This is a genomic window from Streptomyces sp. NPDC041796 (genome assembly GCF_055590785.1).
In genome coordinates, this window is record NZ_JBVJAH010000001.1 from 340,128 (window position 1) to 396,148 (window position 56,021).

The window sequence follows — 56,021 nt, forward strand, 5'->3', positions numbered from 1 at the left end:
TCGGCCTCCAGGCGCAGCTGCTCCGCCCGGTGCTCGATCTCGGCGAGACGCTTCTCCGCCTTCGCCTGGCGCGACGCCAGGTCCCGCTCGGACTGCTCACGCCGCTTGGCGAGGTTCGTCTCGAAGTCGGCGGCGGCCTGAGCGGCCTTCGCCCGGGTCTCCTCGAAGAGCGCGTCCGCCTCCTCCCGCTTGGACTGCGCGTCCTTCTGCGCCTCGGCACGCAGCGAGTTGGCCTCGCCCTGGGCCTTCTCGACGATCCGTACGCCCTCGTCCTCGGCCTTCGCCTTGCGCTCCGCCGCGAACGACTCCGCGTCGTTGCGCACCTGCTGCGCCGCCGACTCGGCCAGCTCACGGTGCTGTTCGGCCGCGCGACGGGCCTCCTCACGCAGGTCCTTCGCCTCCTCCTCGGCGAGACGGAGGATCTTCTCGACGCGCGCACCGAGACCGGCGTACGACGGCTCGGCGTCGCTGACCTGGGCCTGGGCGTTCTGCGTCTCGAGGTGGAGCTCCTCGATGCGCTTTTCCAGAGAGGTGATTCGGGCCAGAGCACTGTCTCGGTCGGCGACGAGTTTGGTAATGCGGTCATCCACCTGACCGCGGTCGTAACCACGCCGCACGAGCTCGAAGCCGAAGGGGGAGGAAGTGTCGCTCATGGGGTTCCTGTCGAATGAGACCGGTGAGGTGTTAGGGGGAATCCTAGGGGTCCACACGGCGTGTCTTCGAGCGGATGCCCGTTCAAACTGAAGAATGTCCAGCCTTTTGAGTGGCTTACTCGTCGGTTGACTTGCCACTGGAACGGGTAACCCCTGCCGCCGCGGTGGCCTTGACCCCGCCGTCCTTCGTACCCCCCGAGGGCGCCTCGAAAGATTCCAACGCCTCCAGCACATCCTGGACACGAGAGATTTCGGCCTGAATGTCCTCCCGGCGGCGCACCAGCACCTCCAGCTCCCGCTTCCCCTCGGAGATCATCTTCTCGGCCTCGCGCTCCGCGTCCGCCTTGATCTTCTCCGCCTCGCGCGACAGCGTGGCCTTCTTCTGCTCCGCCTCCTTGAGCAGCCCTTCCGCCTTCTTCACCGCCGAGATCCGGACCTTGCTCGCCTCCGAATTCGCCTCGGCCAGCAGCTCCTTCGCCTTGGCCTCGGCCTCGGCCCGCTGCTCGGTCGCGGCCTTCACCAGCTTGTCGACCCGCTCGCCCGCCGACTTCATCTGCTCGGCGCTCTCCCGGCGGGCCCTCTCGTGCAGCTCCTCGACCTCCGCCTCCGCACGCCGGCGGAGCTCCTCCGTACGGTCCCTTATGGCCGTCGCGTCACCACGCGCACCGACCAGCAGCTCATCGGCGTCCGTACGGGCCTTCTCCACCAGCGCGTTGCCCTCGACCGTGGCCTCGGAGACGATCCGCTCGGCCTCCTTGCGAGCCGCGCCCACCATCGTGTCGGCCTGCGACTCCGCCTCCGCGGTGGCCCGCAGCGCCTCCTGCCGCGCCTTCGCGATGAGCTTGTCGGCCTGCTCGGCCGCGTCCGCCCGCCGCTTGGCCGCGGCCTCGCGCGCCTCGTCGACCACCCGGTCCGCCTCGGCCCGCGCCTCGGCACGCAACTCCTCGGCCGCCGCCTCCGTCTCGCTGCGCAGCCGCTCCGCCTCGGTACGGATCCGCTCCGCGGCCTGCTGCGCGGAGCCGACCTTCTCGGTCGCCTCGGCCCGCAGCCGCTCCGCCTCGCCGGTCGCCTCGGCCACCAGCCGCTCGGCCTCCGCCGCGGCCTCGGTACGCAGCCGCTCGGCCTCCGCCGCCGCCTCCGCGACCATGCCCTCGACGCGCTCCGCGGTCTCCGCGCCGATCCGCTCGGCCTCGCCGGTCGCCTCGCCGATCAGCTGGTCCGCCTGCGCCGCCGCGTCCGCCCGCCGCTTGTCGGCGGCCTTCCGCGCCTCGTCGAGGACCTGCTCGCCGTCCGCACGGGCGGCCGCCCGCAGCTCCTCGGCCTGCGCCTCGCCGTCCGCCTTGACCTGCTCGGCCTCGCCCAGCAGCCGCGCCGCGTCCCGCTCCGCCGTGGCCAGCAGCTCGGCCGCCTCGGCCGTCATCCGCTCGGCCTCGCTCGTCGCCTCGCCGACCAGCCGGTCAGCCTGCGCCGCCGCCTCCGACCGGATGCGGTTGGCGTCCTCGCGGGCCTCCGCACGGGTGCGCGCCGCGTCCTGCTCCGCGGCGGCGAGCGAGTCCGACGCCTCCGTCCGCATCCGCTGCGCGTACTCGGCCGTGTCGCTCTTCAGCCGCTCCGACTCGGCGATGGCGTCCGCCATCGTGCGCTCGGCCAGCGCCTTGGCGGCCTCGGTCTCCTCCTGCGCCCGCTGCCGCAGCCGGCCCGCGTCCTCCGCGGCGCGCTCCCGCTCCGCGTACGCGTCGGAACGGACCCGGTCCGCCTCGTCCTGCGCCTCGCTGCGCGTGCGCTCCGCCGCGTGCTCGGCCGCCGACCGCAGCCCGGCGATCTCCTCCTCGGCCTGCTCGTGCAGCCCCGCGACCGCGTCCCGCACCTGCTGTGCCGTCTGCTCGGCGGCCGACACCATCTCGGTCGCCCGCCGGTCCGCCTCCTCGACCAGCCGCTGCGCCTCGGTCTGGGCCTCCTCGACCCGGTTGCGCGCCGACGCCAGCAGCTCCTCGCTCTGCTCGCGCGCCCGCTCCCGCTCCTGGTCCGCCTCCGACCGGGCGGCGCCCAGCGTCTCCTCCGCCTCGCGGCGGCGCCGGTTCGCCTCCTCCCGCGCGGCGGCCAGCTCCTCGGCGGCCTCCGCGGTGATCCGCTCGGCGGCCGCGGCCGCCTCCGCGCGCATCCGGTCGGCCGACTCCTGCGCCTCCGACTTGAGACGCTCCGCCTCCGCGGCAGCCTCCGAACGCAGCCGTACCGCCGCGTTCTCCGCCTCCGCACGGGACGTCGACGCGTCCTGCGCCGCCTCCGTGCGCAGCCGCTCGGCCTCCTGCTCCGCCTGCGCCTGGAGCGTACGGATCCGCTCGGCGGCCTCGGTGCGCTGCCGCTCGGTCTCCTCGGCGGCCTCGCGGCGGATCCGCTCGCTCTCGGCCCGGGCGTCGGTGAGCGCCTGCTCGGCGGCCGTGAGGCGGGTCTCCGCCTCGGTGTGCAGCCGCGTCAGCTCCTCGGCGGCCTCCGCCTGGCGGGCCGCGATGGCCCGCTCGGTCTCCTCGCGCAGAGCCGCGGCGGCCTGTTCGGCCGCGGCCCTCACCGACTCGGCCTGCTCCTCGGCGTCGGCGCGGAGCTGATCGGCCTCGGCACGGGTGCGCTCCAGCGCCTCCTCGGCCTGCCTGCGCAGGGCCGTCGCCCGCTCGATCGCCTCGGTGCGGACCCGCTCGCTCTCGGCCGTCGCGGCCGTCCGCAGCTCGTCGGCGTCCGCCTTCGCCTTGGTCAGCAGCTCCTCGGCGGTCTTCGCCGCCTCCTCGATCTGCTGGACCGCCTCGCGCCGCGCCTCGCCCCGGATCCGCTCGCCCTCGGCGATCGCGTCGGCCCGCAGCTGCTCGGCCTCGCCGCGCAGCCGGCGCGCCTCCTCCTGGAGCTCGACCGTCTTGGCGCGGTACTCCTTGGTGTCGTCCTTCGCCGCACCCTTGAGCTGCTCGGCCGTGTCGTGCGCCTCGGCCCGCAGCCGGTCCGCCTCGGCCTCCGCCTCGCGGCGGATCCGCTCGGCCTCCTCCGACGCCTTGCGGGTGGTCTCCTGCGCGTCCTCCGACGCCTTGGACAGGACCTCCTCGGCGGTACGGGCCGCCTTGGCGAGCTGCGCCGCGCTGTCCTCGGCCGCCGCCGTACGGGCCTTCTCGGAAGCCTCGGCGACCAGCTTCTCCGCCACCGCCCGGGCGTCGGCCAGCGCCTGCTCCGCCTCCGCCTTGAGGGCTTCGGACTCCTTCGTCGCCTCCGCGACCAGCCGGGCGATCTCCGCCTTGGCCGTACGGGTGCGCTGCTCCGTCGCCGACTCCGCGGTCGACAGCCGCTTGGCCGCCGCCTCCCGGGCCTCCGCGACGACCTTGTCGGCCTCCGTACGGGCCTCGCGCAGCCGCTCCTCCGCCTCGGCCATCCGCTGCTCGGCGGCCCGGCTCAGCTCGGCCGCCTGCTGGCGCGCCTGGTCCGACTCGGCGGTCGTGGCGCTGCGGAGCTGCTCGGCGTGGCTGGTGGCCTCCTGGGCCTGGGTGGAGGCGGCGTTCAGCAGCCGCTCGGCGTCCTTGCGGGCGCGCAGCAGGATGGCCTCGGCCTCGGCGCGGGCCGTCTCGGTCTCCGTGCTCAGCCGCCGGCGGGCCTCCTCGGCGAGCCGGGTGGCCTCCGCGCGGGCCGCGGCGAGGGCCTGCTCGGCCTCCGCGCGGGACTCCTCCATCAGGCGGCGGGCCTGCGCCTCGGTGCGGGCGCGGAGCTGCTCCGCCCAGGCCACGTTCTCGTTGACGTGTGCCTCGACGGTCTGGCGGCGCTCGGACAGCTCCTGGTCCAGCCGCTGGCGGCGCTGCACCGCCTCGGCGTGCAACTCCGCCTGCAGGCGCGCCTGGTGCTCGGCGTGCTCCTGCAGTATCCGCTGCGTCTGGGCACGGGCCTCGCGCAGCTCTCGCTCGGCGTCCGAGCGAAGCTGGTCGGCCTGGATCTGCGCGTTCCGCAGCAACTGTTCGGCCTGATAGCCGATGTCGGCGTTGTCGTACGCCGGTCGGGACGCGATGGTGCGGCGCGCCTCGTGGAGCTTGGCGCGCAACACCTCGACCTGGTAACCGAGGTCCTCGGCGTGCTGGACGGCCTTCTCCCGCTCGGTCTTCAGCCGGTCCATCTCGGCTTCGAACCGCGAAAGGTGGTCGTCAGCCCGGTGGCTCTCCTGGCGTTCGTAGCCCCGCACTGCGCGGTCCCATCCGTCCCCTGGTCGCAACTCTCTTGGTACGAGCACCGTTCGCCGGCGAACGGCCCCCCGGGGAATGGTGTCAGATCGAATGGCTCGACCACGACGCCGCGGCACGGCCCCGATCCGGCCCCGGCCCGGAGCCGCCCACTCTACCGGGCCAGGAATCCGGAGGTCAGTGCTCCACTGAGGAGGCCCCGGCCGAGGTCACGAGTTCCGTCAGGACCCCGTGGCAGTCCTTGGGGTGCAGGAAGGTGATGCGGGACCCCATGGACCCGATACGGGGCTCGTCGTACAGGACCCGCACACCCTTTTCACGGATCGAGGCGGCGTCCCCGTCGACGTCGGCCGTGCCGAAGGCGATGTGGTGGACACCCTCGCCGTTCTTGGCGAGCCATTTGCCCACGGCGGAGTCCTCCCGGGTCGGCTCCAGGAGCTGGAGGTAGGAGGCGCCGCCGTCGGAGGTCTCGTTGATCTTGAGCATGGCCTCACGGACGCCCTGCTCCTCGTTGACCTCGGAGTGGAACACCTCGAAGCCGTACGTGGCACGGTAGAACTCAACGGTCTTGTCGAGGTCGAAACAGGCGATCCCGATGTGGTCGATTCGCGTCAGCATGGGACCAGTGCAGCGCGGCGGAGGTGGTTACGCAACGTGCGCGCCATCACACTGGCTGCCCGGTGACCAGGACACGTACCGCTCAGTACATTGGCGGTAAACCCTCGTTCACTCTCCACATCCAAGGGGCCGTGCCTCATGTCTGGAACGACCGGTACCACCTCAGTCATCGTCGCGGGCGCACGCACGCCCATGGGCCGTCTGCTCGGCTCTCTGAAGTCCTTCTCCGGCGCCGATCTCGGCGGCTTCGCCATCAAGGCCGCCCTCGACCGGGCCGGCATCGGCGGCGATCAGGTGCAGTACGTGATCATGGGCCAGGTGCTGCAGGCCGGGGCGGGGCAGATCCCGGCGCGGCAGGCGGCCGTCAAGGCCGGCATCCCCATGAACGTGCCCGCGCTCACCATCAACAAGGTGTGTCTCTCGGGCCTCGACGCCATCGCCCTCGCGGACCAGCTGATCCGCGCCGGCGAGTTCGACGTCGTCGTCGCCGGCGGCCAGGAGTCCATGACCAACGCGCCGCACCTGCTGCCCAAGTCCCGCGAGGGCTACAAGTACGGCGCGATCGAGATGATCGACGCCATGGCGTACGACGGCCTCACCGACTCCTTCGAGAACATCGCCATGGGCGAGTCCACGGAGAAGCACAACACGCGCCTCGGCATCGCCCGCGACGCGCAGGACGAGATCGCCGCCCTGTCCCACCAGCGCGCCGCCGCCGCGCAGAAGAACGGGCTCTTCGAGGCCGAGATCACGCCTGTCGAGATCCCGCAGCGCAAGGGCGAGCCCGTCGTCTTCAGCAAGGACGAGGGCATCCGCCCGGAGACGACCGTGGAGTCGCTGGGCAAGCTCCGTCCCGCCTTCTCCAAGGACGGCACGATCACGGCCGGCACCTCGTCGCAGATCTCCGACGGCGCCGCGGCGGTCGTGGTGATGAGCAAGGCCAAGGCCGAGGAGCTCGGCCTGGACTGGATCGCCGAGATCGGTGCCCACGGCAACGTGGCCGGACCGGACAACTCGCTCCAGTCGCAGCCCTCGAACGCCATTCGGCACGCGCTGAAGAAGGACGGGCTGGAGGTCTCGGATCTTGACTTGATCGAGATCAACGAGGCGTTCGCCGCTGTCGCCGTGCAGTCAATGAAGGACCTGGGCGTAACCCCCGAAAAGGTGAACGTCAACGGTGGCGCCATCGCGCTCGGGCACCCGATCGGCATGTCCGGCGCCCGGGTCGTCCTCCACCTGGCGCTGGAGCTCAAGCGGCGCGGCGGCGGGGTCGGCGCGGCGGCGCTGTGCGGTGGCGGCGGTCAGGGCGACGCGCTGATCCTCCGCGTTCCGGGCAACGGCAAGTAATCCTCGCTGCGAGTCGAGTAAGGAGCGGTGCAAGTGATGGTGGACGTCCCCGCACTGGTCGCCCAGGCACGGGAGGGCCGGCCGCGGGCCGTGGCCCGGCTGATCTCGCTCGTTGAGGGGGCGTCCCCGCAGCTGCGTGAGGTGATGGCGGCGCTGGCACCGCTCACCGGCGGTGCGTACGTGGTGGGCCTCACCGGCTCGCCCGGCGTCGGCAAGTCGACCTCGACGTCGGCGCTGGTCACCGCGTACCGGAAGGCGGGGAAGCGGGTCGGCGTGCTCGCCGTCGACCCCTCCTCGCCGTTCAGCGGCGGCGCGCTGCTCGGTGACCGGGTCCGGATGTCCGAGCACGCCTCGGACCCGGGCGTCTACATCCGGTCGATGGCGACCCGGGGGCACCTGGGCGGGCTCGCCTGGGCTGCGCCGCAGGCCATCCGCGTGCTGGACGCCGCCGGGTGCGACGTGGTGCTCGTCGAGACCGTGGGCGTGGGGCAGTCCGAGGTCGAGATCGCCTCCCAGGCCGATACGTCGGTGGTGCTCCTCGCGCCCGGCATGGGCGACGGGATCCAGGCCGCGAAGGCGGGCATCCTGGAGATCGGTGACGTGTACGTCGTCAACAAGGCCGACCGGGACGGCGCCGACGCGACCGCGCGCGAGCTGAACCACATGCTGGGGCTCGGCGAGTCCCGCGGGCCCGGCGACTGGCGGCCGCCCATCGTCAAGACGGTGGCCGCGCGGGGCGAGGGCGTCGACGAGGTCGTCGAGGCACTGGAGAAGCACCGCGCGTGGATGGAGGAACGGGGCGTCCTCGCGGAACGCCGCCGCGCCCGGGCGGCCCACGAGGTCGAGACCATCGCGGTGACCGCGCTGCGGGAGCGGATCGGTGACCTGCACGGCGACCGGCGCCTGGACACGCTCGCGGAGCGCATCGTCGCGGGCGAGACGGACCCGTACGCGGCGGCGGACGAGCTGGTGGCGGGGCTGACCGGCCAGTAACCCCTGGTGGGACGCGTCGCAGTGCGGTGCGACGCGCCCTGGTGGGAGTCGGCCCCCCGGCGGGGTGCGTCTTGGATTCGTTCCGCCCCACCCGTTCGGCCTGGGGCGGAACGGGTGGGCACGACTGACCTGGGCGGTGCCTGTTGCCGGTGCCCACGTGGGCGGTGCCTACGGGCGCGGTGCCCTTCCGGGCGGTCACTCCCGGTGGTGGGGGGCGTGGCCCCTCCGGGCTCGCCTCCTCGACGCCGGCGGCCTTGGGTCTCTTGGCGGGGAGCCCTTCCGCAGCCGCCGACCTCTGCGGGGGCGACCCTGCACGGCCCCACCCGGCCGTCGTCCGGGTGCGGGCCGGTGGGGGCACGGCCGGATGGACGTCAGTCGTCGGAGTCGTCCTTGTCCTCGTCCTGGGTCGCCTTGGCCGTCTGCGCGTCGACGGTCCAGTCCTGGGTCTTGCCGTCCTTGGTGACGATTTCGACGTCCCAGGACTTCTTGTTGTCATCGTCGTCCAGCTCCAGGGACACCACCGTGCCGTGGTTCGCGACCGCCTTGAGGGCCTGCTCCGCCGTCACCTTGACGCCCTGGACGGAGTTGGAGGCGTCGTCGCGGTCGTCGTCGACCTGGGTCGCGGTGCGGGTGGCCTTCGAGGGCGCCTCGTCGTCCGCCGACGAGGCGAACGCGGCTGCCGTGCCGCCCGTCAGCAGGGCCGCCGCGGTGACCGTGGCGATGATCAGGTTGCGCTTCATGGAAGGGCCTCCGGAATGTCGGTGCGTTCTCGGTACGGCGACCACACTGCCGGTGGGGTGCTGAACGCAGCCTGAAGGTGGCTGAAGGGTTCTTCAGGTTCCTTTTGGGACCCTGAACCCATGCGCCTGTTGATCGTGGAGGACGAGAAGCGGCTCGCCCTGTCCCTGGCCGCCGGCCTGCGGGCCGAGGGGTTCGCCGTGGATGTGGTGCATGACGGGGCGGAGGGACTGCACCGGGCCGGGACCGGTACGTACGACCTGGTCGTGCTGGACATCATGCTGCCCGGCATGAACGGCTACCGCGTGTGCGGGGCGCTGAGGGCCGCCGGGCACGACGTACCGATCCTGATGCTCACGGCGAAGGACGGCGAGTACGACGAGGCGGAGGGGCTCGACACGGGCGCCGACGACTACTTGACCAAACCGTTCTCGTACGTGGTTCTGGTGGCGAGGGTGAAGGCACTGCTGCGGCGCAGCGGGGGCAGCCCGTCGCCGGTGCTGAGCGTGGGGGCGCTCCGGGTGGACACGGCGGGACGGCGGGTCTCGGTGGGGGACGCGGAAGTCGCGCTGACCACGAAGGAGTTCGCCGTGCTGGAGCAGCTGGCCACCCGGGCGGGGGAGGTCGTGTCGAAGGCGGAGATCCTGGAGCACGTCTGGGACTTCGCGTACGAGGGCGACCCGAACATCGTCGAGGTGTACGTGAGCGTGTTGCGGCGGAAGCTGGGGGCCGGGGTCATCACGACCGTGCGGGGTGCCGGGTACCGGCTGGAGGAGCGGTGAGGTCGGTACGCGCCCGGACCGCGGCGGGGGCGACCCTGGTGGTCGCGCTGGCCCTCGTGGTGGCGGGGGTCGCTCTGCTGGGAGTGCTGCGGGCCAATCTCGTGGACCAGGCGGAGCTCCAGGCGGAGGTGTCGGCGCGGTCGGTGGCCTCGCAGATCGCGGGCGGCACGCCGTTCACCCGGCTGGACCTGCCCGACGACACCGAGGAGCACCCGGTGCAGGTGGTCGACGACGAGGGGCGCGTGGTGGCCGTAGGGGAGGACATCGAGGCCATCGGGGGGACGGGGAGCCCGGGTACGAAGGCCGTGGCGGCGGGTCCCGGGGAGGCGGAGGCGGAGGCGGAGGCCGGTGAGGTCGCGGAGGACGCCGCGCACTCGACGGGTGAGGTCACCGTGGACGGTGAGACCGCCACGTACCGCTTCGCCGCCGTGAAGGCGTCCGGGCCCCAGGGCGAGGCCACGGTGTACGCGGGCGCGCCGCTGGCCACCGAGACGGCGACGGTCGCGGGCGTACGGGAGGCGATGCTCGCCGCGCTGCCGCTGTTGCTGCTGGTCGTCGGAGGCGTGACGTGGCTGGTGACCCGGCGGGCGCTGAAGCCCGTCGAGGGCATCAGGCGGGAGATGGCGGCGATCACGGCGTCGGAGGACCTGTCGCGGCGCGTTCCGGAGCCGGGGACGAGGGACGAGGTGGCCCGGTTGGCGCGGACGACGAACGAGACGCTGGCGGCGCTGGAGGCGAGCGTGGAGCGGCAGCGGCGGTTCGTCGCGGACGCGTCGCACGAGCTGCGCAGCCCCATCGCGAGTCTGCGCACCCAGCTGGAGGTGGGGGCGGCGCACCCGGAGCTGCTGGACGTGCCGGGGGCGGTGGCCGACACCGTACGGCTGCAGCAGCTCGCCGCCGACCTGCTGCTGCTGGCCCGGCTGGACGCGGGGGAGCGGCCCGGTTCCGGGCGGGTCGACCTGGCCGCCCTGGTGCGGGAGGAGACCGCCCAGCGGGTGGGGGACCGGGTCCCGGTGCGCGTGGAGGTGTCGGACGCCGAGGTCGGCGGCTCGCGCGGGCAGCTGGCCCGTGTGCTGGGCAACCTCCTCGACAACGCGCAGCGCCACGCGGAGACGGTCGTGACCGTGACGCTGCGCCGCGAGGGCCGGCACGTCGAGCTCACCGTCGCGGACGACGGGGCCGGCGTGCCGGAGCCCCAGCGGGAGCGGATCTTCGAACGGTTCGTCCGCCTGGACGACGCTCGCAGTCGCGATGAGGGCGGGGCGGGGCTGGGGTTGGCCATCGCCCGTGATGTCGCGGTGCGTCATGGCGGCACGCTCACGGTGGGGCGTGCCCCGCAGGGCGGTGCCCGGTTCGTGCTGCGGCTGCCGGTGGGGTGACGCCCTACGGTTTGCCGCGGAGGCCGCGGAGCTGTTCGGCGATGGGTTTGAGGGACTGGCGCAGGTCGCTCAGGGCTTCGGGGCTCAGCAGGTCGATGAAGTGCTTGCGCACCGAGTCGACGTGGTGCGGTGCGACCTTCTGCATGGTTTCCATGCCGTGCTCGGTCAGGACCGCGTACAGCCCGCGCCGGTCGGACTCGCAGTTCTCCCTGCGTACCAGGCCCGCGTTCTCCATACGGGTGACCTGGTGGGAGAGCCGGCTCTTGGACTGGAGCGTCGCGGCGGCCAGGTCGCTCATCCGGAGGCGGCGGTCGGGCGCCTCCGAGAGGTTGACCAGGATCTCGTAGTCGTTGTTGGTCAGGCCGAATGGCTGGAGGTCCTTCTCCAGCTGGTACGTCAGCAGCCTGTTGACGTCCAGATAGGTGCGCCAGGCGCACTGCTCGGCATCGGTCAGCCAGTTGGTGGCCGTCTCGGTCTCCATATATGGATTCTACCTAAGAAGTTGAATTCTGGACGAATGAGGGTCGGTGACGCCGGGCACGCCGGCCCCCCGGTCCTCGCGTCCGCACCGGGTCGAGGGTGCAGACGTTCGAGGGCGTCACACTCCGCAGACTACCGCTCACAGCCCGAAGCGACGCTGGAGGTCCCCCAGCTGTCCGGGAAGGCGCGGTGAGGATCCGTGGTGACCTTGGCCGGATCCCGCCCCCGGAACACCCGCCTCGTGCGGCACGGCACCCGTCGCCTGCTCCGGCATCAGCGCCTCCGACGACTGGAGCAGCACCGTCCCGGCCCCGACGAACTCGAACTGGTGCTCCTCGCCCGACGCCCCGCCGAGGCCCGTCAGTGCCCGCAGGCCGCCCATCACGCCCGTCATGTAGCCGTGGTCGTAGTGGTGGCAGGGCGAGGGGCAGTCCGCCCAGCCCACCAGGGCCTGCGGGTCGACCCGGAGCGGCGGCTCCATGAAGACGACCGGGCCGTTCGACGCGGCCACGAACTTCCCGGTGCCGATGAGGGTGAGGAAGCCCGGCACGATCGACTGCTTCAGGGCGAGGCTCGGCTGGTAGGCGAGGAGGTTGCCGGCCCGGATGGTGAGGTTGCCGTCGTCGAGGTCGAAGGAGTTCACGTCGAACGCACGGTCCGCCAGCAGCATCTTGCCGCTGCCCTCCGCCACCACCCAGTCGCTCGCGTGGAGCGGGGAGTGGAAGCTGGAGCGGACCAGCCGGTCCAGTCGGCCGTGCCCGATGCCGTTGAAGTCGATCCGCCCGTAGTAGGCGATCATCTTGCCCTTCTGCAGGAACCACTGGGAGCCCTTCAGCTCCACGCAGAAGGTGTACGGATTGACGTTGTCGTCGCTCGGCAGGGTCGACGGGTCGTGAATGACGGGCGTGCTCACAGCTTCTCCTCCGACGCCTGGACGTACACCGCACCACTGCCGCTGAGCTCCAGCTGGAACGCCTCGCCGGAACCGCGCCCCACCATGTCGCGCCAGCCGAGCGCGGTGGAGAGCTTGTTGCGTACGTCGCCGTGGTGGGCGACGTAGGCCTGCGGGTCGACGTGCACGGGACGGCCCGGGGTGATGGGCAGTTCGATCACCCCGCCGTGGGCCATCACGGCGACCGCGCCGTGGCCCTTGAGGGTCGTGGTGAACAGGCCCTGGCCGGTGACCTGGCCGCGCACCATGCCCATGACGCCGCCCTGGGAGCCCATGAACATCGTGCCCTGCTGGAGCGTGCCGTCGAAGGCGAGCAGGCGGTCGGCCTCGACGTACAGGGTCTCGCCGGTGAGGTTGATGAGCTGGATGTGGTGGCCGCCGTGGCCGAACATCACCGTGCCGCTGCCCTCCACGGTCATCAGCGGCGCCGCCTCGTCGGCGACCCGTCGGCCGATCATCGACATCACGCCGCCCTGGCCACCCGCCATGTTCGGCGTGAAAGTGACGTCCCCGCGGTAGGCCAGCATCGCGCCACGCTGGCTGAACATCTTCTGTCCGGGGGAGACGGTCGCCTCGACCATCTTGGAATTGACCTCACGGAACGGCATCAGACGTCCCCTCCGACCGTGTTGCGCTCGCTGGGCTGCACGTACACGAGACCGTCGCCCTCGAAGCGGATCTGGAACGCCTCGCCGCCCCCCTCGCCCATGAGTGTGCGGAAGGTCACGCCGGACTGGAAGTTCTGCTGGAGGTTGCCCTGGTGGGCGATGTACGCGCCGGGGTCGACCGAGAGCGGGTACTGCGGGGTCACGCGCAGCACCACGGCCGGCCCGTCCGACATGATCGCGGCCCGGCCGCTGCCCTCGACCGTGGTGGTGAACAGCCCGGTCCCCGTGGCGCCGCCGCGCAGGCCGGTGAAGGTGGTGCCGGTACGAAGGGAGGCCTCGGCGCACAGCAGGTTGCTGGACTCGACGTACAGCTTGTCGCCGTGGAGGGAGACGAGGTTGATCTCGGAGGCCCGGTCGGCGAAGTAGCAGGTGCCCTGCCCCTTCACCTCCATCAGCTCCATCTGCTCGCCGGTGAGGCGGCGGGTGACCATCCCGCGCAGGCCCTCACCCCCGCCGGACATCTTCTTGAAGGCCATCTGGCCGTCGTAGGCGACCATCGAGCCGTTCTTCGCTTTGACGGTGTCGCCGGTCATGTCGACGGCGAGCACTTTGCTGCCTTGGAGTCGGAACGTTGCCACGCGACGACGGTAGCCGGTGCGCGGGAGTGCGGACAGCGCCCTGGGGACGATCCCGACCCTGATAAAGGGTGGGCAAAAGGGCCTGTCACAATGGACCGGTCGCTTGTGCATCGATTCACAAGATCGGTGCGCGGCGACAGTCGACCCCCGACCGACGCCGAAGGTGCTGCCTCGTGGACATCAAGACCGCCGCCTCCCTCCACCGCCTCCGACTGGTCTCCGCCCCGGAGGCCGTGTCGTTCATCCTGCTGCTCGTCTGCTCGGTGCTGAAGCGCACGACGGAGTTCAACGCGGTCCCGGTGATGGGCGCGGTCCACGGCGTGCTCTTCGTCCTGTACGTGCTGTTCTGGGCGGACGCCTGGAACCGGACGAAGTGGGAGCTGAAGACCGCCGCTCTCTACTTCGTGCTGTCCGTCCTGCCGTTCGGTGGCTTCTTCGCCGACCGCAGGCTCAAGCGAGCCGCCGACGACGCGGTGATCGCCTCCCGCGCCCGCCGCGAGGGCACGGTGAACGCATGATCGTCGCCTTCTCCGTCACCCCGCTCGGCGTCGGCGAAGAGGTCGGCGAGTACGTCGCGGACGCGGTGCGCGTGGTCCGCGAGTCGGGTCTGCCGAACCGCACCGACGCGATGTTCACCTCCGTCGAGGGTGACTGGGATGAAGTCATGGACGTCGTCAAGCGCGCCGTCGCCGCCGTGGAGGCGCGCGCGCCGCGCGTCTCCCTCGTGCTGAAGGCCGACATCCGGCCGGGCGTCGAAGACGGCCTGACCGCCAAGGTCGAGACGGTGGAGCGCCACCTTTCCGCCTGACGGCGCCCGGCGGGGCCCGGCGGCGCCTGTCCGCCTCACGGCGAGCAGCCACAACCCCTGGTCCTCATGGGCCGGGGGTCTTTTCATGGGCATGACTTGAGCGACTGCTCAAACAGCGGTAGCTTTCCGTTGAGCAGTCGCTCAAGACCGGGCGTGAACGGGGGATTCGTCATGGGGCTCTACATAGAGACGCGTATACGCGCCGACCTGGAGATCCTCTGGGAGCGCACCCAGGACCCGGCGCAGCACCAGCGGTGGGACCTCCGCTTCACGGAGATCACCCCCCTCCCGGGCCCGCCCGGCCGGCCCCAGCGGTTCCGCTACGCGACCCGGGTGCTGCCCTTCCTGACCGTCGCCGGCACCGGTGTCTCCGCGGGGGAGCGCCACCGGGCCGGCGGCGAGCGGGTCTCGGCCCTGAGGTTCGCCTCGCCGCACCCGCTCTCGCTGCTCGCCGAGGGCAGCGGCTACTGGCGGTACGTCCCCACGTCCGACGGCGTCCGCTTCCTCACCGGCTACGACTACCGGCCGCGCTGGGGACGCTTCGGCGCGGTGGCCGACCGGCTGGTCTTCCGGCCCGTGATGGGCTGGGCGACCGCCTGGTCCTTCGACCGGCTGCGGCTCTGGTGCGAACACGGCGTCAGCCCCGCCCGGTCGCTGGCCCACGCCCTCGGGGAACTGGCCCTACGGTCCCTCGCCGTCGCCGTGGCGGTCCTCGGCTGCCTGTGGGCGGTGTGTCCGGACATCGGCGGGGAAGCGGTCGCGCTCGGCGCCACCGTGTGGAGCCCGCCGGTCGCCGGCCCGCTCGGCGGCCCGGCCGCGGTGCTCGTCGGGCTGGGCTCCGTCGCGCTCGCCGCCGTCGCGCTGCTCGCCCCGCCCTCACGCCGTACCCCCGCCGCCAGGCGCTGCCGGCGCACCCCGCCCGCACGTACCGCCCCGCCCGCCCTCCTCGCGACCCTGGAGCACGCATGACCTCGATCTTCGCCCGTGCCATGGGGGACGACTTCCGGCGTCTGCACCCGCAGCTGCGGCGGCGCTTCTCGGTCGGGCTCGACAGCGGCGAGATGTGCGTGGGCCGGGGCGTGATGGACCGCATCTGGCACGGGCCGGCCTTCGTCAAGCCGTTCCTCGCCCTCGGCGGCACCCGCAACATCCTCGTCCCACGCACCGGCCGGCACGTCCCCTTCACCATCGAGAACGTCCCCTACCCCGACGCGTACGGTCGCGAGACCGTCACCTTCGTCCGCACGTTCGCGCTGCCCGGCGGGCCGCGCCGCTTCGACGCCACCATGATCCACAGCCCGGAGCGCGACTGCGTGCTCGACTACCTCGGCACCCACCAGCACCTCGCCAGCGACCTGCACCTGAGCGCCGAGCCCGACGGCTCCCTGCTCATCCGCTCCGGGGAGCACCGCTTCCGCGAGGGGCGGATCGACGTTCGCGTGCCCGAGCTCGTCGGGGGCGACGCCGAGGTGCGCGAGTCCTACGACGACACCACCGGCCGCTTCCGGATCCGCGTCCGCGTCACCAACCGGTACGCCGGCCCGCTCTTCGGGTACGAGGGGTCGTTCACCGCCCACTACGCCGACGTACGCTCGCACGGGGTGCGGGCCGGGCTGCGCCCGGTACGCGAGGAGATACGGGCGTGAACGCGGAAGCCAAGAGCCAGGAGACGAAGGTCAAGCTGCTGGAGGGGGCGCTGCGCACGCTCGCCGAACAGGGCATCGCCAAGACCTCCGCCCGGGCGGTCGCCGCCGCCGCGGGGGTCAACCAGGCACTCGTCTTCTACCACTTCGGCTCCGTCGACGAGCTGCTGGCCGCCGCCTGCCGCCACGGAGCCGAACAGACCGTCGCCCGCTACCGCGACCGGCTCGCCAGGGTGACCGGCCTCGCGGAGCTGCTCGCCCTGGGCCGGGAGCTGCACGCCGAGGAGCGGGAGGCGGGCAACGTCGCCTTCCTGGGCCAGTTGCTCGCCGGCGCCCAGACCCAGCCGCGTCTCGCGCCCGCCACCGCCGCCGGGCTCGACCTGTGGATCGTCGAGATCGAGAAGGTCCTCACCCGGGTGCTGGCAGGGACCCCGCTCGCCGAGTTCACCGACAGCGACGGGCTCGCGCGGGCCGTCGCCGCCTCCTTCGTCGGCCTGGAGCTGTACGAGGGCGTCGACGGCGACGGTGCCCAGAGGGCCCTCGACGCACTGGAGCAGCTCGCCGCCCTGGTCACCGTCCTCGACGAACTCGGCCCCCTCGGCCAGCGGGCGGTGCGGCACCGGCTGCGGCGTACCGGCGGACGCGGCTGAGGGCGCCCGAGGAACCCCGTCGCCACGCGCCAAACCGCTCCCGCGGCAGAAACGCCCGCTCGGACGCCTCCAGTCGACACGTCGCCGAATCTCCCCTTCCGTGGGATATGGCGACCCGCTCGACAGCTGGAGGAACCGTGCGGCCGGAAGGCTACGACTACGACACCTACAGCCGTCTCGCCGGTCCCCTGACGGAACCGGACCGGGCGGCCTATCAGGTGCGTTACCGCAGCCTGCTCTCCCAGGAACCGCACCGAATACGTGCCGTCCTGCTGATGACCCTCGCCCCCGCGCTCTCCGCGGTGCTGCTGGTCTACCTCGTCTGGCCCACCCACTGGACCACCCGCGAGGGCGGCGACCGGTGGCTCATCGGGTTCGACACCGTCATGCTCGTGTCGATCGGGCTCATCTGTCTGTTCATGCTGATCAACGTCGTCTCCGTCGCCCACGCCACGATGGTCGCCCGCGACCCCGTACCCGTCGTCCCCCGGAAGGGGACCCGCGTCGCGTTCCTCACCACCTACGTGCCGGGCAAAGAACCCCTCTCCATGCTGCGCGCCACCCTCGAGGGCGCCGTCCGCGTCACCCACGACGGACGGCTCGACGTGTGGCTGCTCGACGAGGGCGACGACGAACAGGCCAAGGCCCTGTGCCGGGAGCTCGGCGTACGCCACTTCACCCGGGCCGGCGTCCCGACCTGGAACCGCCCCGCGGGCGTCCACAAGGCCAGGACCAAACACGGCAACTACAACGCCTGGATCGCCATGCACGGCGACGACTACGACTTCTTCGCCTCCGTCGACACCGACCACGTGCCGCTGCCCGACTTCCTGGAGAGGACCCTCGGCTACTTCCGCGACCCCGACATCGCCTTCGTCGTCGGACCCCAGGTGTACGGGAACTACACCTCGCCCGTCACCAAGGCCGCCGAGTCCCAGCAGTTCCTGTTCCACGCCCTGATCCAGCGCGCCGGCAACCGCTACCACGCCCCCATGTTCGTGGGTACGAACAACGTCGTACGCGTCCGCGCCGTCAAACAGATCGGCGGGCTCTACGACTCGATCACCGAGGACATGGCCACCGGCTTCCAGCTCCACCGCACCGTGAACCCGCGCACCGGCCGCCTGTGGCGGTCCGTCTACACCCCCGACGTCCTCGCCGTCGGTGAAGGACCGGCCACCTGGACCGACTTCTTCACCCAGCAACTGCGCTGGTCACGGGGCACCTACGAAACCCTCTTCACGCAGTACTGGAGGGCGTTCTTCCGGATGCCGCCGGGCCGGCTGCTCAACTACACCCTGATGCTCCTCTATTACCCGATGACCGCCGTCAACTGGTTCCTCGGCATCCTCTGCTGCGTCCTGTTCCTCTGGCTCGGCGCCACCGGCACCCAGGTGTCGTCCTCCGTCTGGCTGATGCTCTACAGCGACGCCGCCGCCCTCCAGATCGGCCTCTACCTGTGGAACCGCCGCCACAACGTCTCCCCGCACGAACCGGAGGGGTCCGGCGGGCTGGCCGGCATGGCGATGTCGGCGCTCTGCGCGCCCATCTACCTCAAGTCCCTGACCGCGGCGCTCCTGCGGACCGACGGCCGCTTCGTCGTCACCCCCAAGGGCGGCGAGGCGAGCCCCGACCGGCCGGCCACCTTCCGCATCCACCTGTACTGGGCCGCCCTGCTCGTCGCGTCGCTCATCGCCTCCGCCCTCCTGGACCACACGCACGCCGCCATGCGCACCTGGGCGGTGCTCGCCCTCGCCATCGCGCTCGCCCCGGTCGCGGTCTGGGGCTGGGGCCAGGGCCGGGAACGCCGGGCACACGCCCGCCTCCGCGCCCTCGGACCGAAGCCGGCCGCGCAGGGGAAGGCGAAGCCCCCGACCGGCGACGAGCCCGAGCCCGCCTTCGCGACGACGACAGGAGGGAACTGACCCATGGCCTACCGGCCGTCGAAGAAGCTCAAGAAGAACCTGCTGGGCGGTGGAGCGGTGGTTCTCCTCGCGGGCCTGAACGCGCCGGCCGCACTCTCCTTCGCCGAGGAGAAGTACCACGCGTACAAGATCTCCCAGCCCGGTTACCAGGCCTCCTACGGCTCCTGGCGGCAACTCGACGTCCCCGGCGAATACCGGGTCAACGCCATCCACGCCGCCCTCCTCCACACCGGCAAGGTCCTCCTGATCGCCGGTTCCGGCAACAACCAGAAGAAGTTCGACGCCGGCACCTTCGAGACCGTCCTGTGGGACCCGGTCAAGCACACCTTCAAGAAGATCCCCACCCCGGAGGACTTCTTCTGCGCCGGTCACAGCCAACTCCCCGACGGCCGGCTCCTGGTGGCCGGCGGCACCGCCCGCTACGAGGTCCTCGACGGCGAGGTCAAGCGTGCCGGCGGCGGTATGCGCGTCAAGAACGAGAGCCCTGACAAGGCCGTCACCCTCAAGAAGGGCACCGTCTTCCGCTCGCCGTCGGGCGTCGAGTACGTGTCGAAGTTCGACGTGACGGTCCCCAAGGCCAAGCGCGACTTCACCATCCCGTACTTAAAGAGCGGCCAGGCGAAACCCTGGGAGACCAAGGTCACCGCCGCCGAGGCGCGGGTCTTCGTCGAGGCACGCGAGGAGGGCCCCAGGGCGCTGACCACCGAGGCCGCCCAGTACAAGGTCCTCGGCCTCAAGGGCGAGGACGCGGACAACGTCTACGGCATCGCGCAGAAGCTCACCACCGAGAAGCAGGACTTCCAGGGCATCAAGGCCGCGTACGAGTTCGATCCCAAGGCCGAGAAGTACGTCCCCGTCGCCCCCATGAAGGACGCCCGCTGGTACCCCACCCTGGTGACCCTCCAGGACGGCAAGGTGCTCGCCGTCTCTGGTCTCAACGACGTCGGCGACGTCGTGCCCGGCGACAACGAGATCTACGACCCGAAGACCAAGAAGTGGACCAAGGGCCCCTTCCGCTACTTCCCCACCTACCCGGCGCTCTTCCTCACCCAGGGCGGCAAGCTCTTCTACACCGGCTCCAACGCCGGGTACGGGCCCGCCGAGAAGGGCCGCGTGCCCGGCCTGTGGGACCTGAGGAAGAACACCTTCCAGGAGATCGAGGGCATCACCGATCCCGACCAGCTGGAGACCTCCGCCTCACTGCTGCTGCCGCCCGCCCAGGACCAGAAGCTGATGGTGCTCGGCGGGGGCGGGGTCGGCGAGTCCGCGCTGTCCACCGCCCGCACCGCGCTCATCGACCTCAAGGCCGCCAAGCCCGCGTTCCGCACCGGCCCCTCCCTGCCTCAGGGCACCCGCTACCTCAGCAGCGTGCTGCTCCCCGACGACACCGTCTTCACCACCGGAGGGTCCGAGGAGTACCGGGGCCGCAGCGGCAGCGACATCCTCAAGGCGCAGTTCTACGAACCGAGGACCGACTCCTTCCGGGAGGCCGCCGAGCCGACCGTGGGCCGCAACTACCACTCCGAGGCGCTGCTGCTGCCGGACGGACGCGTGGCGACGTTCGGATCGGACCCGCTGTTCGACGACAAGGACAACACCAGGCTCGGCACCTTCGAGCAGCGCGTGGAGATCTTCACCCCGCCCTACCTGCACGGCGGCGGCGCCGAGGCCCGGCCCGTGCTGGGCGAGGGCCCCCGGGAACTCGACCGGAACGGCCGGGCGACCTTCCGCACGAAGGACGCCGCCCGCATCACCGAGGCACGGCTGATGCGGCCCAGCGCGGTGACGCACACGACGGACGTGGAGCAGCGCTCCATCGAGCTGGGCCTGACCAAGACCACCGACGCGGTGACGGTCGAGGCGCCGCTGGACCGGACGCTGGTCCCGCCCGGCTGGTACATGCTGTTCGTGATCGACAAGGACGGGCGGCCGTCGGTGGCGAAGTGGGTCCGGGCCGACTGAGTCCGGGCCGCCTGAACCGCGTCACCCGGCCGCCCGGGCTGCGCCCCTGCGCCCGGTGGTCAGCCCTTCGCCCGGCGCGCGAGGCCCAGCGCGTACTCCGGCCACCACGCCCCGGCGGCCGGGCCGCCCCGGCACGTTCCGTCGGACTCGCCCGGGCGCTTGATCCACAGGTAGGCGTCCACCCGCGCGTCGCCGGTGTTCCCGGTCGGCGGCGTGCCGAGCGCCCGGCCCGGCGGGTTGCACCAGGCCTTCTCGCCGCCGCCCGGGAGGGGGCCGGCGCCGTTGCGGCTGGTGTCGACGATGAAGTGGGCGCCACCCAGCAGCGCGGACAGTTCGGTGCCGAAGGCGGTGACCGAGGCCGTGGTCTGGAAGTTCGACACGTTCAGCGAGAAACCGTCCGCCTTCGCGACCCCCGCGCGTCGCAGTGGCTCCACCAGCTTGCCCGGGTCCTTGATCCAGGCAGGGTTGCCCGCGTCCAGGTACACCTTGGTCCGCGGCTGCCGCTTGAGCCGGTCCACCGCCTCGGTCAGGAGCTGGTAGCGCTCCTCGTGGTGCTGGACGGGGGTGCAGCCGTCCACCACGTGCGGCACCGCGTCCGGCTCCAGGACGACGACGGCGGGGGCGTCGCCGATGGCGTCGGCGAAGGAGCCGATCCAGTCGCGGTACGCCTCCGGGCTCGCCGCGCCGCCCGCCGAGTACAGGCCGCAGTCGCGGTGGGGGATGTTGTACGCGACCAGGACGACCGTCTGCTTCTTGGCAGCCGCGTCGCGCACGGCCCGCCGGATGTCGGCCACGGGATTGTTCCAGACGGGCCACAGGGCGGTCGGCCGCTCGGAGATCCGCCGCAGCAGCGCGGCGTCCCCGGTGCGGCCCTCCGCCACGTAGGCCCGGACCTGGCGGGCGGCGGCGCTCTGCGGGTCGACCCAGAAGGGCGAGCCCTTGGCGGGCGCGCTCCGGCCGACGGGTTCCTGCGCGGGCGTCTCCCCGCCCGTGCCGTCGCGCGAGGCGCAGCCGGTGGTGAGCGCGGCGGCCAGGAGAAGGGTCGTGGCGACGCGGGCGGATCTGTGGCCGGACATCCAGCCCCCTCGTATGGCTGTGAGCTGCGGACGGACAGACCGGGCAATCGTGACATAACCGGTACAAGGTGCTGGGCTGCGACACCGGGCCGTCATGGTGGGAGACCGAACCGCGAGACGGGGCTGACCAGCATGTGACCAGTCGGTAAGGTCGTCGACGTGCCGAAGCCGCTCAGTCTCCCGTTCGACCCCATCGCCCGCGCCGACGAGCTCTGGCAGCGCCGCTGGGGGCCCGTCCCCTCCATGGCCGCCATCACCTCGATCATGCGCGCGCACCAGATCCTGCTCGCGGAGGTCGACGCGGTGGTCAAGCCCTACGGGCTGACCTTCGCCCGGTACGAGGCGCTGGTGCTGCTCACCTTCTCCAAGGAGGGCGAGCTGCCGATGTCCAAGATCGGTGAGCGGCTGATGGTCCACCCGACGTCCGTGACGAACACGGTCGACCGGCTGGTGAGGTCCGGCCTGGTGGCCAAGCGCCCCAACCCCAACGACGGGCGCGGCACCCTCGCCTCCATCACCGACAAGGGCCGCGAGGTCGTCGAGGCGGCGACGGCGGACCTGATGGCGATGGATTTCGGTCTCGGTGTGTACGACGCCGAGGAGTGCGCCGAGATCTTCGCCATGCTGCGGCCGCTGCGGATCGCCGCACACGACTTCGAGGAGAAGTGACCCGCCTCCCGGAGGGGTGACCCGCGCGAAGATCGCCCGGAACGTCACGTTACGCTCGGCGCCATGAAGAGGAGCGTGCTGACCCGCTACCGGGTCATGGCCTATGTGACCGCCGTCATGCTGCTCGTGCTCTGCACGTGCATGGTGTTCAAGTACGGGTTCGACACGGGCGAGGACGTGACCTTCATGGTCTCCCAAGCCCACGGCGTCCTCTACATCATCTACCTGATCTTCGCCTTCGACCTGGGCTCCAAGGCCCGGTGGAAGTTCGGCAAGCTCCTGTGGATCCTGCTGTCCGGCACGATCCCCTTCGCCGCGTTCTTCGTGGAGCGCCAGGTCACCCGGGACGTCGAGCCGCTGCTCACCGGTACGGCCGCGCCCGCGCCCGCCAAGGCGTAACACCCCCGCGAGCCGCCGTACGGCACGCCTACGGCGGCTCGCCCATCGACATTTACTAGGACGTCCTAGTAAATTCGAAGGTATGGACGCTGACGCCATCGAGGAAGGCCGCCGACGCTGGCAGGCCCGTTACGACGCCGCCCGCAAGCGCGACGCCGACTTCACCACGCTCTCCGGGGACCCCGTGGAGCCGGTCTACGGGCCCCGGCCCGGTGACACCTACGACGGCTTCGAGCGGATCGGCTGGCCCGGTGAGTACCCCTTCACCCGCGGCCTCCACCCGACCGGCTACCGCGGCCGCACCTGGACGATCCGCCAGTTCGCCGGCTTCGGCAACGCCGAGCAGACCAACGAGCGCTACAAGATGATCCTCGGCAACGGCGGTGGCGGACTGTCCGTCGCCTTCGACATGCCGACGCTCATGGGCCGCGACTCCGACGACCCGCGCTCGCTCGGCGAGGTCGGCCACTGCGGCGTCGCCATCGACTCCGCCGCCGACATGGAGGTCCTCTTCAAGGACATCCCCCTCGGCGACGTCACCACCTCGATGACGATCAGCGGTCCCGCCGTCCCCGTCTTCTGCATGTACCTCGTCGCCGCCGAACGGCAGGGCGTCGACCCGGGCGTCCTCAACGGCACCCTCCAGACCGACATCTTCAAGGAGTACATCGCCCAGAAGGAGTGGCTCTTCCAGCCCGAGCCGCACCTCCGCCTCATCGGCGACCTCATGGAGCACTGCGCCCGCAACATCCCGGCGTACAAGCCCCTGTCCGTCTCCGGCTACCACATCCGCGAGGCCGGCGCGACGGCCGCGCAGGAGCTGGCGTACACGCTCGCCGACGGCTTCGGGTACGTCGAGCTCGGGCTCAGCCGCGGCCTGGACGTGGACGTCTTCGCGCCCGGCCTGTCCTTCTTCTTCGACGCGCACCTCGACTTCTTCGAGGAGATCGCCAAGTTCCGCGCCGCCCGCCGTATCTGGGCACGCTGGATGAAGGAGGTCTACGGCGCGAAGACGGACAAGGCGCAGTGGCTGCGGTTCCACACCCAGACCGCAGGCGTCTCGCTCACCGCCCAGCAGCCGTACAACAACGTGGTGCGGACGGCCGTGGAGGCCCTCGCCGCCGTCCTCGGCGGGACGAACTCGCTGCACACCAACGCCCTCGACGAGACCCTCGCCCTGCCCAGCGAGCAGGCCGCCGAGATCGCCCTGCGTACCCAGCAGGTGCTGATGGAGGAGACCGGCGTCGCCAACGTCGCCGACCCGCTGGGCGGTTCCTGGTACGTCGAGCAGCTCACCGACCGCATCGAGGCCGACGCCGAGAAGATCTTCGACCGGATCAAGGAGCGCGGCCTGCGCGCCCACTCCGACGGACAGCACCCCATCGGGCCGATCACCTCCGGCATCCTGCGCGGCATCGAGGACGGCTGGTTCACCGGCGAGATCGCCGAGTCCGCCTTCCGCTACCAGCAGGCCCTGGAGAAGGGCGACAAGCGGGTCGTCGGCGTCAACTGCCACCACGGCTCGGTCACCGGCGACCTCGAGATCCTCCGGGTCAGCCACGAGGTCGAGCGCGAGCAGGTGAAGGTGCTCGGGGCCCGGAAGGCGGCCCGCGACGAGACGCGGGTGCGCACCTCCCTCGACGCGATGCTCGCCGCCGCCCGGGACGGCTCCAACATGATCGAACCGATGCTGGACGCCGTACGGGCGGAGGCCACGCTCGGCGAGATCTGCGACGCCCTGCGGGACGAGTGGGGAACCTACACGGAGCCGCCGGGCTTCTAGACTGCGCCGCATGACAGCCCTCCCCGTACCGGTCCCCGGCGTCGCCGTCCGCTACTGGTACGTGGGGGCCTGCGGGCCGTTCGCGCTGTTCGACGCCGACTTCGAGCCGCCGGGACGGGACGGGGAGAGCGAGTTCCTCAACCTGGTCCCGGCCCGGCTGCTGCCGCCCGAGTACGCGGACGCCCTCTGGGAGGGCATCAAGGAGGGGCTCGGCGACACGTCCGCCGCCGTCCTGCTCACCCACGGGCGGTACCACGAGGTGGACTCCTCGGAGTGGGGCTTCCGCCAGGCCGGGGCGATGGCCGGCCGCGCCGCCCTCGTACGGGCCGGGCTGCTGCCGCCCGAGGAAGGGCCGCCCGCCAGGTTCGTACGCGTCGCGTGAAACCCGGCTGCGGCCACGGCAGGGGGCGGGGCATGCTGGATCGATGCAGATCACCATCAGGGAAGCCACGGCCGACGACTGGCCCGCCATCTGGCCGTTCTTCCACAGGATCGTCGCCGCCGGTGACACCTTCACCTTCCCGCTCGACCTCGGGCAGGAGGACGGCCGCGGCTGGTGGCTGCTGGACGCCCCGAACCGCACGGTCGTCGCCGTCGACGACGAGACCGGTACGGTCCTCGGCACCGCCAAGATGAACCGGAACCAGGCCGGGAACGGCGCGCACATCGCCAGCGCCAGCTACATGACCGACCCCGCGCACGGCGGCCGTGGCGTAGGACGGGCACTCGTCGAGTACAGCCTGGACTGGGCGCGGGAGCGCGGCTTCCTGGGCATGCAGTTCAACGCGGTCGTGGAGACCAACGTCCACGCGGTACGGCTCTACGAGCGGCTCGGATTCCGGATCGTCGGCACGGTCCCGGAGGCGTTCCACCACCCCACGGAAGGGTATGTGGGGCTGCACGTCATGCACCGCCCCCTCTGAAGAAGAGCTCGAACAGGGCGCCGCCGCCGGGGTGTTCCCGCGGTCGGCTCGGCGCCGTGCGGGCGGGCGAGGCCGTGGGCCGGCCGGTGGCCGGAGCCGCCCCTGGACGCCGGGCCGAATCGTGGACCACTCGCGTCTGTTCGCCGACCGCCGTCAGGTCTGAGCCGCGGCTCCCAGGCCCCCCAGCAGCAGGGCGGTGAAGCGCCGGACCCACTCCGCGTCGACGGGTTCGGCGCTCACCAGGGCCCGGTGGACCACCGCGCCGGCGATCACGTCGAAGATCAGGTCGTCGGTCCCGCCGGGGGACGCCGGGCTCGCGGGCAGTTCACCGCGGGCCTGGGCGCGCTGCCGCCCCGCCATGACGAGTCGCTTCTGCCGCTCCACTATCGAGGTGCGGATCCGCTCGCGCAGCGGCTCGTCGCGGGTGGACTCGGCGATGACGGCCATCAGCGCCGTCTTGGTCTCGGGCCGCTCCAGCAGGGCCGCGAACTGGACGACCACACCCTCGATGTCGGCCATCAGGCTGCCGCGGTCGGGCAGTTCCAGCTCGTCGAAGAGGACGGCGACGGCGTCGACGACGAGTTCGTTCTTACCGGCCCAGCGCCGGTAGAGGGTCGTCTTGGCGACCCCGGCGCGGCCGGCCACGTCGCCCATCGTCAGCTTGGACCAGCCCAGCTCGACCAGGGCGGCCCTGGTCGCCTCCAATATCGCCGCGTCGGCCTGTGCCGAGCGGGGGCGACCGCCGGTGCGACTCGGTGAACGGCTGGAACTTCTGCACATGACGCTCGACCATACCGGCGAGTAGGCCGGTTGTTACCGGCCCGTACATGTGAGGCAGTTCACCGCGGGGTCCGGGCCCCGGGCGCCCCGGATCGGGGTTACGCTACGACGCGTAGCGAAAGGCTTTGAGCGGCCAGGAGCGACAACCACAGGCGCCAGGGTGGGGACCCGGCGCCGAAAACATCTGCTGAATCGCTTACGTCCGTACGCCCCGCACACCGGCGGGGGGCGCGCGGGCGCCGCGGTTCGGCCATGGCTTACCGGTTACGCGCGCGGAAGGGGGAGGATGTACCCATGCAGCCTAGGAACATGTCCATGAGCGGCGTCGTCGACCTCGCCGCGGTGAAGGCGGCCGGAGAGGCCAAGGCGAAGGCGGAGCAGGCACGCGCCCAGGCCGCCCGGCAGGGCGGCGGCGGAGCCGTTCCCCCGTCGGCCCTGGTGATCGATGTCGACGAGGCGGGGTTCGAGCGCGACATCATCCAGCGCTCCACCGAGGTCCCGGTCGTCATCGACTTCTGGGCCGAGTGGTGCGAGCCGTGCAAGCAGCTCGGCCCGCTGCTGGAGCGGCTGGCCGCCGAGTACAACGGCCGGTTCGTGCTCGCCAAGATCGACGTCGACGCCAACCAGATGCTGATGCAGCAGTTCGGGATCCAGGGGATCCCGGCCGTTTTCGCGGTGGTCGCCGGACAGGCGCTGCCGCTGTTCCAGGGGGCGGCGCCCGAGGCGCAGATCCGCCAGACCCTGGACGAGCTCATCCGTGTCGGCGAGGAGCGGTTCGGCCTCACCGGCATCACGGTCGACCCGGACGCGGCCGGTTCGCCCGCGGCACCGGCGCAGCCGGCCGGCCCGTACGACGCGCTGCTGGAGGCGGCGGTCCGGGCGCTGGACGCCAATGACTTCAGCGGCGCGATCCAGGCGTACAAGAACGTCCTGGTCGACGACCCGGGCAACACCGAGGCCAAGCTGGGCCTCGCCCAGGCGGAACTGCTCTCCCGGGTGCAGGGCATGGACCCCCAGCTGGTCCGCAAGAACGCGGCGGACGACCCGGCCGACGTCCAGGCCCAGCTCGCCGCCGCCGACCTGGACCTGGTGGGCGGCCACGTGGAGGACGCTTTCAGCCGTCTCGTCGACACGGTGCGCCGTACGGCGGGCGACGACCGCGACACGGCACGGGTCCGGCTGCTGGAGCTCTTCGAGGTGATCGGCCCGGACGACCCGCGTGTCACCAGGGCCCGTTCGGCGCTGGCGCGGGTGCTGTTCTGACGCGCTGACCCCTCGTCGGGGCGCCGACGATTTGGCGACACAGTGACAAAGAGCGGCCGCGCTTTACCAAAACTTGGTAAACGCGGCCGCTGTTACTTGCAGTAAATCAACACCCACTTTATGTCCGGCTTTTGCCGATGAAATCACCTTCTGTCGAACCGGTGGGTAGCACCCTGTGTACCCGGGCGACATCACGCCGTCGTGGCGTGGTTATCCACCCGTTACTAGCCAGTAACGACACCCCTTGTGTCGAAGCCGTGAATGGACCACGATCGGCCACGCTCGGTCCAATCCCGTACCAGCCCGGCAACCAGCCGCGCACACGGGAGCGGGTCCCCACCGAGCGGGCCGGCGACCTTGCCGCCGGCCCCGGACAGGGGGGTTCCTGCCCATCCCGGCAGGGCCTGTCCAAGCAGGGTTGCGCGAAGGCGTGGCCAGTGGTTGTCGCTCGGGGGTGATCGCCGGTGATTCGGACGCGGCTAGCGCCTGATCTACGGGCGCTCTCCTTCCCGAGGACGTAGCACTTCTCCCATCCCAGGACGGGCCCTCGGCCCCTCCGGAGATGTACGTCCGAGAAGGAGGAAATCTATGAAGTCCCAGATTCGCGGCGGGACCAGATGGAAGCGGTTCGCCGTCGTCATGGTGCCGAGCGTGGCCGCGACGGCCGCGATAGGCGTCGGCCTGGCCCAGGGAGCGCTGGCGGCGTCGTTCAGCATCTCCGGCCAGGAGTTCAAGGTCGAGGCCTCGGAGCTCACCGGCACCAAGTTCGTCCAGTACGGCAGCTACTCCGAGGGCAAGACCCTCAAGGGTGAGAAGTTCGCCGCGCCGGTGGCGGTGTCGGGCTTCAAGACGGCCACGATCAGCAACATGTGCCAGTCCGTCGTGACGCCGCACGTGCCGCTGATCGGCACCGTCAGCCTGGAGCTGACCGCCGGTACCGGTAAGGACAAGGTCGAGGCGACGGACATCTACCTGGATGTCTCCGACCTCAAGGCCAACGCCTACTTCGAGAAGATCGACATCGGTGTTGCCGCCGGTTCCCTGCCGAAGAAGGACGGCGACCCCGGCATCCAGCCGGGCACCGAGGCCAGGGCCAACCCGTTCGGCTTCGCCCAGCGTGCCGACACGGTCAAGCTGACGGACGTGAAGCAGAAGGCCTGGGCGACCACGGCCGGAACGTTCAAGCTGCCGGACCTGAGCCTCAAGCTCCACCGGGGCACCAAGGAGTGCTTCCAGGACTAGCACGTGCCGGGCGGGCGGGAGCGCGTACGGCGAGCCTGCCCGTCCGGGCCTTCTCTCCCTTCTTCTCTTTTTTCCTGCACCACCGCTTCCAGGGAGCTGTTTTCCATGAGCGCCGAGTCCACTGGTTCCCGCGGATTCACCTACTGGCGGCTGCGCTTCCGGGCGTGGCGGGGCAACCGGCCTTTCTGGGGCGGGCTGTTCACCATGATCGGCGGTCTGCCGATCGCCTATCTGCCGTACGCCGACCTCCGACTCGGCAACATGACGATCGCCATGGCCACCACAGCGGGTGCCGGTTCGCTGATCATCGGTGTCCTGCTCATCACACTCGGTCTGACGATGTGGTTCCACGCCGTCGTGCGGGTGTTCGCGGGTATCGCCGCCATTGTCCTTGCGCTCGTCTCCTTGCCCGTCGCGAACATCGGCGGTTTCCTCATCGGCTTCCTGTTCGCCCTGATCGGCGGTGCTCTGTCCGCCTCGTGGGCGCCCGGCACACCGGCGGAGGAACCGGCCGAGGAGGCGGGGCTGCCCGAGGGCGACACCGAGCGAGCCGATGAGTTGTCGGCCGTGGCCCCGCACAGCAACGCGACCGACAGCACGATCGACGCCGATGGCGGGAGGAACAGTGCGGGGTGACGACATACAGCCGGCGATGAGAAAGGGGCCGCGGCACGCGGCCCCCAGGAAGTCGCTGCTGTCCAAGCTGCAGGCGCCGGCGGGCAAGGCGATGGCCCTCGCCGCCATGCCCACCGCGGTATTCGTCGGCCTCGGCCTGACCCCCAAGATCGCCATCGCCGACGAGAAGGACATCCCCTTCGCGCCCGGTCCGTGTGTGACGCGGTCCGACGAGCCGTCGGAGTCGGAGAAGCCCGCGGAGTCCGAGTCCCCGAAGCCGGAGCCGTCGCAGAGCGCGACCGAGTCTCCCGGGGCCGAGCCTCCCGGTACGGACGAGGAGAAGGAGCCGACACCCGGCACCAGCCCGTCCGCGAGCGAGCCGGAGAAGGAGACCACCGAGCCGAAGGCCGACGCCACGAAGCCCCCGGCCACCACGAGCCCGACTCCTTCCGCCACACCCACGCCCACCCCGACGCCCACGCCGACGGAGACCAGGAACCCCCTGGACCCGCTGGGCATCGGTGACGCGATCAAGGACGTTTTCGACGGCCCGGACGAGGAGGAGCCGGCGGCCACCCCGTCGGCCGACGCGCCCACGACGGCGGCACCCTCCACACAGCCGCCGACGGCCGAGCCCTCCGCCGAGCCGTCGACCGAGGCGTCGACGAAGCCCGCGGAGAGGCCGGCCGAGCAGGACGACGAGGTCGTCGACAAGACCAGGGAAGCGATCAAGGACGCCGCGGACAAGGCCGGCGCCGAGGCCGAGGAGCTTCCGGAGGACGTCAAGGGACTCGACCCCAAGAAGGACGAGGACATCCCGGACGGCGCCAAGCCCCGCTTCCCGTGCCCGACCCCGGACCCCGAGGCCCTCGCCGCCGCCGAACTGGAGCCCGGCATCCCGCTGCTCCCCGACGAGCCGTGGAAGCTGGAAAGCACGGAGCTCACCCTGCGCGGGCTGGACTACCACGGCATCGTGGAGGTCAAGACGTACGGCGGCAAGGTGAAGAAGGTCCTCAAGTTCACCGCGAGCGAGGTCGACATCAAGGACCTCCACCAGCTCACGGCTCACTCCGACGGGCACACCGGGCATGTGACGTCCCAACAGGGCGAGAAGTCCACCATCCGGGGCGGCACGGTGACGATGTACACCGAGTCGCTGAAGGGCAAGCTCTTCGGCATCATCCCGATCGAGTTCAGCCCCGAGTCGCCGCCGCCGCTGAACGTTCCCTACGCGGTCTTCACGGACGTGAAGGTGACGCAGGCGGGCCAGTTCGGTGGCAACCTGACGGTGCCGGGCCTTCGCAACTTCGTCGAGGGCTGACCGGGCGGAGTCTGCGGCGGTTGCACGACATCCATGGCCTCCCCACCACACGGTGGGGAGGCCATGGTGCCGTTCCGCGGCGCCCGCCGTCAGGCCAGTGCCCGCGCCGCGGTCCGCCTGATCCGCTGGGTACGACCCGAGGCGACGAGCACGCGCAGGACCGCCTCGTCGGCCACGCCGGTGACGAGGCGTAGCTGGAGCCAGTCGCTCCAGCCGTCGATGAGCTCCGGAACGCGGTCCGGGGCGATCACCCCGGACCGAAGGTCCTCCAGAATCGCCAGCTCCCGTGCCCGGCGCTCGCTGAACGTGCGGACCGAGGGAGCGAGGGCATCGACCCAATGGCTCCGCTCGGTGCGGGGTACTCGTTCCAGGACCTCGCCCACGACGCCCGACGCGAGCGCTCCGTCCTGTTCCGCGGTGACGGCGGCCAGCAGGGCGGGCCGGGCCGCGTCCGATCCGAGCGCGGCTCGGTACAGCTCCCAGCGGGCATGGCCGTCGTGGGCGTCGGTGGGGGACCTGCCGAGGTGCTCCTCCAACTGCCGCAGGGCGTCCAGCAGATCAGGGGGCGGGGCGGCGTCCGCCATTGGCCTGGTGCCTTTCCTGCCTGTGCCGAGGCCGGGCGATCCACCGCCGGTACGGCTGTGGGCCGCGCCCTCCGCGTACGGATGGTGCGGCCCACGTGCGGGGACGGGTCAGCTGCGGGCTTCGCCGCCCAGGTGGTGGACGCGGACCATGTTGGTCGTGCCGGGAACGCCCGGAGGGGAGCCGGCGGTGATGATCATGGTGTCACCGGCGTTGTAGCGCTGGAGCTTCAGGAGCTCGGCGTCGACGAGGTCGACCATCGCGTCGGTGTTGTCGACGTGGGGGACCACGAAGGACTCGACGCCCCAGCTCAGGGCGAGCTGGTTGCGGGTGGAGACCTCCGTGGTGAAGGCGAGGATCGGCTGCTGCGCGCGGTAGCGGGAGAGGCGGCGGGCCGTGTCGCCGGACTTGGTGAAGGCGATCAGGGCCTTGCCGTCCAGGAAGTCCGCGATCTCGGCGGCCGCGCGGGCGACCGAGCCGCCCTGGGTGCGGGGCTTCTTGCCGGGGACCAGGGGCTGGAGGCCCTTGGAGAGGAGCTCCTCCTCCGCCGCGGTGACGATCTTCGACATCGTCTTGACGGTCTCGATCGGGTAGGCGCCGACCGAGGACTCGGCGGACAGCATCACCGCGTCCGCGCCGTCCAGGATCGCGTTGGCGACGTCGGACGCCTCGGCGCGGGTCGGACGGGAGTTGGTGATCATCGACTCCATCATCTGGGTCGCCACGATCACCGGCTTGGCGTTGCGGCGGCACAGTTCGATGAGGCGCTTCTGCACCATCGGCACCCGCTCCAGCGGGTACTCGACGGCCAGGTCGCCACGGGCCACCATCACACCGTCGAACGCCATCACGACGTCCTGCATGTTCTCGACGGCTTGCGGCTTCTCCACCTTGGCGATGACCGGCACGCGGCGGCCGACCTCGTCCATCACCTTGTGGACGTCCTTGACGTCGTTGGCGTCCCGCACGAAGGACAGGGCGACCAGGTCGCAGCCCATCCGCAGCGCGAAGCGCAGGTCCTCGACGTCCTTCTCGGACAGGGCCGGGACGTTCACGGCGGCACCCGGCAGGTTGATGCCCTTGTGGTCGGAGATGACCCCGCCCTCGACGACGATCGTCTTGACGCGCTGGCCGTCGACCTCGATGACGCGCAGCTCGACGTTGCCGTCGTTGATCAGGATCTGGTCGCCCTTGGAGACGTCGCCGGGCAGGCCCTTGTAGGTGGTGCCGCAGATGGACTTGTCGCCGGGGACGTCCTCGGTGGTGATGGTGAACTCGTCCCCGCGGACCAGTTCGACCGGTCCCTCGGCGAACGTTTCCAGACGGATCTTGGGGCCCTGGAGGTCGGCGAGGACGCCCACCGCGCGGCCGGTGTCCTCGGTGGCCTGGCGGAGACGGTGGTACCGCTCCTCGTGCTCAGCGTGGGATCCGTGGCTCATGTTGAAGCGGGCCACGTTCATACCGGCCTCGATGAGAGCCTTCAGCTGCTCATACGAGTCGACGGCGGGGCCCAGTGTGCAGACGATTTTGGAACGGCGCATAAGGCGGATCCTATCGGTTTGTTTCACTGCGGAATATTCCGTCTGGTGGAATGTACAAATGGGCGGACCGGCGCTCAATCGTGGGGCTCAATGAGCCGGTGAAGTGACCAGTGAGTAGGTTTGCTGCGCGATTTCCAGCTCCTCGTCCGTCGGCACCACGGCCACCGCCACGCGCGCGTACTCGGGCGAGATCAGCCGCGGCTCCGCCGAGCGCACCTCGTTGAGGCCCGCGTCCACCGCCAGGCCCAGCTCCTCCAGGCCCGCGACGGCAGCTTCCCGCACCGGAGCCGCGTTCTCACCGACACCCGCCGTGAACGCCACCGCGTCCACCCGGCCGAGTACGGCGTAATAGGCGCCGATGTACTTCTTCAGCCGGTGGATGTAAATGTCGAACGCGAGCCGCGCCCGCTCGTCGCCCTCATCGATCCGCCGACGGATCTCCCGCATGTCATTGTCGCCGCAAAGCCCCACCAATCCGCTCTTCTTGTTCAACAGGACATCGATCTCGTCGGTCGACATTCCGGCCACCCGCTTCAGGTGGAAAACGACCGCCGGATCCACGTCGCCGGAGCGGGTACCCATCACCAGCCCCTCCAAGGGGGTCAGGCCCATCGAGGTGTCCACGCACCGGCCGCCCGACACCGCCGACGCCGAGGCGCCGTTGCCCAGGTGCAGCACGATCACGTTGACCTCGGCCGGGTCCTTGCCCAGCAGCCCCGCCACCCGGCGGGAGACGTACGCGTGCGAGGTGCCGTGGAAGCCGTAACGGCGGATGCGGTGCGCGTCGGCGGTCTCGACGTCGATCGCGTACCGCGCCGCGTACTCCGGCATCGTCGTGTGGAACGCCGTGTCGAACACCGCCACCTGGGGAAGGTCGGGGCGCAGCGACTGGGCGGTGCGGATCCCTGTGATGTTCGCCGGGTTGTGCAGGGGCGCGACCGGGACGAGGCGCTCGATCTCGGCGAGGACCTCGTCCGTGATGACCGTCGGCGCCGAGAACTTCAGGCCGCCGTGCACCACGCGGTGCCCGATCGCCGCCAGCTCCGGGGAGTCCAGGCCCAGCCCGTCCGCCGACAGTTCCTCGGCGACCGCCTTCAGCGCCGCCTCGTGGTCGGCGATCGGGGCCGTACGCTCGCGGTGCTCACCGTCGGTGAGCGGCGTGTGCACCAGGCGGGAGGTCTCCTCGCCGATGCGTTCCACCAGGCCCACCGCCAGGCGCGCGCCGTCGCGCATGTCGAGGAGCTGGTACTTCACCGACGACGAGCCGGAGTTGAGGACGAGGATGCGGGTGGCGTCGGTCACGGGTGCGGTGCTTTCTGTCGTACGGGCGGTCATGCGGACGCGGTGGGCTGGGACTGGATCGCGGTGATCGCGACCGTGTTCACGATGTCGCTGACGAGCGCGCCGCGCGACAGGTCGTTGACCGGCTTGCGCAGGCCCTGGAGCACCGGGCCCACGGCCACGGCGCCCGCCGAGCGCTGAACGGCCTTGTAGGTGTTGTTGCCGGTGTTCAGGTCCGGGAAGATCAGCACCGTCGCCTGACCCGCCACCTCCGATCCCGGCAGCTTCGTCGCCGCGACGGACGGCTCGACGGCCGCGTCGTACTGGATCGGGCCCTCGATCTTCAGCTCCGGGTGCGCCTCGCGCACCAGCTTCGTCGCCTCGCGCACCTTGTCGACGTCCGCGCCGGAGCCCGACGTGCCCGTCGAGTACGACAGCATCGCGATCCGGGGCTCCACACCGAACCGGGCGGCCGTGGCGGCCGACTGGACGGCGATGTCCGCGAGCTGCTCGGCGTTCGGGTCCGGGTTGACCGCGCAGTCGCCGTACACCAGCACCCTGTCGGCCAGGCACATGAAGAAGACCGACGAGACGATCGACGCGTCCGGCTTGGTCTTGATGATCTCGAAGGCCGGGCGGATCGTCGCCGCCGTCGAGTGCACCGAGCCCGACACCATGCCGTCGGCCAGGCCCTCCTGCACCATCAGCGTGCCGAAGTAGTTGACGTCGGACACCACGTCGTACGCCAGCTCCACGCTGACGCCCTTGTGGGCGCGCAGCTCGGCGTACCGCTCGGCGAAGCGCTGGCGCAGCTCGCTGGCCGACGGGTCGATCAACTGTGTGTCCTTCAGGTCGATCCCGAGGTCGGCGGCCTTCTTGCGGATCACCTCGACGTCGCCCAGCAGCGTCAGTTCGCACACGTCGCGGCGTACGAGGACGTCGGCGGCGCGCAGCACCCGCTCCTCCGCGCCCTCCGGCAGCACCACCCGCCGCCGGTCCGCCCGCGCCTGCTCCAGCAGGTCGTGCTCGAACATCATCGGCGTCACCCGGCCGGTGCGCGCCACCGAGATCCGCTTCAGCAGGTCCCCGGTGTCCACGTGCCGCTCGAACAGCCCGAGCGCCGTCTCGGCCTTGCGGGGCGTCGCCGCGTTCAGCTTGCCCTCCAGGGAGAACAACTCGGCGGCCGTCGGGAAGCTGTTGCCGCTCACGGAGATCACCGGGGTGCCGGGCGCGAGCCGCCCGGCGAGGGTGAGGATCTCCCGGCTCGGCCGCTCGTTCAGCGTGAGCAGCACGCCCGCGATCGGCGGCGTGCCGGCCGAGTGCGCGGCCAGCGCGCCCACCACCAGGTCGGCGCGGTCGCCGGGGGTGACGACCAGGCAGCCGGGGGTGAGGGCGTTGAGGAAGTTCGGCAGCATGGCGCCGCCGAAGACGAAGTCCAGGGCGTCGCGCGCCAGCCCCGAGTCGTCGCCCAGCACCACCTCGGCGCCCAGCGCCTGGCGGATCTGCGCGACCGTGGGCGCGGACAGCGCGGGTTCGTCGGGCAGGACGTAACAGGGGACGGGCAGCCGGGCGGCGAGGCGCTCGGCGATGGCGTCACGGTCCTCGGGTGCCACCCGGTTGGCGACCATGGCGAGGATGTCGCAGCCGAGGCTCTCGTACGCCCGGAACGCGTTGCGCGTCTCGGCGCGCACGGCGTCGGCCTCCTGGCCCTTGCCGCCGACCACGGGTATCACCGAGGCGCCGAACTCATTGGCGAGCCGGGCATTGAGCGCGAGTTCCTCGGGGAGCTGCGTGGCGTGGAAGTCGGTGCCGAGCACCAGGACGACCTCGTAGTCCCGCGCCACCCGGTGGAAGCGACCGACGAGCTGGGCGACCAGCTCGTCGGTGCCCTTCTCGGCCTGGAGGGCGGACGCCTCCTGGTAGTCCATGCCGTAGACGGTGGCCGGGTCCTGCGACAGCCGGTAGCGAACCCGCAGCAGGTCGAAGAGGCGGTCGGGACCGTCGTGCACGAGTGGCCGGAACACCCCCACCCGGTCCACCTGGCGGGTCAGGAGCTCCATGACTCCCAGCTCCACGACCTGCCGGCCGTCCCCGCGGTCGATCCCGGTCACGTACACGCTGCGCGCCACGCAAGCTCTCCTGTCACATGTCTGGCGTTCGAAAGAACGTGTGAACAAAAAACCCCATGAGGGTGGCAATACCCTCTTGACAATACCTCTCCGGCTGGGTAGGGCGCCCGCCGGGCGTCTGGCCTGCGAAGACGGGGGAACCCGGGTCGGAAGCGCCTGCGGCACGGGTCGTGTGAGCACGAGCGGAAGGCCTGCCGTGGGACAATTCGGGAAGGCTCACCCGTACCACTACTGAGCAGGAGACACAGCACGATGCGCATCGGAGTTCTCACCGCAGGCGGCGACTGCCCCGGCCTGAACGCAGTGATCCGGTCGGTCGTGCACCGTGCCATGACCGGCCACGGCGATGAGGTAATCGGCTTCGAGGACGGGTTCAAAGGTCTGCTCGACGGCCACTACCGGCCCCTCGATCTCAACGCGGTCAGCGGCATCCTGGCCCGCGGCGGCACGATTCTCGGCTCCGCGCGCCTGGAGCGCGCACGACTGCAGGAAGCCGCCGAGAACTGCGAGGAGTTGCGGAAGAGGTACGGGATCGACGTCCTCATCCCCATCGGCGGCGAGGGCACGCTGACCGCCGCCCGGATGCTGTCGGACGCCGGGATGCCCGTGGTCGGCGTACCGAAGACCATCGACAACGACATCTCCTCGACCGACCGCACCTTCGGCTTCGACACGGCCGTGATGGTGGCGACGGAGGCCATAGACCGTCTGAAGACCACCGCCGAGTCCCACCAGCGGGTGATGGTCGTGGAGGTGATGGGCCGGCACGCCGGCTGGATCGCCCTGGAGTCCGGCATGGCGGGCGGCGCGCACGGCATCTGCCTGCCCGAACGGCCCTTCGAGGTCGACGACCTGGTGAAGATGGTCGAGGAACGCTTCGCGCGCGGCAAGAAGTTCGCGGTCATCTGTGTCGCGGAGGGCGCGCATCCGGCGGAGGGCTCGATGGAGTACGCCAAGGGCGCCATCGACCAGTTCGGCCACGAGCGCTTCCAGGGCATCGGCAACCGGCTCGCCGCCGAACTGGAGAAGCGCCTCGGCAAGGAGGCCCGGCCGGTCATCCTGGGCCACGTGCAGCGGGGCGGCGTGCCCACCGCGTACGACCGTGTCCTCGCGACCCGCTTCGGCTGGCACGCGGTGGAGGCGGCGCACCGCAAGGAGTTCGGCAACATGACGGCGCTGCGCGGGGCGGACGTGGTGATGGTGCCGCTCGCGGAGGCGGTCACGCGGCTCAAGACGGTGCCGGACAACCGGATGTACGAGGCGGAGTCCGTCTACTGACCCGCTTCCCCCGTCGCTCCGTGCCGAGCGGCCTTGATCGCACCCCCGTCGGCGATCAAGGCCGTTCGGCGTTCCACTCTTGAGCGGGGCCGCGGATTCGACCAGGCTTGGGCCTGTCCGGGACATGGCCCCACTCCGTCCCGGTGACTGGGGCGGACGCAGGGAGGGCGCATGGCCGACGGGGAGGTGGCTCCCGACCCCCGTGAGGTGCGCGACCCGGCCGGGTTCATCGCACAGCTCCGGGCCCTCAAGGACTGGTCCGGCCTGACCTACCGCGAACTCTCGGACCGGGCGGAGGCGGTCGGAGACGTCCTGCCCCGCTCCACGGTCGCGAACATGCTCACCCGCACCACGCTGCCGCCCGAGGAGCTCCTCCAGGCGTTCGTCCGCGCGTGCGGCGCCCGCCCCGAGGCGCTGGAGCACTGGCTGGAGGTGCGGGAGGAGCTCGCGCACCGGGAGCGTCATGGCGACGCCGTGGGCCCGTCCGAGGACGCCCGCCCGGCCCTGGGGGCGGACGGTACGGCCGACGGCGTGCGCCCGCCACCCGGGGCGTCGCGGTGGCGGGCGGTGGTGCCGGTGGTGGCCGGTGCGGCGCTGGTGATCGCCGCCGTCACGGTCGTGGCGTTCGTACGGGGCGAGGACGGCGGTCATCGCTCACCGGGAGCGCCCGAGGCGGGGCCCGTCGACATACGTGCCGTCCACTCGGGCCTGTGCCTGGGCGAGCGGCCGGGTCGGCGGAGCGGCCAGGTGTACCAGGTGCCGTTGCGGCGGGGCGGTCGTGCCGCGTTACTCCCTCGTGCCGCTGGACGGCGGGCTGTGGCGGCTCCGCTCGGACCACCCCGACCACGGGCCGGGCTGCTCCGGCATCCCCGTCGAGGCCGTCGAGCAGGACGGGGCGCCCCTGGTGGACCAGGAGTGCGGCAAGCGGGGGGCGCGCGAGATGTTCCGTATCGAGCGCTTCCGCGGTTCCACCGAGGGCCACCGCGTCCGGTCCGCGCACTCGGGCCTGTGCCTGGAGGTGCGCGACGGTTCGGCCGCGCCCTGGACGGACGTCGTCCAGCGGGCGTGCGACGGCGACAGCGGTGAGGGGCAGCTGTTCCGCTTCGACCGCCGGTGACCTACAGCCGGGCCAGCTCCCAGAAGTGCTCCACGATCCGCGCCAGGTACTCCCGGCCCGCCTCGCCGCCGCTGTCGCCGGTCACGTCGGAGCCCCAGCTGTTCGTCGCCACCATCCGCGACTGGTAGTCGGCGTACAGCTGCTGGAGCACGTCCTCCAGGTGGCGGCGGTCCATCGGCAACAGCTTGGCCGCCGGTTTCACGTACGCCTGCCAGCGTGTCGTCGCCGCGCTGCGCAGCAGGTCCGCCAGCTCCTCGTCGCGGCCCGTGGCCGTGATCAGGTCGCGCGGCCCGAGGGACAGCGCCTCCGCGAGAGCGGCGGTCTGCCGCTCGTTGCCGCGCCAGCGGCCGGACTCCTCCATGCGGAGGTACGCCTTGATGTCGAGGCCGACGCGGCGGGCGAGGTCCTCGGGCGCGATGGCGCGCGCCATACGGTGCTCGCGCAGCGTCGTGGCGGCGGCGAGCAGTTCGCCGGGCGAACACCACAGGACGCCGGCCAGGGCGGTGAGCTCACGTGCGTCGGGCGCCGCGACACCGCGTTCCCAGGCGATGACCGTTTCGGGCGGGACGCCGAGGCCGTACTGGGCGCGCAGCCCGTAGGCGACGTGGGCGGGAGCCATACCCAGCGCCTCACGCAGTCGGCGCGCGGCGAGGGCGTTGAACGGTGGAGACGAGGGAGAGGGGTGCACGCCGCACACCGTAGAAGCGGAGGGTCACTTTTGGCTACGGTGGGTTCACCCAAGGCCAAATGTCGTAGGAACGTCCAGATGCGCCCACTAGTTCCCTACCTGTCGGTAATTTACCCTGCCCCGGCCGTGGACCTCACCCAGCGGTACTGCAGCTCCGGGCGGCCGACCTGGCCGTACTGCGGGCTGCGCTCCGCCCGTCCCGAGGTGACCAGGTGCTCCAGGTAGCGGCGGGCGGTGATCCTCGAGATACCGACGGCCGCCCCCGCCTCCGCGGCCGTGAGCCCGGTGTCCGACGCGCGGAGGGTGCGGGTGACGGCGGCCAGCGTCGGCGCGCTGAGGCCCTTGGGGAGGGCGGCCGGCTGCGGGGTGCGCAGCGTGGCGAGCGCCCTGTCCACCTCCTCCTGCCCGGACGCCTCCCCGGCGGCCGCCCGGAACTCGGCGTACCGGGTGAGGCGATCGCGCAGGGTCGCGAAGGTGAACGGCTTCAGTACGTACTGGACGACGCCGAGCGAAACGCCCTCGCGGACGACCGCCAGGTCGCGGGCGGAGGTGACGGCGATGACGTCGGCCTGGTGACCGGCGGCGCGCAGCGACCGCAGCAGGTGCAGACCGTGCCCGTCCGGCAGGTACAGGTCGAGGAGGATCAGGTCGACCGCCGACCGCTCCAGCAGCCGCACGGCGGCGGCCCGCGAGTGGGCCACCCCCACCACGGTGAAGCCCGCCACCCGTCCCGCGTACAGGGCGTGCGCGTCCGCCGCGACGGGGTCGTCCTCGACGACCAGGACCCGGATGCCCGGCGCGGGTGCCGTGGTCATGACGCCACCCCCGCACTGCCGGCCCCGCTCGCCGGGACCGGCGTGCCCGCCTCCCCGGCCCGGCCCAGGGGCAGCCGGACCGTGAACGCCGCGCCCGCGTCCGGGCCGTGGCCGAGCTCGACGGTGCCCCCGGCGCGGTGGGCGGCCTGGCGGACCAGGGCGAGCCCCAGGCCCCGGCCCGGGCCGCGGGTGGACCAGCCGCGCTCGAAGACCGCGTCGTGGTCGTCGGGGCCGATGCCCGGACCGGAGTCGGCGACCCGCAGCAGCAGCTCGCCGGTGCCCTCGCCCGCCCGCGCGGTCACCGTGACGCGTGAGACGTGGGTGCCCTGAGCGGCCTCCAGGGCGTTGTCGATCAGGTTGCCCAGGATCGTCACCAGGTCGCGCGCCGGGAGCGTAGGCGGCAGGACACCGTCGTCGATCCGGCTGTCCTCCGTCAGCACCAGCTCCACTCCCCGCTCGTTCGCCTGGGCCGCCTTGCCCAGCAGCAGGGCCGCCAGCACCGGCTCGGCGACCGCGTCGACCACCCGGTCCGTCAGAGCCTGCGCCAGCTCCAGCTCCGCCGTCGCGAACTCGACCGCCTCCTCGACACGCCCCAGCTCGATCAGCGACACCACCGTGTGCAACCGGTTCGCCGCCTCGTGTGCCTGCGACCGCAGCGCCTGGGTGAACCCGCGCTCCGAGTCCAGCTCACCCGACAGCGCCTGCAGCTCCGTGTGGTCCCGCAACGTCACCATCGTCCCGCGCCGCTCCCCGCCCACCACCGGCCGGGTGGACACCACCAGCACCCGGTCCGCCGTCAGATGCAGCTCGTCCACCCGGGGCTCGGCGGCGAGCAAGGTGCCGGTGAGCGACACCGGAAGGCCGAGCTCCGCCACCGGCGTACCCACCACCTCCCGGTCCAGCCCCAGCAGTTCCCGCGCCCCGTCGTTGATCAGGGCGATCCGCCGCTCCCCGTCCAGCATCAGCAGGCCCTCGCGCACCGCGTGCAACGCGGCCTCGTGGTAGTCGTGCATCCGGCTCAGCTCCGCGGCGTTCATCCCGTGCGTGTGCCGCCGCAGCCGCGCGTTGATCACGTACGTACCGGCGCCGCCGAGCGCCAGTGCCGCGCCCGCCATCCCGAGCAGCGCGGTGACCTGCCCGCGCAGTTGCTCACTGATCCGGTCGACGGTGATGCCGGCACTCACCAGGGCGACCACGCTGCCCCGGTCGTACACCGGGGCGACCGTCCGCACCGACCGCCCGAGCGTGCCCCGGTAGGTCTCCGAGAACGTCCGGCCCCGCCGCGCCTCCTCGATGTGCCCCAGGTACTTCTGCCCGATCCGCTCCGGCTCCGGGTGCGTCCAGCGCGTTCCGTCCGGCGCCATGATCGTCACGAAGGTCACCCCCGGTTCGCCGACCAGGGAGACGGCGTACGGCTGGAGGGCGGCGGTCGGGTCGGACGAGCGGGCCGCCGCGACGACGGCGGGGGAGCGGGCGACCGCCGTCGCGGTCGCGGTCGTCTGCCGGCGCGCGGTCTCCTCGGCCTGGCCGCGGTCGTCGAGGTACGCGAAGAGCGCGCACCCCGCCACGACCGCCGCCACCAGCACGACCTGCATCGCGAAGAGCTGGCCGGCGAGGCTGCGGGGGCGGGTGTGCGTGATGCGCATGGGCCAAGTCTGCCTGTCCGAAAATGTGTGAACGAAAGGTACGCAACGGTGACCGCCGTCACAAGGTGAGAGATGGTCTCGGGGATCCACAGGGACAGTGGAGCGACTCACCGAGGAGGACCCCGTGGCCGCACGACGGGACCGTACCCACTATCTGTATCTGGCCGTCATCGCCGCGGTCGTGCTCGGCATCGCCGTGGGCTTCGCCGCCCCGGGGGTGGCCGTCGAGCTCAAGCCGCTGGGCACCGGCTTCGTCAACCTGATCAAGATGATGATCTCGCCGATCATCTTCTGCACGATCGTGCTGGGCGTCGGTTCGGTCCGCAAGGCCGCGAAGGTGGGCGCGGTCGGCGGGCTGGCCCTGGGCTACTTCATGGTCATGTCGACCGTCGCCCTCGCCATCGGCCTGCTGGTCGGCAACCTGCTGGAGCCGGGCGCGAGCCTGTGGCTGACCGACGAGGTCGCCGCGGCGGGGGAGAAGCAGGCCTCCGGCGCGAGCGAGGGCACGGTCGACTTCCTCCTCGGGATCATCCCCAAGACCCTGGTCTCCGCCTTCACCGAGGGCGAGGTCCTCCAGACGCTGCTGGTGGCGCTCCTCGCGGGCTTCGCGCTCCAGGCGATGGGCAGGTCCGGCGAGCCGGTGCTGCGCGGCATCGGGCACATTCAGCGCCTGGTCTTCCGGATCCTCGCGATGATCATGTGGGCCGCCCCGGTGGGCGCGTTCGGCGCCATCGCCGCCGTGGTCGGCGAGACCGGCCTGGACGCGCTGAAGTCCCTCGCGGTCATCATGATCGGCTTCTACATCACCTGCGCCCTGTTCGTCTTCGTCGTCCTCGGGGCCCTGCTGCGGCTGGTGGCGGGGGTGAACATCCTGACGCTGCTGAAGTACCTGGGCCGGGAGTTCCTGCTGATCCTGTCCACCTCCTCCTCCGAGTCCGCGCTGCCGCGCCTGATCGCGAAGATGGAGCACCTGGGCGTGAGCAAGCCCGTCGTGGGCATCACCGTCCCGACCGGCTACTCCTTCAACCTGGACGGCACCGCCATCTACCTCACGATGGCCTCGCTGTTCGTCGCCGAGGCGATGGGCAACCCGCTCTCACTGGCCGAGCAGATCTCGCTCCTCGTCTTCATGATCATCGCTTCCAAGGGGGCGGCGGGGGTCACCGGGGCGGGCCTCGCCACGCTGGCCGGCGGCCTCCAGTCGCACCGCCCCGAACTGGTCGACGGTGTGGGCCTGATCGTCGGCATCGACCGCTTCATGAGCGAGGCCCGCGCGCTGACCAACTTCGCGGGCAACGCGGTCGCCACCGTCCTGGTCGGCACCTGGACCAAGGAGATCGACAAGGCGCGGGTCGCCGAAGTCCTCGCCGGGCGGGTGCCGTTCGACGAGCAGACGCTGGTCGACGACCACGCCCCGGCTGCCGACGACGCGGACGACCTTCCCGAGCCTCGCGAGCCCGTCAAGGTCTGACGTACGCCACGGGGAACCGCGCGGGAGGCCGCCTCCCGCGCGGTTTTACGTTTCCTGGCCTTACCGCCGGTAACGGGAGCGTGTCATCGTAGGGGCCCGCGTTCTGGCATGTGCATGAAGGGGCCCCCATGTCGCGTCTTCCCGCACTGCTCGCCCTCACCCTCACCCTGGCCCTCGGCTCGGTCACCGCCTCAGCCGCCGAGGAGTCCCCGACCGCCCTGCGCGATGTCGTCGTCGTGGGCAACAGTGCCGACGGCACGGTCAGTTTCCTCGATTCCCGTACGTACGAGAACCTCGGCTCCCTCGACGTCGTCCCCGACCTCGACGCGATCCTCGCCGGCATGGACCCGGTCCGCCGCGCCGCCTACGAGGTCGTCAGACAGCAGGCGGGCGGCGACAAGTTCGTCGACGACGCCCACCTCTCGCCCGACGGCCGCACCCTCTACGTCTCGCGTGGCAACCTGGGTGACGCCGCCGCCTACGACATCGCCTCCGGCCGCCAACTCTGGCGCACCCACCTCGACGGCCTGAAGGCCGATCACGCCACCCTCTCCCCGGACGGCCGCACCTTCGTCGTCTCCGCGATCACGGCGGCCAAGGCCCAGGCGCTGGACACCGCGACCGGCCGTATCACCGGGGAGTTCGCGACCGGCACGTACCCGCACGAGAACATGTACGCGGCGGACGGCAGCCGTATCTACAACATGTCGATCGGCATCACCTCCTTCCCCAAGGCCCTCAACGCCCTCAAGGGCACCAAGCAGGTCACCGTCGCCGACGCCAGGACCCTGAAGGTGCTGCGGAAGTACACCTTCGACAGGGGGGTCCGCCCGGCCGTGATCACGCCGGACGAGAAGACGATGTACGCCCAGCTCTCCTACCTCAACGGGTTCATCGAGTACGACCTCGTCGCCGGGCGCACGGTACGGACGGTCGAGATGCCCTTCAGCGCCGCGGGCGCGGCCCTCAAGCCCGACGACTACCCGCAGAACTCCGCCCACCACGGCATGGCCATGAACGGCGCGGGCGACAAGCTCTGCGTGGCGGGCACCATCGACGACTACACGGCCGTCGTCTCCCGTCCCGGCCTGACCACCGACGGCTTCGTCCACTACGAGCCGGGCGCCCTGCCCTACTGGTCCCTGACCGCCCCCGGCGGCCACCACTGCTTCGTGACCCTCTCGAACCGCGACGAGGTGTCCGTCGTCGACTACCGCACCGCTGAGGAGGTCGCCCGGGTGAAGGTCGGCGACTACCCCCAGCGTGAGCGCGCCGGGAAGGTCGCCGAGGCCGCGCTGTCCGGGCTGGACCGCTGAACCTACGCCTCCAGCGACTCCACCAGGTCCTCCGCCCGTCCGGCCGGCACCCCGGCGGAGATCAGCATCGTCACCGCGGCGGACCGCCCGGCCCGGTCCGCCGCGAGCGCACCCGCGTTCACGGCCTCCATCAGCCCGAACAGCACCTGCTCGTGTACGTACGCGAGGGCGGCGGCGGGCAGCGGAGAGGTGAACACGCCGTCGTCCAGGCCCCGTTGGAGCACCGCCGCGCACGCCTCGCGCACCGGGGTGAGCCGCTCCCGGATGCCCTCCATCGTGACGCTGCGCTGGGCGAGGGCCACCAGCAGACGGTAGCGGTCGGCGATCTCCCACACCGCTAGTGCGGCCCGGGCCAGCGCCTCGGCCGGGTCGTCCACGCCCTCGCGGCCGCTCGCGTGCGCCCGTGCCACTGATTCGACCGCGCTGTCCACGAGCGCGGCGATCAGAGCCTCGCGGCTGGGGAAGTGCCCGTAGACGGTTCTGCGTACGACGCCGGCGGCGCGGGCGATCTGGTCCATGGAGGCGTCAGGGTCGCGCAGCAGCTCGGTGAGGGCCACCTGCTCGATGCGGCGCCGGTTGGCATCGGCTCTTCCAGAAGTCACCCCCTCATTTTGCACAGGCCTGTGCAGTGGCGTAACTTGCACAGCAGTGTGTAATTGCACACCACTGTGCAAGAGAGTGTCGTCGGAAGGGTGGAACGAGCCATGCGCCTCGTCATGAACGAGCCGGTGGAGAGGATGGAGCGGCCGTACGCCAAGCGCTGGTGGGCCCTGCTCGTGCTGTGCCTCAGCCTGCTGATCATCGTGATGGCGAACACGGCCCTCACCGTCGCCGCGCCCGACATGACCCAGGACCTCGGGCTGACCAGCTCCGACCTCCAGTGGGTCATCGACGGCTACACCGTCCCGTACGCGGCGCTGATGCTGCTGCTCGGCGCGATCGGCGACAAGTACAGCCGGCGCGGCGCGCTGGTCCTCGGTCTCGTGGTCTTCGGCGCGGGCTCCGTCGCCGGGTCGCTCGTCGATTCCTCCACCGGCGTCATAGCCGCCCGGGCCGTGATGGGCGTCGGCGCTGCGATGATCATGCCCGCCACGCTGTCGCTGCTCGCCGCCACCTTCCCGCGCGCCGAGCGCGCCAAGGCCATCGTCCTGTGGACGGCCACCGCCGGTCTCGCCATCGCGGCCGGACCGCTGGTCGCCGGTGCGCTGCTGGAGAACCACGGCTGGGCGTCCACGTTCCTGATCAACGTACCCGTGGCCGCCCTCGCGATCGTCGGCGCCTTCGCCCTCGTCCCGCCGTCCAGGGCCGCCCGGCACGGGCGCATCGACTACGTCGGCGGGCTGCTCTCCGTCGTCTGGACCGGCGCGCTCGTCTACATGATCATCCAGGGTCCGCACTTCGGCTGGGACGCCAAGGCCGTCGGGGCGGCGGTCGTCGCGGGCGCCGGACTGGTCGCCTTCGTCGCCTGGGAGCTGCGCCACCCGCGTCCCGTCCTGGACGTCCGCCGCTTCCTGAACCGCGGCTTCGCCGGCTCCAACCTGGCCGTCGCCCTCTTCTTCCTCGCCGTCTTCGGTGCCTTCTACTACCTCACCCAGCACCTGCAGTTCGTGCTCGGGTACGACCCGTTCGACACGGGCGTGAGGATGCTGCCGCTGGCCGGCGCGGTGTTCGCCGGCTCGGCGCTGACCGGCTTCCTCACCCCGCGCCTCGGCATGAGGGTCACCGTCACGGCGGGCATGACCCTCGGCACCCTCGCCCTCGCCCTGCTGACCCGGGTGGACGCGGCTTCCGGATACGGCGACTTCGTCGCCCCGCTCGTCATCCTGGGCGTCGCGATCGGCCTCGCGCTGTCCCCCTGCACCGACGCCATCATGGGCGCGTTCCCCGAGTCCGAGCTCGGTGTCGGCGGCGCCGTCAACGACACGTCGCTGGAGCTGGGCGGCTCGCTCGGCATCGCGCTGCTCGGCTCGGTGCTGGCCTCCTCGTACTCCTCGCACCTCGCCGACGCCACCGAGGGCAGCGGACTGCCCGCCTCGGCCCTCGCCACCGCCCAGGACTCGGTCGGCGCCGGGTACGCCGTCGCGCACGGCATCGGCGAGCAGGCCGCCCACGCGGCTCCGGCGCAGGCCGCCCAACTCGCCGAGGGCGCCCAGCGGATGACCGACGCCGTCGGCTCGGCCTTCTCGGACGCGGTCGCCCACACCAGCCTCGTCGGCGCGGCGATCCTGGCCGTCGGCACGGTCCTGGTGGCCGCACTGCTGCCGGGCCGGAAGGCGCGTACGGAGGCACCGGCCGAGGTGCGCGAACCCGAGCTCGTCTGACGCCCGGCACGCCGGGCCCCCGACCGCTGGGTCCGTGACGTGCCGCCGGGGGGCCGCACGTCACGGACCGAGCAGCTCCAGCTCCCGCTCGTCCAGGACCACTTCCGCCGCCGCGGCCGAGTCACGGGCCGTTTCCGGACGGCTCGCCCCGGGGATCGGCACGACCACCGGCGAGCGGGCCAGCGCCCACGCGAGGGCCACCCGCTGCGGGCTGACCCCCCGCTCCCGGGCCACCCGGTGGAAGGCGCCGAAACGCGGGTCCACCTCCTGCGCCGAGGCGCCGTCCAGCGAGCTGCGCGAGATACCGCCCAGGGGGCTCCACGGCAGGAACGCCAGACCCAGCTCGGCGCAGAGCCGCAACTCGGGCTCGCCGTCCCGGACGGCGGGGGACCAGCGGTTCTGCACGGAGACCAGCCGGTCGCCCAGGATCTCGCGGGCGAGGTGGATCTGCGCCACGTCGACGTTCGAGACCCCCGCCATCCGGATGGTGCCCGCGTCCAGCAGCTCGCGGAGCGCGCCCAGCGACTCGGCGTACGGCACGGCAGGGTCCGGCTTGTGCAGCTGGTACAGCCCGATCGCCTCGACCCCCAGCCGCTTCGCCGACGCCTGCGCGGCCCGCCTCAGGTGGGCGGGGTCGCCGTTGACGGTCCAGCCGCCGTCGGGGGTGCGGCCCCGGCCGCCCTTGGTGGCGACGAGGACCGTGTCGCGGGCGCCGCCGTACGCCGTGAGAGCGCGGGCCACCAGCAGTTCGCCGTCTCCCGGCTCGCCGCCGATCGGCGCGTGGTACGAGTCGGCCGTGTCGATCAGGGTGACGCCCGCGTCCAGCGCGGCGTGGACGGTCGCCAGGGCGCGGGCCTCGTCCGGGTGGCCCTCGATGGACAGCGGCATGGCGCCGAGTCCGACGGCGCCGACCTCGACGTCCCCGACGCGCCTCACGCCCGCCCTCCGAGCGTCTCGTCGACGGCCCGTTCCAGCCAGTCGGACGTGTGCCGGAAGGTGTAGCCGAGTGCCGTGGCGCGGCTGTTGTCCATGGCGTACGAACGACGGAACGAGAAGGGGGACACCTCACCCACCTCCACTTCCTGGAACACCGCGCGGCGACCGAGCCGCGCCTCGATGGGCGCGCAGATGCCGGCGGTGGTGAGCGTGCCGTGGGACGCGGCGTTGACGGGCCCGGTGAATTCCCGCCCGGCCGCCCAGGCCAGGAAGTCGGCGATCTCCTCCACGTAGACGTAGGTCGCGGGGTGGTTGGTGGCGGGTACGGCGATGGGCCGCCCTTCCCGGATCCGGTCCGCGTAATGCGTGAGGCGCCCGGTGAAATCGTCGCCGCCGCCCAGGACATGGGCGACGCGCACGGCCGTGAACGCCAGGGCCGGGTCCTGGGCGAAGACGGCTTCGGCCTGCCGCTTGCCCTCGCCATAGGGGAGGTCGGCGCCCAGGTCCACGGCCACCGTGCGCGGGTCGACGGCCTCCTCCCGCACGGGCGAGGCGGAGTCCTCGTACTCGTAGACCTCGACCGTCGACGTCATCACATAGCGACGGGTACGCGGCCCGAGCACGCGCCGGGCGATGTCGGCCTGCATCGGGGTGTAGCAGACCTGGTCGACGACGACGTCGAAGGTGAGCGAACCCAACGCCTTTTCCAGGGCCTTTTCGTCGTCGCGGTCGGCGACGAGGTGAAAGGCCCCGGCGGGCGGCGCGGACGACCCGCGATTGAGGACGAAGACGCGGTGTCCCGCGTCCAACAGCCGCTCTATGAGGCGCTTTCCGAAATACCGGCTCCCGCCGATCACGCAGATATCAGGCATGGGCACCAGTGTTACGGTGTCGGGCCGCAGCCTGAAGGGGGAACCATGGGAGATCCGGCCGCCGCGCCCAAAGAACAACGGCATCTGCGCCCCGCCGCCGATGAAACGACGGCAGTCTCTTTCGACCAGGTGGACCGGCAGATTCTGGAGCTCGTCCAGACCGACGGCCGGATCAAGTTGAGCGAGCTCGGACGCCGTGTCCGGCTCAGCCCGGCGGCCGTCGCCGAACGCGTCCGCCGCCTGGAGGGATGCGGTGCCATCACCGGGTACGGCGCGCATGTGTCGGCGGCCCGTCTCGGCTACGGCATCCAGGCGTTCATCCGGGTCGACCCGCACGGCGGCTACACCTTCAAGCACCCCAGGACGCTGGAGTTGCTGGCCCGGCCCGAGGTGCTGGAGGCCCACCACGTGGTGGGAGAGGACTGCTGGATCCTCAAGGTGGCGGTGACGGACACGGTCCACCTGGAGGACGTCCTGGAGCAGACGTCGGCGCTGGGCCGTACGACCACGTCGGTCGTGCTGTCCTCGCCGGTGCCCCGCAAACCGCTGTTGCCTTGACCCCGACGTCAAGCCCTACCGTCGTGCGTATGCGAATCGGCGAGCTGGCCAAGCGCGCGGGTACGACCACGAGGACCCTGCGCTACTACGAGTCCCGGGGCCTGCTGCGGGCCCGGCGTGCGGAGAACGGCTACCGCACCTACGACGAGAACGACCTGCGGCTGCTCCAGCAGATCCGGACGCTCCAGGACTTCGGGTTCGACCTGGAGGAGACCCGCCCGTTCGTCGACTGCCTTCGCGCCGGACACCCGGCCGGGGACGCGTGCCCGGCCTCGCTCGACGTCTACCGGCGCAAGCTCGACGAACTGGACGGCCTGATCGGCCAGCTCCGCTCGGTACGCGCCGAGGTCGCCGCCCGGCTCGCCCTGGCGACCGAGGTCCCCGAACCACGCTGCGAATTCGAGAGGACGACGGAATGAGTCACGCCCCTGGGGTGCCCGAGGTGACGGACGCCGACTTCGGCACGGAGGTCCTGTCCGCCGACCGCCCGGTCCTGGTGAAGTTCACGGCCGACTGGTGCGGCCCCTGCCGCCAGCTCGCCCCGGTGCTGAGCGCGCTCGCCGCCGAGGAGGCGGACCGGCTGAAGGTGGTCCAGGTCGACGTCGACAGGAACCCGGAGACCACGGCGCGGTACGCGGTGCTGTCGACGCCGACGCTGATGGTCTTCCGCGCCGGCGAACTGACGCGGTCGATGGTCGGCGCCCGCCCGAAGCGCCGGCTGCTCCAGGAACTGGAAGACGTACTGGCCTGACGGCTGAAGCACAACAGCTACGCCCCGGTCGTATTGACGGCCGGGGCGTTTCTTCGCGTATATTTAATAGTTCGTGTGTGGGCACGGCGCATCGCACACGGAATTCAATAAGCGCACCGTATCGCGTCAGGAGTCGGATTGTCAACCGAGGAATATCGGAAAGAGCAGCAATTCATCCACGAGCTCTACGCGCGACTCGACCACCTGCGGGCCGAGGCCGAAACCGCCGTCCAGGCCGCCCTCAAGGACGCGGGCACCGGCTTCCAGGCGCGGCTGGAGCGGGATGTGCTGGTCGCCGAGCAGTCCGGGCTGCTGGCCGCGTTCGACGCGGGGGAGAACGGCCTCTGTTTCGGGCGGCTGGAATTCCAGGACGGCCGCGACCACCACATCGGCCGCATCGGCATCCGCGAGGACGACGAGGAACGCACTCCGCTCGTCGTCGACTGGCGCGCCGACGTCGCCCGGCCGTTCTACCTCGCCACCGGGTACGAACCGATGGGGCTGCGCCGCCGGCGCCACATCACCACCAAGGGGCGCGACGTCACCGCCCTGCACGACGAGATCCTCGACCTGACCGACACCACCCGCACCGGGCACGAGGGCCACGACGCCGACGAGGTCCTCCTCGCCGCGCTCGACGCCGCCCGCACCGGGCGCATGAGCGACATCGTCCAGACCATCCAGGCCGAGCAGGACCGCATCATCCGCGCCCCGTACCAGGGTGTGCTCGTCGTCGAGGGCGGCCCCGGCACCGGCAAGACCGCCGTCGCCCTGCACCGCGCCGCGTACCTCCTCTACGCACACCGCGAGCAGCTCGCCCGCCGCGCTGTCCTGATCGTCGGACCCAACCCCGGCTTCCTCGGCTACATCGGCGAAGTCCTGCCCGCGCTCGGCGAGACGGGAGTGCTGCTGGCCACCATGGGCGAGCTGTTCCCCGGCGTCCGTGCCACCGGTACCGACACCCCCGAGGCCGCCGAGATCAAGGGCCGCGCGAGCATGGCCGACACGCTCGCCCGGGTCCTCCGCGACCGGCAGACCGTGCCGCCCACCGACGCGCCCCTCGAAATCGCGCACGACGACTACGGCACCCTCCTGCTGGACCGGAACATGGCCGAGGACGCCCGCTGGGACGCCCGCTCCACCGGCCTCCCGCACAACCTCGCCCGCCCCCGCTTCGCGTTCCGGATCATCGACGCCCTCACCGACCAGCTCGCCGAACGGCTCGGCGCCGACCCCTTCGGCGGCCCCAACCTCCTCGACCCGTCCGACATCACCCAGATGCGCAAGGAGATCGCGGCGAGCCACCACGTCCACGCCGCGATCGACGAGCTGTGGCCCATGCTCACCCCGCAGGCGCTCGTCGCCGGTTTCCTCGCCGAGCCGGACGGCTACCTCCCGGACGGCGAGGCCGAGTTCGTCCGCAGGACGGGGGGTGACTGGACCGAGGCCGACGTACCGCTCCTCGACGAGGCCGCCGAACTGCTGGGCGAGGACGACACCGCCGCACGCGCCGCCGCCGAACGCGAGCGCAGCGCCCGTATCGCCTACGCGCAGGGCGTGCTGGACGTCAGCTACGCCTCCCGGACCTACGAGTTCGAGGACGAGGAGTCGGAGGTGCTCGGCGCGCACGACATCATCGACGCCGAACGGTTCGCCGAACGCCACGAGGAGGCCGACCACCGCAGCGCCGCCGAACGCGCCGCCGCCGACCGCACCTGGGCGTTCGGCCACGTCATCGTCGACGAGGCGCAGGAACTCTCCGCGATGGCGTGGCGGCTGCTCATGCGGCGCGTCCCCACCCGCTCGATGACCCTCGTCGGCGACCCGGCCCAGACCGGGGACGCGGCCGGCTGCGGCTCCTGGCGCGACATCCTCGGCCCGTACGTCGGCGACCGCTTCGAGCACGTACGCCTCGGCGTCAACTACCGCACACCCGCAGAGATCATGGAGGTGGCGGCGGCGGTGCGCCGCGCCGAGGACCCGGACTTCACCCCGCCCCGCTCGGTGCGCTCCACCGGCGTGGCCCCCTGGGAGAGGATCACGGACGACCTGGCCGGCGAGGTCACCGGCGCCGTACGCCGCGAACTGCCCGCCGAGGGACGGCTCGCGGTCATCGCCCCCGCCGCGCACCACCCCGCGCTGGCCGCCGTGCTGCCCGACGCCGCGCACGGCCCGAACCCCGACCTCACCCGGCCGGTCGTCCTGCTGGAGCCGCGTCAGGCGAAGGGCCTGGAGTTCGACACGGTGATCGTCGCCGACCCGGAGGGCATCCGGTCCGGCGGACCGCACGGCGTCAACGACCTGTACGTGGCGCTGACCCGCGCCACCCAGCGGCTGGGAGTCGTCCGCCTCAACGGCTGAGGTGCAGGCGGGCCAGCTCCTCGGGCGTGGGCGCGGGGGAGCCCGAGCTCCGCTCGATCCGCTCCCGCAGCGCGGCCGTGTCCCGCTGCCCGGTCGCCTCGACGACGACCGGGCCGCGCCACCCCTCGGGTGCGGTCAGGGTGACCCGTTCACCGTCGAGCGTGAACGCCTCGTACTCCCCGTCCGCCACGTCGATCGCTTCGAACTCCTGGGTCGCGGCCTCGAAGGAAGGCACGACGTACACCCAGTCGTCACGGTCGAACACCAGCAGGGTCTGCGCGGGAAGGTCGGTCATGGCGGTCATGGTCACTCGCCCACCGGCCTTCCCGCACCCCAATTTCGTACCGGCCGTCAGGCAGGCTTCAGCCACACCGTCGCCAGCGGCGGCAGGGTCAGCCGGACGTACCCCGCCTCCGGCTTCACCGGATCGGCGTTGCGTACGCCGCTGCCGCCGTACGCGGACGCGTCGGTGTTGAGGACCTCCGCCCACGCCGAGATCCGGTCCGGCACCCACAGGCGGTAGTCCTCGCGCACCACCGGCGAGAAGTTGCTCACCGACAGCAGCGGCGCACCCTGGGCGTCGTACCGCAGGAAGGCGAAGACGTTGTCCTCGGCGGCGTCACCCAGCGACCACTGGAAGCCCTCCGGGACGGTGTCCCGCTCCCACAGCGCGGGCGTCGACGCGTACACCGCATTGAGGTCGCGGACCAGGTCCCGCATGCTCCGGTGGTCGCCCGCCGAGTGGTAGTCGTCCTCCGTCAGCCACCACTCCGGGCCGTGCGCCTCCGACCACTCCGCTCCCTGGGCGAACTCCTGCCCCATGAACAGCAGTTGCTTGCCCGGGTGGGCCCACATGAAGCCCAGGTACGCGCGCTGGTTGGCGCGCCGCTGCCACCAGTCGCCGGGCATCTTGGTGACCAGCGCCTGCTTGCCGTGCACCACCTCGTCGTGCGAGATCGGCAGGACGTAGTTCTCGCTGTACGCGTACACCATCGAGAACGTCATCTCGTTGTGGTGGTACTTGCGGTGCACGGGCTCCTTGGAGACGTACACCAGCGAGTCGTGCATCCAGCCCATGTTCCACTTCAGCCCGAAGCCCAGGCCACCGCTGTCGGTGGGACGGGTGACGCCCTCCCAGGCGGTGGACTCCTCGGCGATCGTGACCACACCGGGGCAGCGGCGGTAGACGGTGGCGTTCATCTCCTGGAGGAAGGCCACCGCGTCGAAGTTCTCCCGCCCGCCGTGCTCGTTGGGCGCCCAGTCGCCGCCCTCGCGCGAGTAGTCCAGGTAGAGCATCGACGCGACCGCGTCCACCCGCAGTCCGTCGATGTGGAACTCCTCGCACCAGTACACGGCGTTCGCGACGAGGAAGTTACGGACCTCGGTGCGCCCGTAGTCGAACTCGAGGGTGCCCCAGTCGGGGTGCTCGGCGCGCCGCGGGTCGGGGTGCTCGTACAGCGGTGTGCCGTCGAAGCGGGCCAGCGCCCAGTCGTCCTTGGGGAAGTGGGCCGGGACCCAGTCGACGAGGACGCCGATCCCGGCGCGGTGGCAGGCGTCCACGAAGTACTTGAAGTCGTCGGGGGTGCCGAGGCGGGCCGTGGGCGCGTAGTAGGAGGTGACCTGGTAGCCCCAGGACGGGCTGTAGGGGTGCTCGGCGACCGGCATCAGCTCCACGTGGGTGAAACCCAGGTCCTTGACGTACGCGGGAAGCTGTTCGGCCAGCTCCCGGTAGGTCAGGCCGGGCCGCCAGGACGGCAGGTGTACCTCGTAGACGGAGAAGGGCGCCTCGTGGACGGGCCGGTCACCCCGGTGGGTCATCCAGTCGCCGTCCTGCCACGTGTAGTGCGAGGCGGTGACGATCGAGGCCGTCTCCGGCGGGCACTGGGTGCGGCGGGCCATCGGGTCGGCGCGCAGCGAGCAGTGGCCGTCGGGCCCGGTGACGGCGAACTTGTACAGCGCGCCCTCGCCCATTCCGGGGACGAACAGCTCCCACACCCCGGTGCGGCCCAGCGACCGCAGCGGCAGACCGGTGCCGGCGTCCCAGTAGTTGAACTCGCCGACGAGCCGGACCCCGCGCGCGTTGGGCGCCCACACCGTGAAGCGGGTGCCGGTGACGCCCTGATGGGTCAGGGGATGTGCGCCGAGCGCCTTCCACAGCTCCTCGTGCCGGCCCTCACCGATCAGGTGCAGGTCAAGCTCGCCGAGCGCGGGCAGGAAGCGGTACGGGTCGTCCACCTCGACGACCCCGGAGTCGTAGGCGACCTGGAGCGTGTACGCGGGCACCTCGGGCAGCGGCAGCACGGTCGAGAACAGTCCGTCGCCGTCGTCGTGCAGCTCGGTGCGCGCCCCGTCCACGAGGACGGCCACGCTCTTCGCGCACGGGCGCAGGGCCCGGACCGCGATGCCGCCGTCGACCGGGTGGGCGCCCAGCAGGGCGTGCGGGTCGTGGTGCTCGCCGGCGAGCAGCCGCCCCCGGTCGGCGGGGGAGAGCGGCGGGGCGCCCGGGACGGTGGTGCCGCCCGTGCGGGGCCCCGGTGTCGCGCCGGGAGGCGGGGTGGGCAGGGCGGTGGCGTCCCCGACCGGCGTCTTCCGGGTGGCCGGGGCCTTCGGGGTGGCGGGGGTACGGGTGGGACGACGGGGGGTCACGGGGGAGGGCCTCCTCAAGGGCGTTCACATCACGGAGTGGTGGTCTGCGCGGCAAGACGGCGGATGGCCGCCATCGGGACCGGGAGCCAGTCGGGGCGGTGCCGGGCCTCGTACACGACCTCGTACACCGCCTTGTCCGTCTCGTACGCGCGCAGGAGCGCGGGCTCGGCACGCGGATCGGTGCCCGAGGCCTCGGCGTACCCGGTGCAGTACGCGTCACGGCACCGCTCTGCCCAGTCCGGGTTCCAGGGGCGGTAGGAGCGGGCCGCGTAGTCGAAGGAGCGCAGCATGCCGGCCACGTCACGCACCGGTGGCTGGGGGCGGCGGCGCTCGGCGAGCGGCTTCGCGGGCTCACCCTCGAAGTCGATCACCGACCAGTCGCCGTCTCGGGTACGGAGGGTCTGGCCCAGGTGCAGATCGCCGTGGACCCGCTGGGCCCGCCACAGGCGGCTGCCCGTCGCCATCCCGCCGACCGCCTCGAAAGCGGCGCGCAGCCCGGGGACGTACGGCATCAGCGCCGGTACCGCCTGGGCGGCGGCGTCCAGGCGGCGGCTCATCCCGTGGACCAGGTTCTCGGTCTGCGGGCGGCCCAGCGCCACCGTGGGCAGGGCGTCCGCCAGCGCGGTGTGCACCTCGGCGGTGGCCCTGCCGAGCGCCCTTGCCTCGGAGGCGAAGTCGCGCCCGGCGCCGAGCGCGTCCAGGGCGAGCTGCCAGCCGTCCTGGGACCCGCGCAGGTAGGGCTGGAGAACCCCCAGGGTGGAGGCCTCCGGCCGGCCGTTGCCCGTCTCGTACCAGGCGACGGGCGCCGGGACGCGGGTGCAGCCCGCGCGGGCGAGCGCGAGCGGCAGCTCCAGGTCCGGGTTGGCCCCCGGGTAGACCCGGCGGAACACCTTGAGGATGAACGAATCGCCGTACACCAGCGAGGAGTTGGACTGCTCGGCGTCCAGTACGCGGGGCGTGAGGCCCTCCGGGATGGCGACGGTCCGGCAGAACCGCAGCGGGCCCATCGGGCCGGGGGTGCGCAATCGTTCCAGCAGGAGCGCCGCGAGCCGGGGGTCGCTGAGCCCCTCGTAGATCGTCCGCCCGGCGAGCGGGCCGTCCGGGACGTGGCCGATCAGGGCGGGCGCGAGCTGCGGAGGCAGGTTGCTCCGCACGCCCAGCAGTAGCTGGTAACAGTCGGCCTGGGCGGCCGTGGTGAGGCCCGGCTGCTGGACCCGCACCAGCAGGTGCAGCAGACCGGGGCCGGTGGTGTCGAGCGGGAGCAGT

At 71.6% G+C, this 56,021-nt stretch carries 52 protein-coding genes and 1 pseudogene (2 of these 53 cut by a window edge); 30 read left to right on the forward strand and 23 right to left on the reverse strand.

The genetic code is table 11. From position 1 onward, the window contains the following. From ACZ6C1_RS01570 to mce, 3 genes are all read right to left on the reverse strand, one after another. Positions 1–653, reverse strand: partial view of a coiled-coil domain-containing protein gene (locus ACZ6C1_RS01570; RefSeq protein WP_064071808.1) — the 5' portion only. The gene continues 286 nt to the left of window position 1, outside the view; only the first 653 of its 939 coding nucleotides appear in the window; it begins with the start codon at positions 651–653; its stop codon lies beyond the left edge, outside the window. A 115-nt stretch (positions 654–768) separates the two neighbouring features. Continuing rightward, the gene (gene scy / locus ACZ6C1_RS01575) at positions 769–4,854 is read right to left on the reverse strand and encodes a polarized growth protein Scy (RefSeq protein ID WP_469236651.1); all 4,086 of its coding nucleotides are present in this window, start codon (positions 4,852–4,854) and stop codon (positions 769–771) included. 175 nt (positions 4,855–5,029) lie between these two features. Then, complete coding sequence (gene mce / locus ACZ6C1_RS01580; protein ID WP_469236652.1) at positions 5,030–5,470, reverse strand: methylmalonyl-CoA epimerase; 441 nt, start codon at positions 5,468–5,470, stop codon at positions 5,030–5,032. A 138-nt stretch (positions 5,471–5,608) separates the two neighbouring features. Between mce and ACZ6C1_RS01585 the strand changes: the two genes are divergently transcribed. Next, positions 5,609–6,817: an acetyl-CoA C-acetyltransferase gene (locus tag ACZ6C1_RS01585; RefSeq protein WP_469236654.1), complete on the forward strand. Its 1,209-nt coding sequence runs from the start codon at positions 5,609–5,611 to the stop codon at positions 6,815–6,817. 36 nt (positions 6,818–6,853) lie between these two features. Beyond that, on the forward strand, positions 6,854–7,810 hold the full coding sequence (gene meaB, locus ACZ6C1_RS01590; protein WP_469236656.1) for a methylmalonyl Co-A mutase-associated GTPase MeaB: 957 nt from the start codon (positions 6,854–6,856) through the stop codon (positions 7,808–7,810). A gap of 371 nt (positions 7,811–8,181) precedes the next feature. Here meaB and ACZ6C1_RS01595 read toward each other — a convergent pair whose 3' ends face one another. Further along, positions 8,182–8,550, reverse strand: coding sequence for a PepSY domain-containing protein (locus tag ACZ6C1_RS01595; RefSeq protein ID WP_469236658.1), 369 nt, complete (start codon positions 8,548–8,550; stop codon positions 8,182–8,184). Positions 8,551–8,670: 120 nt separating this feature from the next. On the opposite strand from ACZ6C1_RS01595, the gene ACZ6C1_RS01600 reads away from it, so the two are divergent. Then, on the forward strand, positions 8,671–9,330 hold the full coding sequence (locus ACZ6C1_RS01600; RefSeq protein ID WP_469236659.1) for a response regulator transcription factor: 660 nt from the start codon (positions 8,671–8,673) through the stop codon (positions 9,328–9,330). Further along, positions 9,327–10,709, forward strand: coding sequence for a sensor histidine kinase (locus tag ACZ6C1_RS01605; RefSeq protein ID WP_469236661.1), 1,383 nt, complete (start codon positions 9,327–9,329; stop codon positions 10,707–10,709). Before ACZ6C1_RS01600 ends, ACZ6C1_RS01605 begins: the two co-directional genes overlap by 4 nt. Positions 10,710–10,713: 4 nt before the next feature. On the opposite strand, the gene ACZ6C1_RS01610 is transcribed toward ACZ6C1_RS01605, so the two are convergent. The 4 genes from ACZ6C1_RS01610 to ACZ6C1_RS01625 form a co-directional block, all read right to left on the reverse strand. Further along, positions 10,714–11,190 carry a MarR family winged helix-turn-helix transcriptional regulator gene (locus tag ACZ6C1_RS01610; protein ID WP_469236663.1) on the reverse strand — a complete coding sequence of 159 codons (477 nt, stop codon included), beginning with the start codon at positions 11,188–11,190 and terminating at the stop codon, positions 10,714–10,716. Positions 11,191–11,328: 138 nt separating this feature from the next. After that, positions 11,329–12,102, reverse strand: coding sequence for an AIM24 family protein (locus ACZ6C1_RS01615; protein ID WP_469236665.1), 774 nt, complete (start codon positions 12,100–12,102; stop codon positions 11,329–11,331). Continuing rightward, positions 12,099–12,749, reverse strand: coding sequence for an AIM24 family protein (locus tag ACZ6C1_RS01620; RefSeq protein ID WP_469236666.1), 651 nt, complete (start codon positions 12,747–12,749; stop codon positions 12,099–12,101). The genes ACZ6C1_RS01615 and ACZ6C1_RS01620 overlap by 4 nt, the downstream gene beginning before the upstream one ends. Further along, the gene (locus tag ACZ6C1_RS01625) at positions 12,749–13,387 is read right to left on the reverse strand and encodes an AIM24 family protein (protein ID WP_469236668.1); all 639 of its coding nucleotides are present in this window, start codon (positions 13,385–13,387) and stop codon (positions 12,749–12,751) included. The genes ACZ6C1_RS01620 and ACZ6C1_RS01625 overlap by 1 nt, the downstream gene beginning before the upstream one ends. Before the next feature lie 173 nt (positions 13,388–13,560). On the opposite strand from ACZ6C1_RS01625, the gene ACZ6C1_RS01630 reads away from it, so the two are divergent. The 7 genes from ACZ6C1_RS01630 to glxA all read left to right on the forward strand — a co-directional run bounded on the left by ACZ6C1_RS01630 (position 13,561) and on the right by glxA (position 20,375). Further along, the gene (locus ACZ6C1_RS01630) at positions 13,561–13,905 is read left to right on the forward strand and encodes a DUF3817 domain-containing protein (protein ID WP_469236670.1); all 345 of its coding nucleotides are present in this window, start codon (positions 13,561–13,563) and stop codon (positions 13,903–13,905) included. Continuing rightward, positions 13,902–14,195 (forward strand): MTH1187 family thiamine-binding protein, encoded by a 294-nt coding sequence (locus tag ACZ6C1_RS01635; RefSeq protein WP_469236672.1) that lies wholly within the window; start codon positions 13,902–13,904, stop codon positions 14,193–14,195. Before ACZ6C1_RS01630 ends, ACZ6C1_RS01635 begins: the two co-directional genes overlap by 4 nt. Before the next feature lie 171 nt (positions 14,196–14,366). After that, a complete protein-coding gene (locus ACZ6C1_RS01640; protein ID WP_469236674.1) occupies positions 14,367–15,164 on the forward strand; it encodes a hypothetical protein in 798 nt (265 codons plus the stop codon). Further along, positions 15,161–15,841, forward strand: a complete 681-nt coding sequence (locus tag ACZ6C1_RS01645) for a DUF4166 domain-containing protein (RefSeq protein WP_469236676.1) — start codon at positions 15,161–15,163, stop codon at positions 15,839–15,841. The genes ACZ6C1_RS01640 and ACZ6C1_RS01645 overlap by 4 nt, the downstream gene beginning before the upstream one ends. Then, on the forward strand, positions 15,838–16,488 hold the full coding sequence (locus ACZ6C1_RS01650; protein ID WP_469236677.1) for a TetR/AcrR family transcriptional regulator: 651 nt from the start codon (positions 15,838–15,840) through the stop codon (positions 16,486–16,488). Before ACZ6C1_RS01645 ends, ACZ6C1_RS01650 begins: the two co-directional genes overlap by 4 nt. Before the next feature lie 137 nt (positions 16,489–16,625). Continuing rightward, on the forward strand, positions 16,626–18,413 hold the full coding sequence (locus ACZ6C1_RS01655) for a glycosyltransferase family 2 protein (protein ID WP_469236679.1): 1,788 nt from the start codon (positions 16,626–16,628) through the stop codon (positions 18,411–18,413). Between the two features lie 3 nt (positions 18,414–18,416). Next, positions 18,417–20,375 carry a radical copper oxidase GlxA gene (glxA, locus tag ACZ6C1_RS01660; RefSeq protein ID WP_469236681.1) on the forward strand — a complete coding sequence of 653 codons (1,959 nt, stop codon included), beginning with the start codon at positions 18,417–18,419 and terminating at the stop codon, positions 20,373–20,375. Between the two features lie 59 nt (positions 20,376–20,434). On the opposite strand, the gene ACZ6C1_RS01665 is transcribed toward glxA, so the two are convergent. Beyond that, complete coding sequence (locus tag ACZ6C1_RS01665; protein ID WP_469236683.1) at positions 20,435–21,451, reverse strand: glycoside hydrolase family 6 protein; 1,017 nt, start codon at positions 21,449–21,451, stop codon at positions 20,435–20,437. A 159-nt stretch (positions 21,452–21,610) separates the two neighbouring features. Between ACZ6C1_RS01665 and ACZ6C1_RS01670 the strand changes: the two genes are divergently transcribed. The 5 genes from ACZ6C1_RS01670 to ACZ6C1_RS01690 all read left to right on the forward strand — a co-directional run bounded on the left by ACZ6C1_RS01670 (position 21,611) and on the right by ACZ6C1_RS01690 (position 25,225). Further along, the gene (locus ACZ6C1_RS01670; protein WP_073754407.1) at positions 21,611–22,120 is read left to right on the forward strand and encodes a MarR family winged helix-turn-helix transcriptional regulator; all 510 of its coding nucleotides are present in this window, start codon (positions 21,611–21,613) and stop codon (positions 22,118–22,120) included. A gap of 63 nt (positions 22,121–22,183) precedes the next feature. After that, the gene (locus tag ACZ6C1_RS01675; protein ID WP_469236684.1) at positions 22,184–22,519 is read left to right on the forward strand and encodes a DUF3817 domain-containing protein; all 336 of its coding nucleotides are present in this window, start codon (positions 22,184–22,186) and stop codon (positions 22,517–22,519) included. A gap of 82 nt (positions 22,520–22,601) precedes the next feature. Next, the gene (locus ACZ6C1_RS01680) at positions 22,602–24,302 is read left to right on the forward strand and encodes an acyl-CoA mutase large subunit family protein (RefSeq protein ID WP_469236686.1); all 1,701 of its coding nucleotides are present in this window, start codon (positions 22,602–22,604) and stop codon (positions 24,300–24,302) included. Between the two features lie 10 nt (positions 24,303–24,312). Continuing rightward, the gene (locus ACZ6C1_RS01685) at positions 24,313–24,684 is read left to right on the forward strand and encodes a hypothetical protein (RefSeq protein ID WP_469236687.1); all 372 of its coding nucleotides are present in this window, start codon (positions 24,313–24,315) and stop codon (positions 24,682–24,684) included. 49 nt (positions 24,685–24,733) lie between these two features. Next, positions 24,734–25,225: a GNAT family N-acetyltransferase gene (locus ACZ6C1_RS01690; RefSeq protein ID WP_469237150.1), complete on the forward strand. Its 492-nt coding sequence runs from the start codon at positions 24,734–24,736 to the stop codon at positions 25,223–25,225. A 153-nt stretch (positions 25,226–25,378) separates the two neighbouring features. On the opposite strand, the gene ACZ6C1_RS01695 is transcribed toward ACZ6C1_RS01690, so the two are convergent. Then, complete coding sequence (locus tag ACZ6C1_RS01695; RefSeq protein ID WP_469236688.1) at positions 25,379–26,005, reverse strand: TetR/AcrR family transcriptional regulator; 627 nt, start codon at positions 26,003–26,005, stop codon at positions 25,379–25,381. Positions 26,006–26,299: 294 nt separating this feature from the next. Between ACZ6C1_RS01695 and ACZ6C1_RS01700 the strand changes: the two genes are divergently transcribed. From ACZ6C1_RS01700 to ACZ6C1_RS01715, 4 genes are all read left to right on the forward strand, one after another. Continuing rightward, positions 26,300–27,268 (forward strand): tetratricopeptide repeat protein, encoded by a 969-nt coding sequence (locus ACZ6C1_RS01700; protein ID WP_469236690.1) that lies wholly within the window; start codon positions 26,300–26,302, stop codon positions 27,266–27,268. Between the two features lie 588 nt (positions 27,269–27,856). Further along, positions 27,857–28,510, forward strand: coding sequence for a DUF6230 family protein (locus tag ACZ6C1_RS01705; protein WP_469236691.1), 654 nt, complete (start codon positions 27,857–27,859; stop codon positions 28,508–28,510). Positions 28,511–28,615: 105 nt separating this feature from the next. Beyond that, a complete protein-coding gene (locus ACZ6C1_RS01710; RefSeq protein ID WP_469236693.1) occupies positions 28,616–29,146 on the forward strand; it encodes a DUF6114 domain-containing protein in 531 nt (176 codons plus the stop codon). After that, the gene (locus ACZ6C1_RS01715; protein ID WP_469237152.1) at positions 29,136–30,446 is read left to right on the forward strand and encodes a hypothetical protein; all 1,311 of its coding nucleotides are present in this window, start codon (positions 29,136–29,138) and stop codon (positions 30,444–30,446) included. Before ACZ6C1_RS01710 ends, ACZ6C1_RS01715 begins: the two co-directional genes overlap by 11 nt. 89 nt (positions 30,447–30,535) lie before the next feature. Here ACZ6C1_RS01715 and ACZ6C1_RS01720 read toward each other — a convergent pair whose 3' ends face one another. From ACZ6C1_RS01720 to pta, 4 genes are all read right to left on the reverse strand, one after another. Further along, a complete protein-coding gene (locus tag ACZ6C1_RS01720; protein ID WP_469236695.1) occupies positions 30,536–31,030 on the reverse strand; it encodes a hypothetical protein in 495 nt (164 codons plus the stop codon). 108 nt (positions 31,031–31,138) lie between these two features. Further along, a complete protein-coding gene (gene pyk, locus ACZ6C1_RS01725) occupies positions 31,139–32,569 on the reverse strand; it encodes a pyruvate kinase (RefSeq protein ID WP_469236697.1) in 1,431 nt (476 codons plus the stop codon). A gap of 87 nt (positions 32,570–32,656) precedes the next feature. Continuing rightward, entirely contained in the window at positions 32,657–33,904 is a 1,248-nt protein-coding gene (locus ACZ6C1_RS01730) for an acetate kinase (RefSeq protein ID WP_469236699.1), read from the reverse strand. Next, entirely contained in the window at positions 33,901–35,979 is a 2,079-nt protein-coding gene (gene pta / locus ACZ6C1_RS01735; protein ID WP_469236701.1) for a phosphate acetyltransferase, read from the reverse strand. The genes ACZ6C1_RS01730 and pta overlap by 4 nt, the downstream gene beginning before the upstream one ends. Before the next feature lie 252 nt (positions 35,980–36,231). Here pta and ACZ6C1_RS01740 point away from each other — a divergent pair, with 252 nt between their 5' ends. The 3 genes and pseudogenes from ACZ6C1_RS01740 (at position 36,232) to ACZ6C1_RS01750 (ending at position 38,374) form a co-directional block, all read left to right on the forward strand. Continuing rightward, positions 36,232–37,257, forward strand: a complete 1,026-nt coding sequence (locus ACZ6C1_RS01740) for an ATP-dependent 6-phosphofructokinase (protein ID WP_469236702.1) — start codon at positions 36,232–36,234, stop codon at positions 37,255–37,257. 171 nt (positions 37,258–37,428) lie between these two features. Next, positions 37,429–37,671: pseudogene (locus ACZ6C1_RS01745) on the forward strand (helix-turn-helix domain-containing protein); the annotation flags it as partial. Positions 37,672–38,035: 364 nt separating this feature from the next. Then, positions 38,036–38,374, forward strand: a complete 339-nt coding sequence (locus ACZ6C1_RS01750) for an RICIN domain-containing protein (protein WP_469237181.1) — start codon at positions 38,036–38,038, stop codon at positions 38,372–38,374. Position 38,375: 1 nt separating this feature from the next. Here ACZ6C1_RS01750 and ACZ6C1_RS01755 read toward each other — a convergent pair whose 3' ends face one another. The 3 genes from ACZ6C1_RS01755 to ACZ6C1_RS01765 form a co-directional block, all read right to left on the reverse strand. Beyond that, positions 38,376–39,062 (reverse strand): helix-turn-helix domain-containing protein, encoded by a 687-nt coding sequence (locus ACZ6C1_RS01755; protein WP_469236704.1) that lies wholly within the window; start codon positions 39,060–39,062, stop codon positions 38,376–38,378. Positions 39,063–39,172: 110 nt separating this feature from the next. Beyond that, entirely contained in the window at positions 39,173–39,877 is a 705-nt protein-coding gene (locus ACZ6C1_RS01760) for a response regulator (RefSeq protein ID WP_469236706.1), read from the reverse strand. Beyond that, the gene (locus ACZ6C1_RS01765; RefSeq protein WP_469236708.1) at positions 39,874–41,523 is read right to left on the reverse strand and encodes a sensor histidine kinase; all 1,650 of its coding nucleotides are present in this window, start codon (positions 41,521–41,523) and stop codon (positions 39,874–39,876) included. The genes ACZ6C1_RS01760 and ACZ6C1_RS01765 overlap by 4 nt, the downstream gene beginning before the upstream one ends. A gap of 124 nt (positions 41,524–41,647) precedes the next feature. Between ACZ6C1_RS01765 and ACZ6C1_RS01770 the strand changes: the two genes are divergently transcribed. Beyond that, positions 41,648–42,994, forward strand: a complete 1,347-nt coding sequence (locus tag ACZ6C1_RS01770) for a cation:dicarboxylate symporter family transporter (RefSeq protein WP_469236710.1) — start codon at positions 41,648–41,650, stop codon at positions 42,992–42,994. A gap of 128 nt (positions 42,995–43,122) precedes the next feature. Further along, positions 43,123–44,310 carry a YncE family protein gene (locus tag ACZ6C1_RS01775; protein WP_469236712.1) on the forward strand — a complete coding sequence of 396 codons (1,188 nt, stop codon included), beginning with the start codon at positions 43,123–43,125 and terminating at the stop codon, positions 44,308–44,310. A gap of 2 nt (positions 44,311–44,312) precedes the next feature. Here the strand turns inward: ACZ6C1_RS01775 and ACZ6C1_RS01780 are convergent, their stop codons facing one another. Continuing rightward, on the reverse strand, positions 44,313–44,912 hold the full coding sequence (locus ACZ6C1_RS01780) for a TetR/AcrR family transcriptional regulator (protein WP_469236714.1): 600 nt from the start codon (positions 44,910–44,912) through the stop codon (positions 44,313–44,315). Positions 44,913–45,014: 102 nt separating this feature from the next. Here ACZ6C1_RS01780 and ACZ6C1_RS01785 point away from each other — a divergent pair, with 102 nt between their 5' ends. After that, positions 45,015–46,631 carry an MFS transporter gene (locus ACZ6C1_RS01785; RefSeq protein WP_469236716.1) on the forward strand — a complete coding sequence of 539 codons (1,617 nt, stop codon included), beginning with the start codon at positions 45,015–45,017 and terminating at the stop codon, positions 46,629–46,631. Between the two features lie 60 nt (positions 46,632–46,691). Here the strand turns inward: ACZ6C1_RS01785 and ACZ6C1_RS01790 are convergent, their stop codons facing one another. Together ACZ6C1_RS01790 and ACZ6C1_RS01795 are read right to left on the reverse strand one after the other, a co-directional pair. Then, positions 46,692–47,519 carry an aldo/keto reductase gene (locus tag ACZ6C1_RS01790; RefSeq protein WP_469237153.1) on the reverse strand — a complete coding sequence of 276 codons (828 nt, stop codon included), beginning with the start codon at positions 47,517–47,519 and terminating at the stop codon, positions 46,692–46,694. A gap of 44 nt (positions 47,520–47,563) precedes the next feature. Next, the gene (locus ACZ6C1_RS01795; protein WP_469236719.1) at positions 47,564–48,439 is read right to left on the reverse strand and encodes an NAD-dependent epimerase/dehydratase family protein; all 876 of its coding nucleotides are present in this window, start codon (positions 48,437–48,439) and stop codon (positions 47,564–47,566) included. Between the two features lie 45 nt (positions 48,440–48,484). Between ACZ6C1_RS01795 and ACZ6C1_RS01800 the strand changes: the two genes are divergently transcribed. From ACZ6C1_RS01800 to ACZ6C1_RS01815, 4 genes are all read left to right on the forward strand, one after another. Continuing rightward, entirely contained in the window at positions 48,485–48,997 is a 513-nt protein-coding gene (locus tag ACZ6C1_RS01800) for an Lrp/AsnC family transcriptional regulator (RefSeq protein ID WP_469236720.1), read from the forward strand. A gap of 29 nt (positions 48,998–49,026) precedes the next feature. Next, entirely contained in the window at positions 49,027–49,416 is a 390-nt protein-coding gene (locus ACZ6C1_RS01805) for a MerR family transcriptional regulator (RefSeq protein WP_469236721.1), read from the forward strand. Beyond that, the gene (trxA, locus tag ACZ6C1_RS01810) at positions 49,413–49,748 is read left to right on the forward strand and encodes a thioredoxin (RefSeq protein WP_469236723.1); all 336 of its coding nucleotides are present in this window, start codon (positions 49,413–49,415) and stop codon (positions 49,746–49,748) included. Before ACZ6C1_RS01805 ends, trxA begins: the two co-directional genes overlap by 4 nt. Positions 49,749–49,886: 138 nt before the next feature. Further along, positions 49,887–52,109, forward strand: coding sequence for a HelD family protein (locus tag ACZ6C1_RS01815; RefSeq protein ID WP_469236725.1), 2,223 nt, complete (start codon positions 49,887–49,889; stop codon positions 52,107–52,109). On the opposite strand, the gene ACZ6C1_RS01820 is transcribed toward ACZ6C1_RS01815, so the two are convergent. From ACZ6C1_RS01820 to ACZ6C1_RS01830, 3 genes are all read right to left on the reverse strand, one after another. Continuing rightward, positions 52,099–52,404, reverse strand: a complete 306-nt coding sequence (locus ACZ6C1_RS01820) for a hypothetical protein (protein WP_469236726.1) — start codon at positions 52,402–52,404, stop codon at positions 52,099–52,101. The genes ACZ6C1_RS01815 and ACZ6C1_RS01820 overlap by 11 nt on opposite strands. Positions 52,405–52,460: 56 nt before the next feature. Next, positions 52,461–54,671 carry a 1,4-alpha-glucan branching enzyme gene (glgB, locus tag ACZ6C1_RS01825; protein ID WP_469237155.1) on the reverse strand — a complete coding sequence of 737 codons (2,211 nt, stop codon included), beginning with the start codon at positions 54,669–54,671 and terminating at the stop codon, positions 52,461–52,463. A 113-nt stretch (positions 54,672–54,784) separates the two neighbouring features. Then, on the reverse strand, positions 54,785–56,021 hold the 3' portion of the coding sequence (locus ACZ6C1_RS01830; protein ID WP_469236728.1) for a maltokinase N-terminal cap-like domain-containing protein. The gene runs 146 nt beyond the window's last position; only the last 1,237 of its 1,383 coding nucleotides appear in the window; its start codon lies beyond the right edge, outside the window; its stop codon occupies positions 54,785–54,787.

Coding starts and splice junctions, on each gene's coding strand:
- mce (WP_469236652.1), bottom strand. CDS start 5,470: ATGCTGACGCGAATCGACCACATCGGGATCGCCTGTTTCGACCTCGAC.
- ACZ6C1_RS01585 (WP_469236654.1), top strand. CDS start 5,609: ATGTCTGGAACGACCGGTACCACCTCAGTCATCGTCGCGGGCGCACGC.
- meaB (WP_469236656.1), top strand. CDS start 6,854: ATGGTGGACGTCCCCGCACTGGTCGCCCAGGCACGGGAGGGCCGGCCG.
- ACZ6C1_RS01595 (WP_469236658.1), bottom strand. CDS start 8,550: ATGAAGCGCAACCTGATCATCGCCACGGTCACCGCGGCGGCCCTGCTG.
- ACZ6C1_RS01600 (WP_469236659.1), top strand. CDS start 8,671: ATGCGCCTGTTGATCGTGGAGGACGAGAAGCGGCTCGCCCTGTCCCTG.
- ACZ6C1_RS01610 (WP_469236663.1), bottom strand. CDS start 11,190: ATGGAGACCGAGACGGCCACCAACTGGCTGACCGATGCCGAGCAGTGC.
- ACZ6C1_RS01620 (WP_469236666.1), bottom strand. CDS start 12,749: ATGCCGTTCCGTGAGGTCAATTCCAAGATGGTCGAGGCGACCGTCTCC.
- ACZ6C1_RS01635 (WP_469236672.1), top strand. CDS start 13,902: ATGATCGTCGCCTTCTCCGTCACCCCGCTCGGCGTCGGCGAAGAGGTC.
- ACZ6C1_RS01640 (WP_469236674.1), top strand. CDS start 14,367: ATGGGGCTCTACATAGAGACGCGTATACGCGCCGACCTGGAGATCCTC.
- ACZ6C1_RS01645 (WP_469236676.1), top strand. CDS start 15,161: ATGACCTCGATCTTCGCCCGTGCCATGGGGGACGACTTCCGGCGTCTG.
- glxA (WP_469236681.1), top strand. CDS start 18,417: ATGGCCTACCGGCCGTCGAAGAAGCTCAAGAAGAACCTGCTGGGCGGT.
- ACZ6C1_RS01665 (WP_469236683.1), bottom strand. CDS start 21,451: ATGTCCGGCCACAGATCCGCCCGCGTCGCCACGACCCTTCTCCTGGCC.
- ACZ6C1_RS01675 (WP_469236684.1), top strand. CDS start 22,184: ATGAAGAGGAGCGTGCTGACCCGCTACCGGGTCATGGCCTATGTGACC.
- ACZ6C1_RS01680 (WP_469236686.1), top strand. CDS start 22,602: ATGGACGCTGACGCCATCGAGGAAGGCCGCCGACGCTGGCAGGCCCGT.
- ACZ6C1_RS01685 (WP_469236687.1), top strand. CDS start 24,313: ATGACAGCCCTCCCCGTACCGGTCCCCGGCGTCGCCGTCCGCTACTGG.
- ACZ6C1_RS01695 (WP_469236688.1), bottom strand. CDS start 26,005: ATGTGCAGAAGTTCCAGCCGTTCACCGAGTCGCACCGGCGGTCGCCCC.
- ACZ6C1_RS01700 (WP_469236690.1), top strand. CDS start 26,300: ATGCAGCCTAGGAACATGTCCATGAGCGGCGTCGTCGACCTCGCCGCG.
- ACZ6C1_RS01705 (WP_469236691.1), top strand. CDS start 27,857: ATGAAGTCCCAGATTCGCGGCGGGACCAGATGGAAGCGGTTCGCCGTC.
- ACZ6C1_RS01710 (WP_469236693.1), top strand. CDS start 28,616: ATGAGCGCCGAGTCCACTGGTTCCCGCGGATTCACCTACTGGCGGCTG.
- ACZ6C1_RS01720 (WP_469236695.1), bottom strand. CDS start 31,030: ATGGCGGACGCCGCCCCGCCCCCTGATCTGCTGGACGCCCTGCGGCAG.
- pyk (WP_469236697.1), bottom strand. CDS start 32,569: ATGCGCCGTTCCAAAATCGTCTGCACACTGGGCCCCGCCGTCGACTCG.
- ACZ6C1_RS01730 (WP_469236699.1), bottom strand. CDS start 33,904: ATGACCGCCCGTACGACAGAAAGCACCGCACCCGTGACCGACGCCACC.
- ACZ6C1_RS01740 (WP_469236702.1), top strand. CDS start 36,232: ATGCGCATCGGAGTTCTCACCGCAGGCGGCGACTGCCCCGGCCTGAAC.
- ACZ6C1_RS01760 (WP_469236706.1), bottom strand. CDS start 39,877: ATGACCACGGCACCCGCGCCGGGCATCCGGGTCCTGGTCGTCGAGGAC.
- ACZ6C1_RS01765 (WP_469236708.1), bottom strand. CDS start 41,523: ATGCGCATCACGCACACCCGCCCCCGCAGCCTCGCCGGCCAGCTCTTC.
- ACZ6C1_RS01775 (WP_469236712.1), top strand. CDS start 43,123: ATGTCGCGTCTTCCCGCACTGCTCGCCCTCACCCTCACCCTGGCCCTC.
- ACZ6C1_RS01785 (WP_469236716.1), top strand. CDS start 45,015: ATGCGCCTCGTCATGAACGAGCCGGTGGAGAGGATGGAGCGGCCGTAC.
- ACZ6C1_RS01790 (WP_469237153.1), bottom strand. CDS start 47,519: ATGCCGCTGTCCATCGAGGGCCACCCGGACGAGGCCCGCGCCCTGGCG.
- ACZ6C1_RS01795 (WP_469236719.1), bottom strand. CDS start 48,439: ATGCCTGATATCTGCGTGATCGGCGGGAGCCGGTATTTCGGAAAGCGC.
- ACZ6C1_RS01800 (WP_469236720.1), top strand. CDS start 48,485: ATGGGAGATCCGGCCGCCGCGCCCAAAGAACAACGGCATCTGCGCCCC.
- ACZ6C1_RS01805 (WP_469236721.1), top strand. CDS start 49,027: ATGCGAATCGGCGAGCTGGCCAAGCGCGCGGGTACGACCACGAGGACC.
- trxA (WP_469236723.1), top strand. CDS start 49,413: ATGAGTCACGCCCCTGGGGTGCCCGAGGTGACGGACGCCGACTTCGGC.
- ACZ6C1_RS01820 (WP_469236726.1), bottom strand. CDS start 52,404: ATGACCGACCTTCCCGCGCAGACCCTGCTGGTGTTCGACCGTGACGAC.